Raw genomic sequence first — 45,183 nt, 5'->3', positions numbered from 1 at the left:
CAACACAGCATCGGAGCCCTGATCGTCATCGACGATGACAGCCGCCCGGTCGGGCTCGTGCATTTCCACGATCTGCTGCGGATCGGCGTGGCCTGATCAGGCCGCTTCCACGGTCAGATCGCGGCCGGTCAACTTTCCACGACGATGCTCCGTCGCAGCGCCTCGTCCCTAGCTTCCATAGCGGTCGTTTGCTCGACGATGGTCGGCCTCGTGAACCATCTTGGCCCGCTCTCGTTCGGTAAAATCAGTGGCAGTCCGCCCGATCAGCTCAGGGTCAACACGGGCATGCACCATGTCAACTATGAGTTTGGTACCCGTGCTCTTTCCCGCTAGCACCGTCCGTCCGGCTTTGCGGCAGCTAGAACGAGCTGGCGAAATTCAGATGGCTCGAATCGAGGGGAATCCCCTCGTTCGTCTGTAAGGATCAGCTTTGCCGCGGCAGCAGCCCTGAAAACCTCCGCGCCGATCATGACCGCGCCGTGTTCATACTGCCCCGGCAACTGCCACTCTGATAGCTCTCCGGCGTTAATCAACTCACTTAGTGCCTGCATGCGGAAAAAAATAGCCGTTGTGACTAACGGGTTGATGTCACGTCCCCAAAAGGTACGGTATATAATCCACATGGGGTCATCAGTCTTGCCGCCTCTAGCTTGGACCTCGTCGGAAATCGCTACTGTGACCTCCTCAAGCATTTCCGGCGTAACAGTAGCGTCGGCGATGTGTTGAGGAAACGTTGAGCTCATTGGCCGTTTTTTCTGACTTCCGCGAGCCAAATCCGATTGAAGATGAGAATGCGAGGCGTAGACAAAAGCATCAATTCAATTTCTATTCAATAGGCTTCTCGCATCCAATACCAAGCGCACGGCACTCGTAATCCCGGCAAATCTCAGAATTCCACTCGCAAGGGCTTTTGTAGGTTGGCTATTTCGGCACGCTACCCGATATGAGAAATGTCTTCACGCTCCAACCGCGCTGGCGAAGGCGATGACCAGGCCATCGGCTACGTCCTGAAGCTACCTAAGCGCTTCATATTCTGTAGGTGCACAAGGCCATTGTTGATGACGGCCAGATCGTCCTTCTCGATGTTCTCGTGCAGGAACTACAGCGCTTGACGCTCTTCCTCGTCGACGCTGGCGACCTGCTTCAGGTTTGTCGATCTCGTGATCGCGGACAGCAGCCAAGAACAGCCGCATTTCGATGCAAAGTTCCGGAAGTCGCCTGGGAGTTGCGGGTTGGGGTCCTTGACTCTTGCATCCACTCTCTCAGTTGCCTCTTCAATGCAATGCGTACTTGACCGGTGAAACCCGTTCGACTGTTTCGCCGCCGTCGTGCCCATTAAGCCATGGGGCGGCAAACTGAGGGTCCGCCTACGCGTGTAAGCCGGACCTCCTTTGTCGACGCTACCTGGCGAGAATCTGCTCGGCGGCCTTCCCGATGAAGAGAGAAGCCGACGATCGGCCTCTCACTTGGTCCAATAGCGACGGTACGGTAGTTCTGCGATAACCCGCGCCGCGGGATGGCCCGCGATTATATCACGGTTAGCTTGGGCGGAGAGCTGCTGCTGCGATTGGCTCCGATTAGAGCGTTGCCGGTCTCAAACGCGACGTAACGCGATGTGGGATAGAAGGCATCCATGTTTGAAGGACCACGTGAAATAGGTTCTAACAATAACGTTGCATTGCGGAGCCCCTCGATGTCATCACATCTGCTCGCGCGGGTTTCGTATAGCTAATTGGCGAAACAAGCGGCTATCGGCGTCATCGTCATCACCGATAAGAACGAGCCTCACGGGCTTGCCATAGCGGGTGGAGAAGAACTCGCTCTCCGTCTCTGCCGCCGCTAGGTGCCTGGAGATCATGCATACGTCGGACCCGAGAACAACTGCGTACCGCATCGCTTGCTCCAATGAATGAAGTACAAGCTGATGATGCATTAGAGTTGATTGAAAAGCAACTTGGAGAAGGCCCCACCCAGGCCAAAGCCCGTTCCGCGCTTGCGTTGCCCGCAACGGTTTATTAAAATACATCCGGCAACCGAAAGTCATTTCGCCGAGAGTCTCTTGGATAAGCCGCTGCCGTTCGAAGACAAGGGGACGCGCATGTCAAGCAACTCGACAACATCGGATTTTGTCGCGGAGCTCGTTCGGGCCGTAAACCAAATCCACCGGCTGAAACCGAGCGACCGAAAGGAATTGATCTCTCGCGGCGTCGTCAACATCCGAGATTTGCGGCTGACGCTTGACGAAAGTGGAGCGGCTACGCCCATGGCGTCTCGCGCACTCGAAGAGGCGGATGCATTGATTGCTGAGATGGACGATACACCCGACGAGCTCGTCGCGGCTGCATTCATGGTTTTATGCAACGAAATCAATACGCTCTTGAAAGTTTGTGAAACCGCATCTGCGACCAAAGAGAGAAAGAGAGAGCAGTGACGAAGGAATGCAGTGTCACTTCTGTTCATTTGACGCAGTCCGCCTTGCCACTGGCGTCCTTCATCCTCGATACGCTTCCGGGAGAGTTCGGCGAACGTGATCAAGACAAGCTCGTCACTGTTGATCGTGTCCCGGAGGCCAACCCCCTCGTCGTCTTTCGGTAGACGAGTCCGGGCGCAGCTGTTCACCGCTGGTTACAATCAGGGAAACACTCCATTTGCGTTCCGCGATACTACTCCTCGTTCGAGCGCGCGAGTTCGCTTCGGACGATTGAGTAATATAGCCTAAGAGATGGTATAGCCGTCGCCAGTCTTTCAAATACGGCGTCGAGGGGCGTCAAGGTCTTATCGTATTTCCCTGAGAGAAACCTGGCGTGCATCTCAAGATCTGCCGGTCGGGCGCTTTCGACGACCGTGAAGACAGGCGACGGCACCGTCCTGCCCTTTACGACAATACGGTCCAGCTCGACCACGGCGTAAGCCCCCCTTACAAGCCGTGCGGTCTCCTCGCCGAGCAGAATAGCCACCCCGTAGTTCTTCGATGCGCCTTCAAGGCGTGAGGCAAGATTGACCGCATCGCCAAGACACGAATAGTCGAAGCGCCGGTTCGACCCCATGTTGCCGACGACGCATTCACCCGTGTTGATACCGACGCCCATCTTCAGCACATGCAGGGGTGCGCCACTTGCCTGGGCTTCCGCCTCGAGCTCCTTGTTGAGCTTGGCAATAGCGGCCTGCATTGCAAGGGATGCTTCAACAGCGTGGAGCGCGTGCTTGGGGTCATCGAGCGGTGCGTTCCAAAATGCCATGATGCAGTCGCCCATATATTTGTCGATCGTGCCGCCGTGATCCATGACGATATCGGAGAGCGGCGTCAGCAACCGGTTGATCAAGCCGGTCAACTTTTGCGGATCGTCCTTCATCGTTTCGGCAATCGTCGTGAAACCACGGACGTCGGAAAACAGGACAGACAGCGTTCGTCTTTCCCCGCCGAGCTTCAGTTGCGACGGATCGTCAGAGAGCTTTTTCACCAGGTCGGGCGAAAGATACTGCGAAAAGGCTCGGGTAATGCGCTGCTTGTTCCTGCGCTCCTCGGCAAAATCGAAAGCCGCTTGGCCAAAGGCAACCGATACGAAAGCGACGGTCGGCCCCAACGGCGATACGAAAAAACGGCCGAACCGTAGACCGGCATAACCAAGCAGCGCGAATGCGAATATCGCCACTGCGGTTGCGATCAGGGTCGGCCACCCGGTTGATTTCCAAACAGTTGCCGCAGCAAGTGCCGCAGCAAGCAGGACGAAGCTGACAAAAGGTACGGTACCCGTGCGGGTAATCGACATGCCCTGGCGCAAATTATCATAGATCGTTGCCTGGATTTCGACGCCAGCCGTAAGCTTGTCCGTATGCATCGTGTAGGGTGTGGCAAAGGCATCGGCGCCGCCCTTGTCGATCTCCGGCGCGTTCTGAAGACTAAGGCCAACCAGCACGACGCGATTCTTGAACGTGCCTTCAGGTAGGAAGTTCTTCGGGTCAAGCGCCTGATAGTAGGAGACCGTCGGATAGCTTCGGGCCGGTCCGAAGGATTGGATCATCGCGTCTGGCGGGATTGCCGCAGCGCCGCTGCCGGCAGCTCTGAGAAGCGCGATGGCAAAACCATCCTCATAGATCGGGACTGTGCGGAAAACACCGTCCCCACCAAGCTCGATCGAGGCAATGCCCGTACGGGCGCCGGCCGCCGTTAGTTGCGGCAGTGGGGTCGCCCGCACGAGCTGGTCGGCTTGCGGTGTCTCGATCAGCGTTTCGTCGCCAGCAAGCACGATGTCCGGGCCGACTGCGGCCGCAATCGCCGCGTCGTTCTCCGGCGTGGAAGGCTCCGCCATGATGATGTCGAGACCGATCGCTTTTGCGCCAGCCGCTCTCAGCTGCCGGATCAACTCGGCATGAAGACTGCGCGGCCAGGGCCACTGCGCATTGATCGCAGCAAGTGAAGGCTCGTCGATTGCCACGATCACCGGCCCCTCCCCCGGTGGCAGCAGCCCGTCGACGGTCGACAAGTAGTCGAAAGACTTGAGCTCCAGCAGCGGCCACGCCGGCAGGCGCGAAAGCAGGGAAATTCCGATAAGCGTCACGAGAATGAGGATAAGCAGGCGAAGGCCGCGGTTACTGAACGGCCAACCGGGAGGCACTGTCGATTGGCCGGGGGGCGGAGCGCTGTTCATCAGAACCGAACTTTGAAAGTGCCCTTCACGGCACGGCCCCAACCCGGAACACCGGGGCTTATCTCAAAATCCTCATCGAGCAGGTTGAATGCTGCGACCTCGAGAGCAAAGCGCTTGTCGAATGGCTCCCAGATCATATTGGCATCAAGCGTCCAAAAGTCGTCAAGCTCTGTGCCTAGGTCATCACCATCCCGTTTACCGATATAATTGGCGGCGATTGTCGCTTTCACCTTCGCTTCATTGACCCAGGTTATGGCTACTTGACCGGAGTTTTGCGGAATGAACGGAAGGGCACCGCCAAAGTTGGCGCTTGTTTCATCCTTGTCTTCCGAGTCCATGCGGGCGTAGGTCGCTGAAAGACCGAACCCATTGCCGAGCGCCACATTTGCGGTGATGCTTGCCCGGTCAAGGCTTCCTCGTGCAAGAGGCAGGCTGTCGATCGCTGGCAGCGCCGTCAGCGGCAACCCGATCGTCATGTCATGCAATTCCTGGTGCTGATAGCCCATGGACGTGAAGAACTTGTCAGTCCATTGGGAATCCCACTGCAGGGCCACCGTGTCGACGTAACCGTCGATACCGACCGCAATCTGATTGGGCTGCAGTCCGACAATGCCGATCGGGGCAAGTGTCGGCACGCCTGTTTCGACACTCTGGCGCATGAACGCAGCGCGCAGCCACTGGTCCTCGACAGGTGCCCAGGCCAGGCCCAATCGTGGCTCCAGGCGACTGACGTCAATGCCATCTCCCTCAAGGCGGGTGGCGTGCAAAGCATATTCGGCCTTCACGTCCGGCGTGATCTCATGGAGCAGGTCCACATAAGCCCGTGCCAGATTTGTTCTGCTCGACGCTTCGTCCGGCCCGTTCGTGATATCGGGGACAAAACCAGGGACCAACTCATAAAGCTCGTTGAAGCTGCTGCTATGGGTGTCGATCCACCCTCCCTCGACGCCGTATCGCCAGGTCAGTCCATTGTCGATGCCGAAGCTGTGACTGAGGGCTGCGACATAGCTCTTGGACGAGAGACTTTCTCGGTTTTGCCCAAACGGCAGCAAGCTCGGGGTCGTCACCCCGAATAGCGGTGATTGATCGAATTGGAAGTCATTTGCGCTCTCAGACTTCACGTCCGCATAAAGAAGCGCGGCGTTCACGACATTGCGATAGCCGAACGTATGGCTCCAGCCAATTCCGCTGTTGAGATTGTCAAGACTGTTGTGCTGACTGCGATAAAGCGGCAATTCAGGCGGGGCCAACGGCACCCCGAAGAGAGGGATAAAGAACTCAGCGTTCAGCCGGATCGATGGCGATGGATCGAGCGTCAAAGAATTCAGGTCAAAATCGCTGCGGGTCTGGTTGACAAACGCAACCACGCGATCCTCTGGGGTCAGAGTGGCCGTCAGGTATCCATTAGCGTTCAGCAGCTTGGTCTCGGTGGAGAAGCTGCCAGAGTTGGGATAGCTTCCCTCAGCTGGTATTTCTTCCCACTCGAAATTACCGAGGAAGCTGATCGGTATCGTCTGGTTGGCAAAGCCCTGGATCTCGGCTTCACCGATGCGTCCCGTGTGACCGCCGACGCTGTTGATGCCGCCACCGACAGCGCCTTCAATGAACGGAGTATTCAGCAGCGTGGCAGACCTCGATCGGCCTGACAACATGTGCGGGTCGAGCAGCAGTCCTTGAAACAGCGACGAAAAGCTCGTCGCATTGCTCGTGTTTTCGATCACACTGTCGCCGAACGTGATCGCATTCTTGAACGGATTGATACTGCCCTTGAGCGCCTGATCCACAAAGCCGCTGCCTTCGAACGGATCAAAAACCGCATCCCCATAATATCGCCCCCAGGCATCGAGCCCCTGCAAACGGAAGGCGTTGTTAAGCGTCGAACCGGCATCCTGGTTGGCTCCAAGCGCGCTGAAATCTCCCCCGCGGGCGCGTGCTCGCCTTAAAAACTCCTGGGCGTTTGCGATCGCTCCATCTGCGTCGTAGTCATCAATGGCAACGGCAGTTCGAAATGCCGAGATGACGGGATCGTTCTTGTCCAGCCGATCGGCATTTTCGAGAGCCTGGTTTGAGGGATCTCGATCGCCTCGTTCATAATGGCCTGCCGCCAGCATGAGCTGCGCTTGCGAATAGCCGGGATTGGCCGTCGATGCCGCAAGAAGATCCTCGATCGCCTTGTCCCGTTCTCCCGATTGGAGATAGTAGCGGCCACGGGCAAGAAGGGCGATGTCGAAGGCTGGATCGGCGGCCAATGCCAGGTCGATCTCGCGTTTTGCTTCCTTCATACGTGATTGATCAAGATAAAGGATGGCAAGATTGGCGTGACTGATCGGGTCGTCCGGATCGAGTTCAATCGCCTTCTTGAGGGCAGCCTCCGCCTCGCGGCTGGCGCCCCGCGCATCCTGAAGCAGACCGAGATCATTCCAAGCCATCGATGAACCCGGCGAGACTTTGAGCGCATTGTTCAGGTCTGCAAGCGCGCCGTCGAGGTTCCCCTCGAAGTCGGCGCGCACACGAGCGCGGGCCTGCAACCCATCAGGATCTGTGGGATCGATCGAAAGCGAACGCGAGATCGCCTCACGCATCTGGACCTGGTCATTGATCAAGATCGCAAGCTGCGCGCGCAGCGCCGGCAGCTGCGAATCCATCGGATAGCGTGCTTCCGCGTCCTTTATGATCTTGATGGCGGCGGGAATATCCTCGAGAAAGCCTGCAGTATAGGCTTTCATCACCGCTGCGTAAGGACCGGTAATGGTCGCTGGTGGTTTCTCCACGTGATCGGGATCGCGCAGCGAGCGCGAATAGTAGCCTCCATAGGCTGCAATGCTGCGGCGCTTAGGATCGAGCGCCGGCTCGGCCTGCGAAAACAACCTTGCCGCTTCATCGTAGCGTTTCTCCGCGCCCGCAATCAGCGCTTCGATCAAGTCGGCCCGGGCGCGTTGGCTGGCTGATAGCTTCAACGCCCGAGCTTTGGCCAACGACTTGAGCGCCTGCTGACGCCCATCGAACGACATCTGTACCTCCGCAAGCGTCAGCCAGTCCTCTGACGTTCTTGCTTCCGGCGCCTTGGCCTCGATACGGCTGCGTTCGGATCGCATTTTTTGCATTGGCAGCGGCGAGGCGGGCATGAAGGTAAAGCCGCTGCGCAATGTTAGATAAAACAGCATCTGCTCGCGATCGTCTGGGGCGACGATGATCAACTTTCTGGGGGCCTGCCCAATCGTCGCGACAGCCGCTTCGCCTTGCGCGACTTCGACACTGCCTTGCTCGTTCTTGAGCTCAACCCGCCCCTCAAGCACAATCAGCGAGGTCTGGTCGCCCTTGACCGTCATCGTCCAGTCGGTCCCGCGAATGGCGGCGGCTGCGGCCGGCGTCTCCACTGTCAGTGCCTGACCGCCGCGCTGCGCGCGCGCCCACATCGTGCCGGATTGCAGATTGAGAACCGTGTCGCCATCGGCAGCCATCTGCTTGACCTGCAGCGCAGAGTTGCGGCCAAGGCGAACCTGCGTGTGATCGGCAAACAGGATCGCCAGCTGTCCATTGGCATTGGTGCGTAATACGTCGCCGCCAAGCAGGTCTTGATGAAGGGCGACGTTCTGCCAGCTGGAAAGATCGACGAAGCGAACTTCTTCACCCGTCTTGCGGTCAATGACCGAACCTGCCGCCCGCGCCGTGCGCCGCAAAGGCTCCGCCTCGGCTGGCTGCGTCAAACAAAACGCAACCAGCGCGATCGCCGTGCCCCCGCACACGTATCTCGCAAATCGACCCCTCATATCGCAAGGATTTGTCTACCTGTGCTTGAAAAGTCAAGCGTGATCTCACAAGGCGACTTGCTTTGCGTGGCAAGTGTAATATCAAGGAAACACTTCGGCACGGGGGGACAGCGTGAGCGATTTTGAGAATGCCTCAGATTATCTGGTCAGTACACCTTCAACCGACGACGTGAGCTCTGAATATCTCGACCATATCAAGAAGATCAATGACATCTTCTACGACCAAATCAAAATTTCCGATCAGAAGGCTGCCTATATCTTTACTTTCATGCTCGCCTTTTTGGTAACGTCCAGCGAGGGACGGGAGGTGTTTACCTGGGGTCGCTATGCTCAAGGCACCCCACAGGGCATAATTTTCTCCGGCGCCTTGGCATTGGCGTCGATCGTTTCCATCCTCTCGGCGATTCTGGTGGTGCTGCCGCGTCACGTGAACTCGTCGACGTCACTTTTCTGGGGATCTTGGCCCAAGCATCGTGGTCACTTTCGCGAGGCGGCAACGAAGCGCGACAAGGGCTATCTGTTCGAACAGTACATTGAGAACGCCGATATCCTCTCAACCATAGCACGTGGAAAGTACCGCTGTGTCACGTTCGCATTCCGGGCATTGATGGTCACCGTGATCGCCTACATCCTTCTGCTGGTAAGCACGTAGTCGGTGAAAACGGTCGCTACTGATCGCAGCCGGTAAACAAGCAGGCGAACCCGCCGTTGGTTGCCACCACTCCCCTCGGCCTATTTGCATTGGCTGCGGCCGATAGCCTGGTAGTCGCCTTCGCGGGCGTGCCGGCGTCACGGCACTTGCGCCGAAGATGTGGCGCCGACGCCAACGCTCGTTTCTGGAGAACGGTGGCGGTCGGGGGTGTTTAGACGTCATTGGGAAACCACGACCTTCACGAGCGCTCACAAGCTTTTCCTGATGACGGCACGCGACGGTGCGATGAACCGCGTTGCATTCCCGGTCCTGTCGAGCGGGTTCTCGCGGCGACATTCGGGGACGGCGATATCGTTATCACGAAGAACTGCCCGATCTTCTCCAACAGGCCCGAGAAGCGGCAAGCTGCTTATTTTACGCTCTCTTATCTCGGCACCGATCCAAACGCTTTGGGACGGAAGACGTTCCAACTATTTCGCCGCAGCAGATATGATCCGGTCAGAACGGATTGATCCAGTACTAGATGAGCTTCCTCCGGAATGCCTACATGAGAAAGTTGCATTCATATAATCTCTTCCAGCAACTCTCGGTGGATTAGCCTATACTTAATAATGGCCGGCCTTTGGAAGTGCCTATGCCGTCGAGCTTGAGGCGGCGGGTCCCGTCGAGGTACTATCGGGGCCCTTCAAGTACTCCCGAAATAGACACCCGTCCCGAAGACCGGTACTGCCGGTGAGGCACCGTGGCGACGTTAGCGACTTTCTCCCCCTCCCCTCCCGGCTGAGTTGGGTCAGGGCACGTTAGATGGCCGAGCGCAGGATCGATTCAACGAGGCGACGTGTATACGGGTGCTGCGGGTTATCGATCACCCGCTCCGTCGGCCCCTCCTCTACGATCTCGCCAAGATAGAGGACATAAATGCGCTCGGTGATCTGGCGGACGACAGCGAGGTCGTGCATGATGAAGAGATATGAGAGCTCGTGCTCAACTTGCAGGCGCCTGAATAGGTTGAGCACCTGCGCCTGCACCGAGACGTCGAGGGCGGATACTGGTTCGTCGCAAACGAGGATTGCCGGTTTGACAGCAAGCGCGCGTGCGATGGCGATTCGCTGGCGCTCGCCCCCCGAGAGCGACACCGGACGGCGTGTGGCGTACGCGGCAGACAAGCCGACTTCCGCCAGCAGCGACGCGATCCGTTCCGGCGTTGCTGGGCCAGTAGTGCCCGCCGACGCCCCGAGCGCCTCGCCCAGGGCCTGCCCGACGCTATGCCTAGGATTTAGTGTCGAATACGGATCCTGGAAGACCATCTGAATTGTCCGCCGAACCCGGGCGAGGTCCGCCTTCGGCATGGCGCCGAAATCCGCTGCCGCGATGCCGTTGATAAGGATGTCGCCAGCAGTCGGGGTTTCGAGGCCGACGAGGCAGCGCCCAAGCGTGGTCTTGCCCGAGCCGGATTCGCCGACGAGGCCGACACTTTCCCCCGGCATAATGTGTAGCGATACGTCCTTTACCGCGCAGATCGGGCGGCCCCGCCTGCCCACGAATGTCTTGACGAGCGCGTCGACGCGAACGAGCGCCCCTGCGGTTCCTCCCCGGCGCGACGTTGTCGGCGCCGCCGAGAGCGTCGCAGTGCACACAGCGTCGAGTTCGCCCTGAATCTCGTCCTGGCGGATGCATGCAGTGAACCGGCTCGCGTCGCGAGCGGCCAGCGGCGGCTTGCCCGCACGGCAAATCTGCTTCGCCCAGTCGCAGCGGTCAGCGAACCCACAGCTGTCGACAACATCGGCCGCGCGCGGCACGGAGCCCGGGATCGCGACGAGCCGAGGCAGGCGAATATCGGCCGGCGGTTCCGAGAGCAGGAGTCCCAAGGTGTAAGGATGGAACGGCTGACGCTCCACAGCAGCGGCGTCGCCGACCTCGAGCATTGAGCCGGCGTAGAGCACATAGATGCGCTGACAGGTCGAGAACGCGAGCCGAAGGTTGTGGGTAATGAGAATGAGGGCCATTTGCCGCTCGCGCTGGACACGACGCAGAAGCTTGATGATCTCCGCCTGAGTCGTTACGTCGAGCGCTGTCGCGGGCTCATCGGCAATGAGCAACTCCGGGTCGCGGGCGATCGCGGCCGCAAGTGCGACGCGCTGACACATGCCCCCCGACAGCTGGAATGGCATGCGGCGGGCGACATCCTCGTCGACTATGCCTACTTCTGCGAGGCGTCTTTTCACTTCCTCCGCTCTTGCTGCGCGTGAGGCGAACTCGGGCCGGTCGCGCAGCATCTCGTCAATGTGGTCGCCGCTTCGCATCAGGGGATTCAGCATCGTGAACGGATCCTGCATAAGCATCGACACACGAAACCCGTGGATCTTCCGGAGTTCGCTCTGGGCAAGCCGCATGAGGGGAATGCCGTCGAACGTGACGGCGCCGGTGGCGTTAATGCCCGGCGGCAATATGCCGGCGATTGCCCTCGCCGTGAGCGATTTTCCGGACCCGGATTCGCCGACGATCGCAATGATCTCGCCCCGCTCCACCACGATCCCCAAGGGCGTCGTAATGGGAACCGCGCCGTGTGAAATCGCTAGCCCCTCGACCTCGAGGAGCGGACCCTTCTGACCTTTGCGCGCCACAGTCGTGTTCATTTTGCAAACCGCTCGAACAGCCAGTCGCCGATGAGATTCACGCTGATCGCCGTAAGGATGATCATTCCCGCGGGCAGGAGCAACGCAACCGGATTGGAGAAGAGGATAGTGCGATTCTCGAACAACATCCGACCCCAATCAGGGGTCCCGGGCTCAATGCCGAGGCCGAGGAACGAGAGCCCGGCGAGATTGACCAACGCGAAGGCAAAGTCGAGGACGACATAGGCGAAGATGATCGGCGCGACGTTCGGGAGGATGTGCACGAACAGAATACGCGTCTTCGAGATGCCGAGAGTGCGCGCGGCCTCGATATAAGGAAGCGGTCGCTGCTCAAGGACCGCGCTCCGCACAATGCGCGTATCGGGGGCGGTGAAAAGGACGACCAGGACAAGTACGGCGGTCCAGTATCCACCTCCCACTACGCCAACTACGACGACCGCCACGAGCGGCCCCGGCAACGAGAGCATGAAATCCACCCAGCGCATGATCGCCGAATCGACCAAACCGCCAAGATAGCCCGAAAGAAGGCCAAGCAAGGTCGCTATCGCGAAAGCGCCGGCGGCGACGACGACCGGGCCGACTAGGGCCGTTCTCGCACCGTAGATCACGCGCGACAGCACATCGCGGCCGAGTAGATCCGTCCCGGCAATGTGGACTGCGGAAGGCGGCGCATCGCCGACCTCGAGACGCTGGAGGAAGGGTGAACCTGGGGCAACTCTCTCCCCGAGGACGGCGCAGACCACCACCGCTGTCACAATCAGCGCAGCAACGAGAATGACGATCGGGATGCGCATTGGCTGCTTCCTCCTTCGTGTCTCGCCGATGGCTGAGGCCCTCATCACTCGACTCTACCGAAACGGATGCGCGGGTCGATCATCATATAGATCACGTCGACCGCAAGGTTGACCAGCACGACGAAGGCGGAGAAAAGCAGGGTGGTCCCTTGGATCGTCGGAATGTCACGCTTCTGGATCGCATCGACCGTCAACTCGCCGAGACCTGGCAAAGAAAAGGTGACCTCGACGTAGATCGCGCTAGCCACGATGCCGACGACGATGAGCCCAGCGGCAGTGACCACGGGAATGAGGGAGTTCCTCAACACGTAGGCAAACAAGATGCGACGCGAACTCAGTCCGCGCGCCCGCGCAAACGTGATGTAGTCTCGGGCCAGCTCCTCGATCATCGCCGCGCGAGTGATTTTGACGACGATCGCCATGACCGAAATCGCAAGCGAAAGCGCCGGAAGCGCCAGATGCCAGGCACGGTCGAGGAATCCTCTTCCCGGACCGAAGATCGGGAACCAGTCCAGGAGAACGCCGAACACATAGAGAAGGAAAATGCCGGTGACGAAGGGTGGAGAGCTGATGCCGAAAACACCGAACACGACGACCGCCCGGTCGAGCCGCGTGCCACGGCGGAAGGCGGCGACCGCACCGAGCAGGATCCCGAGGCCGAGAACAAGAATAGTGCTCATCAAGGTGAGGAAGATCGTGACGCCGAGCCGATCCGCGATGGTGCTCGTCACCGCCCGGTTGCCCTGAATGGAGACGCCGAGGTCGCCTCGGATCACCTGCGACAGCCACTTGCCATATTGGACGAGGAACGGATCGTCCAAGTGGTAACGCGCGCGGATGGCTGCCAGCGTTGCCGGGTCTGCCGCCCGTGCGCCAAGCAGGGAGCGCACTGGGTCGCCGGGCGCGATGTGGACGAGCGCGAAGAGGCTGAAGGAGATTATAAGGAGCACTAGGATCGCCTCGACGAGCCGTCGCGTGACGAAGACGACGGGGCTCGAGCCCGTCACCGGGGACACCCGAGATAGCAGTCGAACCAGCCGATCGCGCGGCGCCACTCGCCGAGGTCGCCGTTGAGTAATAGCGACATATTTTCTTGCAACGCGCGATGGGAAACAAATGCCAGCGTGCCGTCGACGGGCGACGGGTGCGGCAGGCCGTCACCGCCTGGCCCGTTGGTCAGTTGCACCGCCTCGGCCCCATCCGGGGAAAAGCGCCAGACGCGCCTGTGCGGGGACCGCAGCTTGCCAAGTCGTCCGAAATTCGCTTCAAAAAGGTTCATCCTGCAGACACCTTCAATCCTCGGCCGGACGCACGGGCGCCGATCCATGCGGCGGAAACAATGAAAATGGCCGTGCCAAAACAGCGCAGCGATCCTTTACTTTAGACCGAAACCCCGGGTCGCCCACGGAATACTATACCAGAAGGCGGTGTAGCCGGTGAGCTTGTACTTATTGTTGATCGCCATCGCCGAGTGGGGCCAGAAGATCGGCACGACTGCGACATCCTCGTGGGCGATCTCGAACACGCGCTTCAGCGCATTGGCGCGCGCCGTCGGATTGGCGTTCTCGTTGGCGGTCTTCAGTTCCGCTTCGACTTCGTCGTTCTTAAAGTTCGACCCGTTCATGCGACCCTTCTCAGCATTCCGCTTCGAGAAGAAGAGGTCGGGATAGTTGGCGGCGTCGGCGTAGTCCGGATAGTACGCCATGATCTGCATGCCTAGTTCGTCGTGGTTGACGTAGTTCGTGAACCAGGTGTTGTTGTCGACGGGATGGATGTGCGCGCGGATACCTATCTGCTTCAGGTTCTCCGCCACCGACTGCATGATGTTGACCATATAAGGATCGTCAGTCGATGCTGGGATGGTAACGTCAAAGCCGTCCGCATGGCTGGATTGTGCCAGTTCGGCCTTCGCCTTGTCTAAGTCAAACCTATAGTGCGGTAGCAACGTAGCGTAGAAGGCGCGAACCTCGTCAGGAGGCAGCACTCCCGACCACATTTCGGGCGGGTTCAATTCCGTCGCCGGCTCGCCGTAGCCCTTCAGGAGCGCCTTGACCAAGCCTTCCCGGTCCACTGCATGGGCTACGGCACGACGCACATGGATATCGTCGAACGGCGGCGCCGAATGGTCGAGAATAAGGGCAAACACGCCAAGCGATGGCTTGGCGTTGATGGCGACGTCGCTTAGCGCCTTCCACTGGTCGACGTCTGAGATGGCGAGATCGAAGGTACCGTCAATTTCGCCCTGCCGCATGGCGAGAAGCCGGGCCTGCCGATCTGGAATCGCTCGGAGAGTGATCCGATTGACCACTGGCTTCGGCCCCCAATAGTCATCGCGCGCCTCGATAATGACATGATCTGACGGAACGAATTCAACAATCTTGTACGGGCCGGTCCCCAGCGGCAGAACCTCAGGCGAGCCGATGTTCTTGTCTGCGAGCTGTTCTTTCTTGAAGACGAATCCCGCCATGTGAGCGGCGGTGAAGGCGAACTGCACGTTCGGTGCCTTCAATTTGACGGTCACTTCATCGGCGGCCGTCGCCTCAACGCTCTCTACTGAATTGTAAAAGGAGGCGAGTGGCGACCCGGAGTCCGGGCTCATGTGATAATTGAAGGTGGCGACGACATCGTCGCCCGTGAGCGGACTTCCGTCACCGAACTTGACGCCGCTCCGGAGGTGATACTTGATGGTTATAGGATCGACCTGCTCCCACTTGTCGGCCGAAGCTGGTTCGAGAGTGAGATCGTCGCCAAAGGTTAGCGGTCCTTCCTGGACAAGCGACATGATCGCGCCAGTATAGGTCGTCCAGGCACCCGGAATGAAAAGCGTATTGGGGATGCTGGGCAAAGCCCAAGTGATCGAGCCAATCTGCTCCTCTGCCGTTGCTAAAGGCGCCCACGCGAAGGTTCCCGCGATGGAAACGGCGGCATGACTCACTCCCGCGACTAAAACGTGACGTCGTGTCAACCCGATTGCCATTTGCTCCTCCCTTTGTGAAAGCCTGTCGCACAGGCCGAGTGATTTTTACGCAATCGATGCCGCTTGTGAAGAAGGCAGCCGTTCGCTCCGTGACCACAGCCAAGGCTTGCACCGGGAAGAGCTAGGCCGCTTCGATTTTGGCAACGGCGCACTAGAGGATTATCGCGTTCTGCAACCTGGCATCGAGGTTGAACTGCACGGTTATCAGGTCCATCTGACGAAGTCATTGGTCGCCTTCCCTGCTGGAAGCCGGGAGCAGGCTTCTGGTCTCTTAGAGCTGCTTCTCTTAGTCAAGCACGCCGCTGGAGCGCTAAAGGAACAGGTGCTAGCATACCCCAAATCCCTGGAAGAGATGGAAGGCTCACATGGAGTTCGACATCCGGAACCAAAACTTAAGATCCGGCCGAAGCGAAAGCGGTGCGAGTTGGAGGCATGGCAATAACCCGACGAGGGAATTGTGATGGCCGGGCCTGAGCCCAGCCGAAAACCGGCCCAAGACGTTCGGAAGACGATAACAATTCTTATCGCCGACATCGTTGATTCTTCTCGTCTTAGCCTCACCCTCGATCCGGAGGCACTCCGGAACCTACTCGCCCGCTACTTTGATGAGATGATCTCTACTATCCAGCGGCATGGTGGAGTCGTGGAGCGATACCTCGGTGACGAGATCATGGCCGTGTTTGGCGTGCCGGTACTTCACGAGGATGACGCACTACGGGCAGTATCCGCCGCTGTCGAGATGCGTGATGCACTTGCGACGCTCAACCATGAGCTTGAGACTGTTTGGGGCGTCCAGCTGACTCATCGGATTGGCCTCAACACCGGGGAGGTTTTTACTGGCATCGACAGCCAGGGACATCGATTTCTCACTGGCGAGGCTGTGCGTGTTACCAAGCGTCTCCAGGAGGCCGCCGCGCCCAACGAAATCCTGATTGGAGAAGCAACATACAAGCTGGTTCGCCACGCAGTTGTGGTAGAGTCCAGTAGCGCGCGTGCGGTCAAGCACGGCGAGAAATTCCCTGCCATCATCGTTGTAAGCGTCATAGCCCGCGCCACAGGCTTTCAACGCCGGTTCGAGGCGCCGTTCGTCGGACGCGAGCGCCAGCGTGCGATTATCAGCGCCATTTATGGTGACTTGATCAGCAATAGAACCTCCCACCTGTTGACCGTACTGGGCGAGGCCGGGGTAGGAAAATCGCGGCTTGTTTCGGAAGTCACCGGAAGCCTCCCGAGCGAGATGATTGTCGCGCACGGCAGATGCCTGCCCTACGGCGAGGGCATTACTTATTGGCCGCTTGCGGATATTGTCCGTGAGATCACACGGGTCGGGGGCGGAGACACCGGCAAGCAGTCCGTGGCGGCCATTGCAGAAATCCTTGCTGGAGTCGACAAGGCCAAACTCATCACCGAGCGCATAGCTGAGTTGCTCGGGTTCGGCCAGGGAGACCCAAGCACCCGCGAGGAGACGTTCTGGGCCGTTCGGCGACTTTTCGAGGTTTTCGCACGGGAACGACCGCTGGTGATTGTGGTGGAAGACCTCCATTGGGCCGACCCAACGTTCCTCGACCTAATCGAGCATCTTGTAGATTTCTCGCGTGGTTTCCCCATAGTTGTTGTCGGGGCGGCACGACCGGAATTGCTCGATATACGGCCCGATTGGGGACGCGGGAAGACAAATGCGACGACCGTCGCGCTTGAGCCGCTGAGCGAAGCGGAATCCCGCGACATGATATTGAATCTGCTCGACCGACTCCCGCTATCACCCGCGGTTGAGTCGACGATCACACGCGCCGTCGGCGGTAACCCGCTGTTTGCGGAAGAGCTTGTGGCAATGCTCATTGAGGAAGAGCTGCTCAGGCGTAACGAGGACTGCTGGGTTGCTCGCTCGGATCTCTCGGAGCTGCCGGTGCCGTCGACAATTAACGCCCTTCTCGCTGCCCGACTCGAGAGCCTCCCCTTCCTTGAGCGCGCCATCCTGACCGCCGCAGCTGTCGAGGGCGCAGTATTCCATCGGAGCGCCGTCAACGAGCTCGCCGGCCCCGCGCTAGACGCACTGGGGGACGGCTTGCTCGCACTCGTCCGCCGGGATCTCATTCGCCCGGAGGCGCCGACGTTCGCCGGAGAGAAGGCCTATCGCTTCCGTCACGTCCTGATCCGCGACGCCGCTTACCGCTCCCTGCCGAAGAACGCTCGCGCCGACCTGCACGAGCGCTTCGCCGCCTGGCTCGAGTTAACCGCCGCAGACCGTATGCGCGAGTTCGAGGAGATTGTCGGCTATCACCTCGAACAGGCCTTTCAGTACCGTGTCTCGCTAGGCCCGCGCGACGTGCACACGGCTTCGCTTGCCGCCCGGGCGTGCGAACGGCTCGAGGCAGCCGGGCGGCGGGCACTTGTCCGCAGCAACCTTCCTGCGGCGATCGGGCTGCTCGAGCGGGTTTCTCGGCTGCTTCCCACCGATGATCTACAGCGGATCGCGCTCCTCGCCGAGCTGAGCGGCGCGCTGATTGAAAGCGGCCGGCTGGACCATGCCGGGCGCGTGCTGGACGAGGCGGAGCGGCTCGCTGCCACCGCCGGCGATCAGCGCCTGGTAGCGCGCGTACTCGTCCAGCGGCAGTTCCTACATCTCCTCCGTGGCGAGGCGGGCGGCCTAGAGAAGGCGGCACGCGCCGCGGCCGTTGTGATCCCAGTCTTTGAGCGCTTAGGGGACGACCTCGGTCTGTGCCGCGCTCGACGCCTCGAGGCGTGGCTTTATTTCAACGGGGCTCGCGGCGAGGCGGCGGCCGCGGCGTGGGAGCGCGCCGCTGCCCACGCGCGACGGGCAGGCGATCGGCATGAGCACAACGAGATTCTCACGTGGATTGCGTCCTCGCTCTGGTTCGGGCCCACCCCCGCGGCCGAGGGCATCCACCGTTGCGAGGCAATGCGTGCGGAGGTGCGCGAAAGCCCCGAGTCGGAGGCTGCGATTCTCCGCCAGCTCGCATGCCTGAACGCAATTGTCGGACGCTTTGCTATTGCCCGCGAGTTGATCGCGACGAGCAACGCCACCTACGCAGATCTCGGCCTAACGCTCTACGTGGCGTCCTCCGAGCACGAGGCCGTCGTCGAGCTGCTCGCCGGGAACCCAGCTGCGGCCGAGAGAAGCGCGCGCGCGGCGTACCGCGCACTCGAGGAGATGGGCGAGCGCGCGTTCCGCTCGACGATGGCCGCGTCGCTTGCCGTCGTCATCCTGGAACAGGGACGCGACGAGGAGGCCGAGGACTTTGCTAAGCTCAGTTCCCAGCTGGCTGCGAGCGGCGATCTTGTGACGCAGGTCCGTTGGCGCCGCGTGCGCGCACGCGTGCTCGCACGGCAGGCAGAGATCCAGGCAGCGGAGGCGCTCGCGCGCGAGGCATTGGCGATCGCCGAAGCGACCGACTTCGTCAACGACCACGCGGATGCATTGGTCGACCTCTCTCACGTGCTCGAAGCCTCCCGCCGACGGGACGACGCGGTCGCCGCTGCGTCCGCAGCGCTGCATCTATACGAGCTAAAAGGAAACGTGGTCGCCGCCGCAGCGACCCGCCTCCGGCTAGGCAAACTCGTTAAAATGTGACACCGTGGGAAGGTGGCAATGGGTACTGCCGCATCTATTGTGAACCGAGCGGGATTGGAGGTTATGCGATGCCAGCCCGCTTCGATAATGTCGTCGACCGACGAGCTTAAATGTGTGTTACCCGCTGGTCCTTTGGAGCTTGACCGGGCGAGAAGGTGCTGAGACTCGATGCTTGGTTCTTCCAGCCGGGGGCGCCCCTCATGGCCTTCTTGCTTGGTCCTTTCGGGAGAAGGTATCGGTTGAAGCGTGTTTCGTCATCGCCCGCTAGCAAAAGTTGGAAGGTCGCTAACCTGACGGTCGGCAATTTTCCTTTGCCTTTCTCTATCCCGCAGTGCCGATAATCCCAACTTGTTGAAGGCCCCTCTTTCCGTCGGGTGAGGTGCCACTTCTTGAATTCATTTTCGAAGAGGTCAAGCATGGTCACAAAAAAGAAAGCCCCAGCGAAACAGACAGCTACGCGAGTCGATGCGACGAGGCGACAAGCTGACACAGTGAACCCAGCCGCAACTTCCGAAATCCCCGAGCCGGTCCGCGAGTTTCTTAAGGAGACGTCAATTCCTAAGGGTTTCGTCAACCCAAAGCCAATCGTACTGTCGGAGCTGCGGAAGCGCGTGACTGAAATGAATCTGAGGCCCACCGTATCGCTGGAGCAACTGTTGGCCAGCGCGAATCGCATCAAGCCGGCGGAGCTTCCAATGGGGGCGTTGCCGCAAGATCTCAGAGAGTCTATCCCTGCACTAGAGCCGGGGATTCGACGTTTTCATGGCGCTAAAATTCCGCTCTACTGGTTCCCCTTTCCCGGGCTGACTTCTGCCTGTGCAGATCGTTTCGGATACATGTCGTCAGCGGCCACCCGTGCGGCAACGAAGTTGCCATTCAATGTCGCGACACAAGCACTCCTTGGCCAACTCGGTGACATGATGGGAGACGCTGGCCGTGATCCTAATCCTTCGTCTCACAATCCGGCTGACGCGGGCGTGTCTTCGATCCCAGCGGGCTTCACGTATTTTGGTCAGTTTGTGGACCATGACATCACGTTCGACGTTTCGTCGACTCTCGACACCGATACGGATGCGAATACGATCAATAACATGCGAAGCCCGACTCTCGATCTCGATTCCGTTTACGGCCGCGGGCCTGGCTTAGATCCCTTTCTCTACCTCTTTCCTTCATCTGGTCCAGCGACCGCAATTAGGCTGCATAGGGGCACGAATACTCCAGCTCTCGCGGGAGGCCCCAGTAGCAACGGTAGTCAATCGGGCATGATCCAGCAGACGAACTGGGATGTGCCCCGCATGCAGGGTACGAATACTGCCGCGATCGGCGATCCGCGCAACGACGAGAATCTGATTGTCGTGCAGTTCCACCACGCTATGCTACGTTTCCATAATGCTGTCGTTGATCTGCTGGTGGCAGTAGCGTTTGCGGGCGACATCTTCGCAGAAGCCAAACGAATCGTGACCCATCACTACCAATGGGCCGTGGTGCATGACTTTCTGGAACGAATCTGCGGCGGGGTTGCCGTGAACAACGCGATGGCGAGCGTTTCCGCTGCTGTCGGTAGCTCGTTCCGAATGCCCGTCGAGTTCGCCGTGGCAGCTTACCGGTTCGGCCACAGTATGATCCGTGATACGTACTGGGTGAATTTCAATTTCCCGAACGCTGCACTCGGAAAGGTGTTTGAGTTCAATCGCAATCCAAAGCTGCCGGTCTTTTCCAACTGGGTCGTTGACTTCAACGCATTCTTTGACACAGGAGTATCAGTGCCGGTTCACAATAAGGCCCGGAAAATCGATAGCTTCATGGCTAGCGGATTGGAATCGTTACCCGGATTCTCAGGAATCATGGCGGTTCTGGCAACGAGAAACCTCCGGCGCGCGCTCGCTCTCGGTCTACCGAGCGGACAGGGCATGGCCAGCTCATTCGGCATCGCGCCCATGACTGCGACGCAGTTGACATCTGGGTTGCCAGCAGCCGAAGTGGCTGTGCTGAATTCCAGCGGTGGTTTGCTGCAGAACAAGACGCCTCTGTGGTACTACGTCCTTCGCGAGGCCGCGGTGCTCGAGGGCGGAAATCAGTTGGGTCCGGTCGGCGCCAGGATCGTGGCGGAGACGTTTGTCCGGATTTTGAAGCGGGATGCGTCATCCTATCTGAACGTCGCCGGCGGGTTCACACCTATTCTTCCTTCGTCCACGCCTGGGAACTTCACGGTGGCCGATCTGGTGGCCTTCGCCGGGGTGACGCAACCATAGAGATCGCGTTGCGAACGACGATGACGGGACCTTTATCTCGAACCGGTAAAGGCAGGTCTAGCACTCCGACAATGTCAGGCGCGGGAAACCGGAAATATCGAGGCAGCAATGAGATTGCCAACGTTGTGAACTCAAGCCCCCGCTGTCCAAACGATCGTAAGGCGGATGGTCCCTGATGCGTTCAAGGCAATCGTCATGGCGAATGACATCAAACATATCGTCAGCAACACGCTGCATGTAGGCTTCGAGAATGTGCATCGCCGTGTCGAGCTCACCGACGATCGAATAGACGGCGGCGGCATTGTACTGTGTCGTCAAATCGTCAGGGTCCATTGTCAGAGCGCGGACGATCCACGAAGTGGCTCGCTTAGCGTCGCCCAGAAACGCAAGCGCTACTGCACCGCGCGACAGCGGCGCAGGGTTCTCGGGCTGAAGTGTGACGACGCGCCCGGCCCGTTCGAAAACCAGTCTGGCCCACGCGTTCGTTCGGGGTCATCGCGATTGGTTCTCCCGAGAACGAAACACGTCGCCCGAGCCCATGATTCGCGAGCTTTGGGAGCGCCCACATTTGTCTTGATGATCGGGTTTGCTGAGCCTCAGCGATCCTCTAGGTTATCTTGCCCTCAAGGCGGGTGTCACGATGTAGCCGACGCCCTCGGACGGCGACCCGAAGCCGTTGCGTCTGTCAGAATTGAATCTCGATCAGCTCGGGAGGCTCCTTGTTGAAATCGGAATATCGAATCCACCGCGGCGTCGCTTTGAACATCACCGCCCCTCTCTCGATGAACTCCCTCGCGGCCGGAACGCTGTTGAGATAAGCTTCCTGGTATTGTTCGATATCCGCGGCAGGAACCCTTGTTGCCTCACCCTCATATTGAACCGTGATATTGTCGTTCCATCCGACTACGAACGCGACGCCGGGACGGTCCGCGAGATTGTCGAACTTTCGCGTGTCCTTGAAAGTGCTGAACACGGCCTCAAGATTGTCGCGCACCGAGAAGTCGACCGTAGCAGCCTCCGGCGTTCCATTACGATGGCAGGTCGCAATGACCGCCAAGGTGTGCTTTTTCAGGAATTCAAGGATCATGCGTTTCATATGAAAATCGTCCATTGTCTTGTCCCTCAGTGAGTATTCTCGATTTTTGTGCAGTCCCATTCGACAGCCCGCCGGCCTCAGCGGAGCTTGGCCGCCAGCGCCGCGAGCTTGCGAGATATGCGTTCACCACCCGACCCAGCCATTGATGCGTCCGTTCTAATCTCGTGCCTTCCAGGACGATTAACACATTGCTCGCCCTCGTTCGATGGTCGTCGAGGCCGTGACCTGGACCTCGAGCGGACTGATTGTGGTTTTGTTCCGCTTCGTGCGCGCCTCAGCAGTTCAGACTGCATGCAAGCGAGGAAGTGGTTGCAGAGGTGCTTCTCCCACGTCATCGGCCGGCAGGGTCCTGCGCCGAACATCATGTAGACGGTCAAGGTTCTAAAAGAACGCAAGATCGCCGACAGGACGTTGCTTCACCTGCAGGCGCTAGTTGCTTAGAGAACAAGCGTAAGACTCACTGGAATGCCCCCGGACAGCTTGGGGACTGATTATTCTTGCGAATGTGGTTCGCGAGCTCAGTCTGCCCGCGAGCAGAACTACTGGAGCCTGGTTTCCGTGAAAATGAGACAGTCCTGAAGTTCTCCAGGGGCATCGCAATAGCGCGCGATTTCCCGGAAACCAAGCTAGCGGTAATGTCTCATGGCCTGGACGTGATTGCGTCCGGTGTTCAAACACTTGATGGAATTTCGGTGGCCATGCGCACGATACTGTCAAGCGACATGCACAATTGACCCCCCCATATTGCCTCACCGGGAGATGTTACCGAACGCAGCAAGCGTCAGGAAGCCCGCAATCGCTATCGCATTCTTCAGTTTGGCGACATCGATTCCAACAAAAGCTTCTTTATAATTTGCCACGGCTCGTCTCCTGTGATGAGGATCGGCTCCGCCTATCCGAGCACCCTCGGAAGACGAGTGTAGGGCGAGCCACCTCAGCCTCTAAGACGGACATACGGTCTTACCTTATTGCTTTGGCGGGACACGAAAAACCTCCTCTATAGAATCCCCGTCATTTATTCGCTTGAGGTTTTGGTAGGCTCTGTCGATTCCGTCTTGAGCCGCCTTCTTCAAGCTCTCAAGGTTGCGGATCTGCTCCTCGAAATTCTTAATAAAATCATCCTTGTCGATGACCATTTCATCCCTCCATCTAATGCCTAGCTCAACGTTGCCGAGAGCTGCTACTGAAGCATGACTACCTCAAACCACCACTCGTACTCATAAGTGCCTGTGGCGTTGTTGCGTAGCGCCAGGAGCGAGATCCCCATTGCCAACCCGGGCTGGAAGTTTCCGTTTTTCCACCCAGGCTCGGCCGCAGCCCAGGAGCCCGGCGTAAACCCTGACCAAGAACTCTGGGTGGTGCTCTGGCTGGGGCCCATCCAGATCTGCGTTGCGCTCAAGCCGCCCCCCTGCACGGCCCAGGCCTCGACCCACTTGGGATCATAGCCTGGGTCGACGCCTGTGATCGGCCCCCCCGGCCACTCGATCCGGCCGTTGTTGGGGTTAAGATGCTGAGTTAAATACCAATTGGCTGGCATGACATATCTCCAATCGCTGCCGGGCGACTCGCCCAGAACCATGAACAAGAGATCAAACGGGACATCAACTATGTCCCATTTCTTCGAATTCTCCTAGATTAAGTCTGTGTGTTTATAGTATCAAAACGGCTCTTCTCGGCCAGACGGCGCTAGGATAGCCCATATTCAAAGTAGATACAATTTAAACTACAATAGGTCTTGGATATTTATTCCCGTGATACTGAAAGGACTTGTTAAAGAGGTGGCACGTTGCCACCCCGCTGCACTGGCACACGTCGATGCATGAACGAAATGCCTTGCCATCACATCCGGTTTCTGCGCGGCTTTGAGTTCAGTTCTTCCAAGCGAATTTTCGGTCAAGAAAGTCGTGAATGAGCGGCGCCATCACGTCCCGCTCGTTCTGCGAAATGGCCGATATCGATAAGATGCAATTCTGCATCCGGGAGATCGCGTAGGGATGCGCGCCTTCGGCGGGGAAGTTCTTGTCGTTGTTGGCCCACACGATCAGCGTCGGCGGACGACGATGAAATCGCTCTCGCGAACAGCGGCAGGACGCCGACGACAATTGCATCATGGGCTCGGGACAATTTCCGGCTAGTGACGCTTCCCCGGCTTGAGCCATCACGTCATTTCAAGTCACGCACGAAATCGCGACGAATGCGTCACCAGCGATCTGACCGAACGATGGCGCTTCGATCTTGCCGGCCTCGCTTCGCATGGATTTTCGAACGCACTACGCCATATGCCAGCGTGAGCCGCGCGAGCGACGGCTCGTCGTCCTGGAAGGCGTTCGGAACAGAGAATCCAGTCAACGGCCTACGACGCCTTACGAGCCAGGAATTGACGCGCACCGGCAACCCGTAATGTGCCGGTTTTCCATGGGATTGATCTGGTGATCGTCAACCCTTGGAACACCCGTTAGCCTGACGCGCAACTTCCCTCGCCGAGTAGAATCGGCGGCGCAACTGGCAGACTGATCTCGGAATCATCGCGCATTTGAGTCATTGTCCGCTATGAAAGTCCCAACTTGGCAACCCGGCGTCAACCGCCATTGGTGTGCGGCTTCTCCAGTGACAGTGTCTGTCCCATCCTCTGCCCAATGCCGCTAAGGTCAACAAGATCCACGGACACGTCCGGGAATTTGTCAAGTGTGTCCCGTATGGCGTTTGCCTCCATCAGATTGAATGCCGTAGACAGTGCATCCGCGCTCGCCGCGTCTTTTGCGACTACGCTTACCCGCCGATATAATCGCGGCACCACACCCATCCTCGGATGGAGAATATGTCCGAACCGTCCCGCTTCGTCGAACGAGAAGCCGGTCTGGCTCGAGGTCGCAACCGCCCGATTGACGATTGGTAAAACCGTATCCGGATCCGAACTGTCTTCGCCTGATGCAAGACCAACCCGCCATGGATTGCCGTCCGATTGAGCTCCGATCGCACACGCTTCGCCCATGTCGACAAGGCTGCTGGTGATACCGGCGTCGCGAAGCATATCGACCACGCGGTCCGTGATGAACCCTTGGGCTACGCCGTTCAGCGTTATCGCCATTTGCGGACGGGAAAACGCAATCCGGCCCGCGCCAAATCTTAACGCATCGAAACCGACGCGACGAAGACGGGCGTTCAGGATGCCTTTATCCGGGCCGTCCTCGCCAGCGGCTGTCGACGCAAAATGATCGCGATAGAGCTTCCAGACGGGCTGAACAGTCGGATCAAACAGACCGCCGGTTGCTTCAAAGAAGGTCGAGCACTTTTCCAGAAGGGCCAGAAGTTCCGGCGGCGGCGCAGCCAGGCCGCCGACACGGTTCAGTTCGACAAGGCTCGAATCGTCCCTGTAAAGGCTGAAGACCTTTTCCAGGCGGGCCACTTCGACCACGATAGTTTCGATCAGCCGCTCAGCCCTTTTTGCATCATCATCGTTCAGGATCAGCTTGGCAGGAGCCCCAAGCGCCTGACCGTTCCAGACGATCGTTGACCGCGAGGGCCGTGCCGCCGTTGCCGACAAGAGCAAAGGCAATCCGCCCGCAGCAGCAAAAATGCCGATGGCACGCCGGCGTGTGACCACCTTATCCATTGCTCCCAACCTTTGCATTCTGAGACGGCTCGGATGTCGATTGCAGCACGTCGTGATCAGCGATTTCCTCGAAAGTGAGCACTTTGCCACCGTTCTTCCGAGCAAAAGTGTCGGCGTCGGCACGGAGCGAGAATGGGACGGTCTCCGGCGCACCCATGCCGCCATGCACCTGGCTGCCGACCACGTAGAACGCCGTCTTGGCATCGATCCAGTTCAAAGGTCCGGGCGCCTCCCAGCTGTCGGCATGGCTCATATCCGAGACATAGAAGGCCGCGACATCTTTCGGCTCTTCCGGAAGCTTTGTGAAAGCCACGGCATCGCGGGCCGAGCTGAACCAGACCGGTTCACCCCCGCTCCTCAGAATGATCTGGCCCTTGGGGCCGGGATGTTCCAGGACATTCATCCCGCAGAAGTGGTCGACGGCTTCCGATGTCAGTTCGATCGGCTTCGGGATCGGCGTCTCGGTCTTTTCGCAACCTGAAAGGAACAGGGCCGCGAGCATGAATGATATGACAACGGGGCGGGTCACAGTTCCCTCCAGGAGAAACGAAGCATTGCGAGCAAAAGGGGAATGGCAACCCACAGCATGAGCGAGGTTACCAAAAGCGCGGGCGTGAGCATCGAATTGGCGGCAACGCTAGCGATTGCCGATACCGATCCGGCCGTCTGTGATCCCAGATTGAGAAGTCGGTAGGCGTCCGTGGGATTGCCCATAAGAAGAGCGCTTAAGAGTCCCGGCGAAAAGCCCTCCCCCTTTGTCGAGACGAGAGCGCCAAGCAGGCCCATGTCATAGATGATCACGAAAAACAGCCAGATACCCAAGGCCATGCCGCCAGCCGTGCTGCGCTGCGTGACAGACGCGCTGACCAGATAGCCGATCGCGATAAAGACCGTACCCAGCAAAATGGAAGATCCGATCATCAAGGCGAACGCGATCCAGCTTTGAGCATCAACCGCAGTACCTGCAACGACCAAGGCAGCACCAGCTGCACCATAGCCCACGAACGTTGCGACAGAGAGAATAAGCGTATGGCCTAAAAACTTTCCGAGAACGACCTGTTTGCGTCCGACTGGATAGCTCAGAAGAAGCAGCAAAGTGCCGCGCTCCATCTCGCCGACGATGGCGTCGTGTGAAAGAAGCAGTGCAATCAGCGGAACCAGGAAGATCGTGAGACTTGAGAGACTGACGATGACAATGTCGAGACGGCCGGCGCCGACATTCCCGGTCGGCGCGCTTCCGAGGAAGGAAAGTGTCAATGCAAGCGAGGCAAGCAGCAGCGTGACCGCCACGACCCAGCGGTTTCTGAGGCCCTCCTGTATCTCCTTGCGCGCTATGATCAGTATGTTTTTCACGGCTTTCTTCCCTGTCCTTGAAGGAAATGCGCGTAGACATCGTCGAGCGTCGGTTCGATGATCGTCATGCTGGTCAGTGCGTCCGGATCCGAGGTTACGGCAGAGATCACCGCTATTTTCTCCCTGTGATCGATATTGGCTTCCAGAAACTTGTCCTTTCGCTCCAGCCATTTGACCGAGCCGCGTGACCACTGGTCGACGCCGACATTGGCGCTCGGCTTGAAGCGGATATGCGTTGGCAGGCAGGCAATCTGTCGAAGCTCGTCCAGGCTGCCGTCGGCGATCTTGCGTCCGCGATTGACGATGACCACGCGTTCGGCCCGTTCCTCCAGCTCGCTGAGAGCATGTGAGGACAGCAGGACCGTTGTTCCCTTGCGCTTGAATTCCAGGATCAGGTCGTAAAAGCTTCTCCTCAGAGCCGGATCAAGGCCACTCGTCGGCTCGTCGAGAAGGAGAAGCCGTGGTTCTCCCAACAGCGCTTGCGCCAATCCCAGCCTTTGGCGCATGCCCTTTGAATAGGTTCTGACCGGTCTGTCTGCAGCGGCCTTTGCCAGTCCGACACGGTCGAAGAGGCCTTGCCAACCGCTCATTGGAACCCGCTTCAGTCTGGCGTAGAAGGAAAGGATCTCCTTGCCTGTCAGCGCCAGATGAAACGACACGCTTTCCGGCAGGTATCCGACGTCCTTGCGGACACCGAGATTGCCGGAAACGGGATCCTCGCCGAGCACCCTTACGGTTCCACCGGTCGGTCGAATGAGACCAAGGATCGCCTTGATCAGCGTCGTCTTTCCCGCCCCGTTGTGTCCAACGAGTGCCACAAGCTCCCCTTCCTCCAGCGAAAAGGAAACGTCCTCGATGGCATGCACGTCTTTATAGAGCTTCGAGACGTTCTTGAGACAGACCGTCGATGTCATTGTATTGCATCCTTCCCAAAAGGAGGCGCCATCAGCGGCTTGCTGTCGATCACGCCGCCAGGCAACAGTGAGGGAAACTGGGCCTGCGCCCAGCGAATGATCTGTACGGCTGGACTTGTCGTCAAAATCTTCGCCTGCGGGTGGGTCCAAAGAACCGTGTCCACGATGTCGTTCGGACGGTAGGGGCTGTCACCTACGCCATCGCCATTGAGGTCGAAGGACGGGTTGTCGCTCCAGTAGTTTCCGCGGCCGTTCTTCGACCAGTCGAGGTAGCGCGAGCCGACGTATTTCACCTGATTGCGATTGCCGACAAAGGCATTGCCGACAATCTCGTTGCCTTCCGAGCCGGCGGTGAAGTGAATGCCGATGGCACAATTTTCAAAAGAATTGTCCTCAAGGACGTTGCGGTTTGCATTGTAGATGAAAACGCATTTCTCAGGCCCGAGCCGCGTTGCCTCACCGCCGAGGGAACCAGCTTCGATGCCGGGCATGTCCGCGGATTCCGATCGCGTGCCCCCCATGATCCATCGATCGGACGCCTGAAGTCGGCCGATCACCTTGTTCTTTGATATGGTCGATCCGTTCGCGAAGTTGAGCAGCAATCCGTGATCCCGGTCACCGTCCGATACGTTGTCGGTAATCGTAAGCCGGCTTGAAAACATGATCGCATAGCCGACGAGGTTCCCCTCGGAGATGTTGCCCGTGATCACACTGTCGTTGGTGTACATGTAGTGGATCGCAAACCTCAGATCGCGGAAGCGGTTGCCCTTGAAGAGGTTGCGTTTGCTGGCATTCGTCGAAATGCCATCTTTTCCGAAGCTGATATCGTTGTCGATGATCTTCGCATTGGGAGCGTTCCACAATGAAACGCCGTTGCCAGCCTCGCTCATGCGTCCGGCAGCAACGCCTTGAATGCGATTTCGTTGGGCAACAGAGCCCGCCGCCCCGTGCAGATAGATGCCGTTCAGGTTTCCCGTGATGACATTGTCTTCGACCACCGCGCCGGTGGCCGACTGGCTGACGAAGACCCCGGAATCAAGTCCTGCAAGATCAAAGCCGGATCCCCTAATTTCCAGTCCGCGAACAATGGCTTGAGCCGCCGAAACCGTAACGACGCTTCCCTTGCCATCGCCGAGGATGATTGCGCCTCGCTCTCCTTCCAGGACAATCGGCTTGTCGACAACCAGGCGACCGCGATAGGTGCCCGGTGCCAATATTATCCTGTCTCCGCCGTCAGCCGCGTCGATAACCCGTTGCACGGACAGATCGTCATCTGACGTCAGCCGATGCTCTGTCGCAAAAGCATATGCTGGAACGGCGGTCGTTGCGACCGCCATCCCGAATAGCGCTATCTTGGCAAGGGACGCCATCACGCCGCCTTTGGCTCGACCAGCATGCGCCCCTGCATCTCCATGTGCATCGCATGGCAGAACCACGAGCAGTAGTACCAGTAGACCCCTGGTTTGTCGGCCGTGAAGGTGACCGATGCAGTGGCCTGCGGGGCAACCTCCATCTGTATGCCGTAGTTGACGATCGAGAAGCCGTGGGTCAGGTCTTCGACGTCGTCGATGTTGGTGACGTAGACTGTCACCTCGTCGCCTTGCCTGACGTTGAAGGATTCAAGACCGAAGGCAGGTGCCGCCGAAGTCATATAGACGCGCACCTTGTTTCCATCCCGGATCACCTGCGAGTCCGAAAGAAGATCTATGTTGTCCTTCTTTGCCTGGGCGACCGCGTCGGCAAAGAAGACGTCCTCGCGGTTCCAAACATTGACCGGATTGATCTTCGAGGAATGTACGATGGTCGCGTCATGCGGTTCGGCGAAGGTCGGGTTGTCGTGGACGAGAACCATCTTGTCGCCAGAAATGTCGATCAGCTGATCGTTTTCCGGCTTCAGAGGGCCGACATTGAGATAGCGGTCCTTCGAGAACTTGTTCAGCGAGATCAGCCACTTTCCGTCCGCATCCTTTGTCTGCCCCATGGATGTATGGTTGTGACCCGGCTGGTACTGAACGTCGATCTTCTGGCGGATCGGATCGACCTTCTCTCCCTTGAAGGCACGAATTGCGTCCTCGATGTTCCACTTGCACACCTGGCTGTCGATGAACAACGTCGTATAGGCATTGCCTCGCCCGTCATAGGCCGTGTGGAGCGGGCCGAGACCGAGCTGGGGTTCTGCAACAACGGTCTCCCTTGGCTTGATCTTGTCGTCGAAAAGATCATCGAACTTTCGAACGTCGAAGACCGTGACGGTCGGCGAGAGCTTGCCGTTGGCAACCACATGAATGCCGTCAGGGGCCGTATTGATCCCATGCGGGCTGTTGGAAACCGGAATGTAGCGGGTGTAGGCCGAGCCATGGCGACCATCCAGCACCGGCACCCCGCCGATCTTCTTGAAGTCTCCGCGCGCGACCGCTTCCTCGATCCTCTTGAGGTTGAAGACGACCACCCAGTCCTGGTCCTTGGCCATCATCTCCGGAAGGTTCACGCCCTCTTCGGAATTGTAGCATGTCGCAAAGCAATATTTGCCCTGATAGTCGGCATCGACGTTGTCGAGGTTGCCATCAACGATGATCTGCCAGGCGATTTCCATCGTTTCGCCGTCAACGGCCGTGAAGACCGCATGATACTGCTTGGGATCGTCCAGAACCTTGCCGTCGTTCGGTATAGGAACGCGATCTTCTCCGTTGCAGAACACATATCCCGTCTTGGGGTACTTCTGGACGCGAAGGCCGTGCACGGTATGCTGGTTGGGAAGTTCGATGATCTTGTCGCACTTCATCACGTCGAGACGGATTCGGCAGACGCGGGTATTCGCCTTGTCGTTTGCAAACAGGTACCGGCCGTCGTAGGTGCCGTCCGTAAACGATGGATGCGGATGGTGCAGATCGCCGTTCTGGTAAACACCACCACGCGTCGCCAGGAATTCGCGGGTCTGCGGAAGCAGGCCCTCCGTGAGGACCTTGCGGCTCTCGTTCGTCAACCCCCAGCCGGTCGCGCTGCAGCGGTTGTAGACCGGGATGCGCATGAGTTCTCTCATCGAAGGGAGCCCGACAACGCGCACCTCGCCCGACTGACCGCCGGAAACGAACACGTAGTATTCATCCAGTTCACCGGGCTCGACCAGGTGGTCTTGACCTTCGGCATGCGCGGCTGTCGCCGTGGCACCAGACAGTGTCAGTGCGCTGCCGATACCAGCTGCGCCGGCTGCCGCCGCAAAGGCTGTGGTACCCAGCAACTGGCGTCGATTGAACAGTGGGTTCTTTGTTTCTGTCGTCATTTCCGTCTCCTTTTTTTTCATGTCACGCCGATTGGTCCGGCGCGGTCTCTGCTTTCTGGATGGGGGCGCCCCTGTAGGTGACTTCGACCTTCGGCTTCCGCGCAGGCGTTTCGCCGCGCGATTCTGGCGTTGACAGCGCCATGAATTTCTCACGCTTGAGGCGCACCTGGATCATGTGCGGACAGCGCTGGTCGTCCTGGTAAAGTTCCTGGCAGTGCATGCAGTAGATGCATTCGTTGACGTTGATCTGGCCCTCGGGGTGAATGGCCTGGACGGGGCACTCCTTGGCGCAGCGCTGGCAAGGAGAACCACATTCTGGCCACCGCTTCAGCCATTCGAACATCCTGATCCGTCCGGGGATCGCCAGTGCGGCTCCCAAGGGGCACAGATATCTGCAGTAGAAGCGCTCAATGAAGAGACCTGCGCCAAGCAAAGTCAGGGCAAACAGAACAAACGGCCACTGACGGGCGAACTTGAGAACGATCGCTGTCTTGAAGGGCTCGACCTCTGAAAATGTCTCCGCCAGCGCCATCGAGTAGAAGGAGAGGCCGAAGAGACCGAGGAAGATGATGTACTTCACCGGCCAGAGGCGCTCGTGCAGCCCCCATGGGAGCTTTACCTGAGGCACCCCGAGCTTCTTGGCCAGGCCATTGGTCAGCTCCTGCAGCGCACCGAAGGGGCACAGCCACCCGCAAAACGGCCCCCGGCCCCAGAAGAGCAACGCGGCCGCCCCTGAAGCCCAGAGCAGGAAGATCAGCGGCGCTGCGAGGAAAAACTGCCAGTTGAAGTCGGAAATGACGGCGTTGGCGAAGGTCAGCACGTTCACGACGGAGAGCTGCGCATTTGCATACCAGCCGAGCCAGACGAGCGTGAACACGAGAAACCCCGTGCGGACATATCCGAAGAGCTTGGGCCGGCGCACCAGCCAATCCTGGAAGAAGAAGATCGCGGTCAGGGTGAGGATTGCAGCCACCGTGATCGTGATCTTGATGCGGCTGCCGTCCCAGATCTTTACCCAAAGCTGAGGTTCGCCATTGCTTTCGGGCGTGTCGGACGCCTCGACGGGCGCGGGAGGGGCCGCGACAGGAAGAACCTGGCTGACGCGATCAATCTTCACGTAGGTGTCGGGAAGCGTGTAGCCGAGGTTATAGGGCAACACCGCCTTCTGCGCGCCGAAGGTGCGCTGGACGAGCAGCTGGAGTTCAAAGGGCCCCGTCACGTCGAAGGTGAAATCCTTCGGCACGACGAAAAGCGCGATTTCTCTGAGTTTGGGTGCGCCGACCGCCGCGAGCGAAGGAATGCGGGTGTGGTCATGATCGTGGAACCTGACGCCCTGGCCGTCCTGCAGAAGCTCGATACGATCGAAAATACCGCCTCTGACGTATCCAGAGCCCTTGAAGGAATAGGCGCCGTCGCCTGCGACAAGCAGCGCAGACTGATCCGCCTTCAACTGCTTGCGCAGACGTTCATAGAGCGCGTCACCGAGCAGACTGCGTCCAATGATGGGTACGCTTGCAGGCGCGACATAAAGATCAATGAAACGCTCCGTCTCTGGTGTCGCCTCCGGGTTGTTTGCGGCCGCATCCTGCTTGGCAGCACGAAACGCTTGCGAGACCTCCCCGACGGAAAGGCGCAGGCTCCGGATCGACCCGTCGCCCAAGAGCGTCTGCCAGTCCTCGATCCCGACCTTCGCCTCGTCGACATGCTTCACCTCGGCGATCTGAGGCGCTTGAACCGTGTTTTGGCTGTCAAGGCGATGCGAGCGGATAAGCTTGACGGCCGACCTGATCACGCTGTCGCCCATGACCAACACGGTCACGGTCGCGCCACTGACGATGTCGACTTGTGGCGGACGATCGAGACCGGCAGCCACACGACTGAGGTCCTTTCCGATGATCGAATTCAATGCCGCGACAACGCGGGCCTGGGGAATGCCGATCAGAACGATCGGCTCCTTATGGTCGACGAGTTTGATGCCGCGGATAACCCCTTCGCGCGATATCCCGACCACGATATGGATAGGTTTGCCAGAGTAGCCGGTCGACGCGGTGAAGTCGGAGTTCAGATATGCGTATCCGAGAACCTCACCGGCTTTCATCACTGGTGCGATTGGCGGCTCGCCCTGCGGAGCGCCAAAGCTTTCGGCTTCCTGGAAAAGTTCGCCCGGTTGGACTTTTTGGAGATAGGTCGCAAGCTGGTCGGCAGCGCTACAGGCTGCCGCCGACAACAGGGTGACGGACACCACGACAAGCGCGCGCAGGCATGCTCGGAGCCAGGATCTCGAATTCGATGTCATGTTTTGCGCGCGTCCACCCGTTTGCGAAGTACGTGGGGCGACACTAGGCGTTGGCCGAGATGCGCTCTTTGACGAGCGTCAAACTCAAAAATCTTCTTTCTGGTATTCCGGTTACAGCAACACAAAAGGAGCCGGGTAGCACGATGACGAGACTGACGAAGGAGCCAAGTGCCATCAATTCGTTGCCGGAATTGCTGGCAACGGCCAGAGACATGGAAATGGAGGCGGTTGCAGGATATGAAGCCTTACGCGAACATATGCGTCAGACGGGCAAGCCCGAACTCGTTGCGGTCTTCGAAAGACTGGCCGCCGAGGAACGCGAACATCTCGCTTCCGTGGAAAAATGGTCGACTGAACTCGGCGTGCTGAGGAACACCACCGCCAGCCAATCGGACGAACTGTTCGACGACGAGGGAATGAACCTGACCGATCCCGACCTCCTGTCCGCATACAGGGCCTTTTCGGTTGCAGTCAGGAACGAAGAGCGCGCCTTCCTCTTCTGGACTTATATATCCGCGCATGCGCCAACGTCAGAGATTGCCAAGGCGGCCGAGCGCATGGCGCGCGAGGAACTGGGGCACGTATCGACGCTCCGTCGCGAGCGGCGGGCGGCCTTCCACATGCGAACGAAGTCATATGTCCTGCAGACCGTTGCAATCAGCGAGCTCGAGCGCCGGCTGGAAGTCCACCTTAAAGCGCTGGCGAAGAACCAACCCACCCATGCAAATCGGTTCCTGGAGTTCGCGCAGCAAGCGTTTGAGCGAAGGGCCGTGACGCAAGATCAAACGGTGGAGATCGAGCGTTCGCCGACTGGGCCGGACCTTCAGGCAACAGCATTGGCCGAACTCTTGCTCGACCATCATCTTGGACAAGCTGAACTTTCAAAGGATGACCGGACCCGCGATCTGGCACAGCAGCTTGCGGGACAGCTTGTCGAAACCCTGGCGGCTTTACGAGGAAGGCCGGCCGGCTAGCGATCCAAGCCGACTTCATCGTCTGTCATCCTTCGCGTTCGTCTTCAACGCCCTTTTTGAACTGCTTAATTCCCTGTGCCAGATCTCCCATCAGCTCGGGGATTTTCCCTTTTCCGAACAGAAGCAATACGATTACGAGCACAATCAGCCAGTGCCAGGCGCTAAACGAACCCATAAGTAAACTCCTGCCACCACGTGCTGAACCGGTTACTTTCGGCGGCGGATCGAAAGTGTCGCGACAATAACAAGATCGCTGTTGACCTCATTGACATAACGCAAGCATGCCGCGGTTCGTCAAACGGCGACGCTGCGATTGCGAGGCTCGTTTTTTAAGCCGTGGCTGTCCTTCGCAGCAAACGTCGGACACCGAAAGCTATTCGAGGTCGTTCGGGCAACGCATGAGGCCTTGGCCTTCGGCGATCTGAACGTACCCGAGCTGTTGCGCTGGGTGGGCAGTAATGCGTTGGATCGCGCTCTGCGTGAGAAGGTTCGGCAGTCCAGGGGAATGATTCCAAGGCATAAAATTAGTGAGATTCAAAAGCATAATAATAGTGTACCTCCAGCGCCTGGAAAACATCGGCGACCGATGTCATCGCATCCGCGGAACGAGTACGCTGCTGCAATACCTGCTGGACGGGGTCGAAGCCACGTCGGCGATCTCGTTGCGGCAGCGTTGCATCATCTGGGGTGAACAAGGGCCGCGGACACCACTATCAAGGCCCTTGTATCGGCCGGCTAAAATCCGAATGAGATTAATCCGTTCGACCCGAACGTGGATCTGGTCAGACTGGATGCGCAACGCAACCAAGCACCCTCCGCCACTCGGATCAAGAATCTTTGGTCGAGAATGGCGAAAGACGCCCTCGATCACATCGGCTTCGAGCAAGTGCGAATCAATGACCGTGACGGACATATCGCGGACATCGATCAGCGGTACGTGGCAGACGCCCTGAACTCGCTTTCGATCGAGGGCCATGAGGTTTCGGAAGAGCTGATCCGAAGGGTGCGGGATGGTCAGTGGCAGCCGGACGAGGGCGCCCTGGACTATGAGGCCAGGAATGCGCTTGCAGCCAAGGGATACAGACTGGCCTTCGAAGAAGTGCGGGAGGACATTAGGAAGATCCTCGAAGGGGGGCGCCAACTGGCGAATTGCTCGAGGAAAGGCACCAGGACTGGTTCCCGGCCATGTTCAGCCCTTCGGTGACCGCGGGCATGCTCAAGGCGCACCAGCTGGCCGGTTACCGATCGCACAATGTCTACCTGCGGGGCTCGTCGCATGTCCCTTTGCCGCCACATGCGTTTCGGACGAGCCCGACGCGCGCATTAAGGCGATCGTCGCCCCGTTTCTTTTCACGTACATCCATCCGTTACCCGATGGGAACGGACGCACTGCCCGCTTCATCATGAACGCGCTTCTGGCCGTGGACGGTCATTCCTGTTGTGCGCAGCGACGAGTACATGAATGCCCTGGAAGAAGCGAGCCAACACGAAAATATCGTGCCTCTCAGCAATATGTCGGAGCCGGGGGCTGATACTTCACGCCAAGCTCATACGACAGCACGAACAATCGTTCGTTTTGCACCGATGTGCCGAGAGAGAGACCGGCGAACCGGCTTATCGAAGAACTGAAGCGCAATATGACTGCCTGCGATCACCGTCAGCACCACAAGAGGAACCTCGACGAGCGCGTTCTTTGTGCCGGTCAACGCTTGAAGAATACCATTGACCCAGCAGAAAATCGGATAGTGCAAGGCATAGATCGGGTAAGACAGATCGCCCAGGTATTTGGTCAGGCTCGCCTGCACGGCGTTCATCTTCACGCCTGAGCCAGTCCAGACAAGGGCAGGCGCGAGCGCGAACTTCCAAATAAGCTTTAAAGGAAACGTTGCCTCGAACGGAATGTAAAACAGCAACAGCATCAGCCCTGTCAGGCACCAGAAGAGCACGCTGAAAATCTGGGGCTTTCTCAACAAGACCATCCGATCGAGGTGGAAAAGCAGCACGCCGATCGAAAACGACGAGCCCACATGTGCAAGGCCGAGCCAGAAGGTTTCAGTCGTATCGCCACCGATGCCAAAGATGAACACGCATGTCGCGGATAGGATGAAGGTCGCTGCGGCGATCGAAATTTGCGGGCCGAACCGGACAGTCCACCAGACGGCGTTCGCCACGACCTCCAGAAACAACGAGAACTGCGGACCATTGAGCGGAAACAACTGTGGTCCACCGATATTGGACGGTGCCCAAAAGAAGGGGATGTTCAAGGCTCCGGTGAAAAACGCAAACAGCAGCGTCGAATACACGATGTCGCTGGCCTGCCAGGAAGCCTTCAGCAGGAGATAGGAAAAGCCGATCACGGTGGCCAGAACGATCAGCGGCATAAGCCTGACCGCACGCATCAAGAGAAACGCCCACAGGTTCATGGCGTCGGCTCTTTGGGAATAGGCCAAGGCCAACACGAAGCCGCTCAGGGTGAAAAACATGTCGACGGACAGGTTTCCATTGGCTGCAAGTCCGGGAACATCGAGCCATCGTTCAAGGTGAAAAAGCAACACCGAGACGGCAGCCACGCCCCTTATTCCGTCGAGCGCAGGATGGTGCGTCGTAGACCTCTGATTGCTCACCATGGGCATGCCACGCTCATTCTCGCCCCTCTTTTGTCACTGACCGCCTCTGAAAGGACAATCCTTACCAAAGCAATATGCCAGATCCCTGGCGACCGACCGCCAGCGCAAACGCCCGTTCTGTGCGCTTCTGTAGGCCCCCGCCAAAAGGAGACGCGCGAGCTCGGCAAACGCCAAATGGCGGTCAAGCTGATAGATGTTTGCGCGGGACTCAACCTGCCTCAATGCAGCCGCGTAGATGCCAAGTGCAACCTCGCGCCGAAAGCCGGGAAAGTGAGCCTCCGTCGTGTGCGGCAACGTCTTGATGCAACTGAGCATCCCGCGAGTGGCTTCGATGTAGCCAAGGTTCTTCAATCGGATGTCGGCGCCTTGTGTTGACCTGCGTCCGCTTTTGCCGAACAGGTTGGACGCGTGTTGCCGGTAGCAAACCAGGGGTTCGGCGATCTCCACCGTCTTGCCAAGTGTCTGCGCCAGGAAGAACCCCCATCGGTCGTGGGCGATCAGATGTTCGGGCTCGATGTAATCGACAAATCTCTCGCCGTATGGCAACGCATTCAACACATCGCGTCGCACCATCATCGAGAACCCCAAGAACGTGTGCCAGACGTCGAAGAACAAAGGTGGCCTGGTGCAGGTTTTCTCAATTCCTTGTTTGAAGGTGCCGATCTCCGTTCCCGAGTCGTCTATCAGCCTGGCCTGATGGACGATCTGGGTGATGCCTTCCTTAAAAAAACTGCGGCAGACCTCGAGCTTGTCGCGCCGCCAGATATCGTCCTGATCACAAAAAGCGATCCAGTCTCCGGTTGCCTTTGACGCCGCGTTTAGGAAGTTTTCGCGAAAGCCGAGGCCCGGCTCGTTTTTTGATCGTCTAACCGAAAACGGCGCCGTCTTTTCAAACGACGCAAGCAGCGCATCGGTATCGTCCGTTGAATTGTCGTCGCTGACAATGACTTCGAATGGCTTGACCGTTTGCGAAAGCAGACTTTGCAGCTGCTGATGAAGATAGCGCTCGCCGTTGAATGTCGCCAGGACGATCGAAATTTCTTGCTTCACAACAGACCCCTGATCTCCATATCCACCTGCGTCCGGCAGGTACTTTCCGTCACCCATTTCTCGGGGATCGAGACACCGTCGATGATTGAGGAAAAGTCTTGCTTGAACTATTGGCGACGACTTGAAGTCAGTGCGTCTGCTCGCGAAGGTGATCGCTCGATCTCTGCATCCTCCTGAACTGGAGCACGCTTCGACAGAGCTGCCAGATAGACCTGCATGGTCTCGCGCGCGACCCTGTCGATCGTCAGATGCTCGAGCCGAACTTGGCTGCGGGCCTTCCACGCATCGATCTGATCAGGCCTTTCCAGGAGCTCGGCGAGCGCTCCGGCCAATGACTGAGGATCGCCAGGAGCTACGAGCATCCCGGCCTCGCCCTGTTCGAGCAACTGCGGGATTCCATCGACCTTCGTCCCTATGACGGCGCAGCGTGCCTCGCGTGCTTCGGATAGCACCAGCGGCGCTGGATCTGCATGCGATGGTAACACGAAGATGTCTGCGGCGAGCATGTAGGGGTATGGATCTGCCGTCGGCCCGACGAAACTGATGGCCGCCTTGCAGGCAAGCTGCAAGGCCACATCCATGTAAGCTTGCTTGAACGGACCGTCGCCAACGATATAGAGATGAACGTCGGGATTGGAGCGATGGACGATTTCGAACGCCTGCAACAGGTCCGGCAATCCCTTTCGAGGATGAAGGCCGCCGACAAACAGAATGCTCGGCGAGCAAAGAGTGGCGGGCTCGTGGCTGCGCCCGTCGGCCCTTGCAGAGCCAATCGTTCCGTTCAAGACAACGCTAAGGCGCGAGGCTGGAACACCGCGCTTGCGCATCGACGCCCCGACGACATCGCTGACCGCGATCACGCGCGTTCCAAGCCCCATCAAGGTGGCGCTCTTTTCAAACTCGTTGTGAACCGTCGTGATCAGGGGAATGCCAACGATCCTGCAAATGGGAAAGGCAAGGACCGCGCTCGTCATCATGTGGGCATGAACGATCTCGGCGCCGAAATCGCGGACATGACCCTGCAGGTGAAGAAGTGCCCTGGCGAGGTTTGGAAAGCTGCGCTTGTGATCGACGACCACCGTTTTCACGCCCTTCTGCTGCAAGAGACTGTCGAAGTCCCCTCCTCCGCTTGCGACACAGACATCGTGGCCGTGCGCTGATTGCGCGCAGGCAAGATCAACGGCAGCGTGAACGTGTCCGTTGAGGCGTTGCGTGTGATTGAGGACATGCAGGATACGCATCGTAGACCTTTCATCTTTCCACTCCGGTGGACAGCCGCCCCGCGCTGTCGTTGCGCCGGCTGAGTGGACGCGGACTAGTTTTTTCCCAAAGCCGCTTCCACCTCGATTGTCGAGACGCGGGCGGTTGGCTGGTAATTGAAGCCCCCTTGACGGCCAATGGATTCGATGCCGAAGGCCCTCAGCGCCTCGATCGCCTGCGCGGCGTGTTGTGCAGCACCCTTGCTGTAGATCGGGTAGGCGCTTTCCAAAACCTGGCTGCCTTCAAGGACGAGATCACCATTGAACAGACCATTGGCCTGCGTATGGCGACGAAAGTCCTCTTCGCCCTGGTCGACCGAACTGACATGATCCCCGGCAATCACTTCGACTGCGAAATACTCCCGTCCGTTCACGCGACCGTAGAAATCGGAGTAGACCGTCAATCGTTTCCAGGCGCCGTCATGGGAAAAATTATATATGATCGACTGTGAGAAACCGCGCTCGCCTGCGAAGCTGAAATAGAGGGAAATGAGCGTAATCGTGTTCAGCGCTGTTTGCGCCGGCAGGCCACAAAGGCGCTCGAGCGCCGGAATTGGAATGGTCGAGATCACCCGCCTTGTGAGGACGACACCACCATCAAGTGTGATCTCGAAGCCGTCGTTTGTCCGCTCGATCTTGCGCGTTCCGGCCGACAGACGCAACGAAACGCCAGCGCTCGTCAGACGTTCAACCGCGGCATCATAAAGAATGGCAAAACCTTGTCTGGGTCGCGCCAGCTGACGATTGGCCGGGCCTGCGGCCATGCGTGATCTCATGAGCTTCTTGATGAGGGTTCCAATCGAAGCATGTTCGGAAATCCACCCCATTCTCTTGCGCGCAAGATCGAGATCGATCTTTTCGGGGGCAATTCCGTAAAAGCGCTTCATGTAGGTCTCAAGTCCGGACCTTCGTAAGAGATAGTCGCCTATCCAATAGCGCGCAAAGTCGCGCGCATTGCCCATCTTTTTGCAAAACAGCCTCGCATAGAGAACCGAAAAGGAAATGCGCATCAGACCGATAGGCCCGGCTGCCAAAATGTCGTCGCGCACCGAGATGGGATACTCGGTGATCTTCCTTTGGGGATTGAGACGTCCCCAGGTCGGGGCAATCGGCAGGTAATGTGGCAATAGCTCCGGGAAATGCCGCAGAAGTGGCGAGTCATCTTGAAATATCAGGCTGCCGACATCGAACGTGTAGCCGTCGCGCGAGGTCCAGTCCATGTGGTTGCCGCCGACGTGCTCATAGTCGTCGATGACAAGCGTTCGCTCCCCCTGCTTTGCCAGAACGGAGGCCGCGACAAGCCCTGAGATGCCCGCGCCGAGGACGACAGCGTCAAAATGCGGAAACTTGGATATGGGCACGACCTGTGGGCTTGCGTCATCCATACTATGCTCCGCCAAGGGCTTTGGTGCTGCAGCGCAACATTAATCTTTATTGTTATGAATGTCGACAACCTAAAGCAACAAATATGTAAAGAAATTGATGCGTGAAGTTCTTCACGAAAAAGAGACCTATTTGCCGCACGAAACACAGGTATTGGCGACTTGATAATGAACAGTCGATGTTATTACATGCTGACTGCACTTTCTCGCGAGTGCAGCATTTTCTCGGGGAGCTGGCCAAGGCCCGCGGGGAATACGTGTTGGACCGACGGCGGAAGGGGTAATCAATTGCTGCGGCGAAACCTCGATCTTCTACAGGGCCCGCTCGACAGCGTCGGGCTGATTTCGTGCGATGTTTTCGACACGCTGTTGCTGCGACAACCACGGTCGCAACGATCGCGCATGCTGGAAGGCGAGCGGCGCTTTGCCCGCCTTCTCAAGGAGCAGGGCCTCAACGTCACCGCCGAGGAGTTGTTGGAGGCCCGCCTGATTGCGCAAAGCTTGGCTTATCGTGCGCTGAACGTTGGCGGTGGGGTAGGCGAGGTGAGGCTATCGGATATCGTCGAGCGCCAGCTGGAAATGCTTGGCCTGCCGAAAGCGCTGACCGACAGGCGCATCGACATCGAGATCGCGATCGAGAAAGCCTCGCTTTTCGCCAATGGCGGGTTGGCAATGGCACTTCGCGGGCAGCGCCAGGCAGGCATCCGCGTCATCGCAGTCTCAGATACAGCCCTTTCCAGCGACCGATTGAGCGAGCTCTTGAACCACTTTCATGGCCCGGGACTGATCGACGAGGTCTATTCCAGCGCCGAACTCTTAGCGACGAAACGCTCAGGACGACTGTTTTCAGCCGTGCTTCAGGCAGAAAAGCTGTCGGCCTCCCGCATGCTGCACATCGGCGACGACGCGCTTGCCGATCACCTGGCCCCCCACAGGATGGGCATTCAAACCGTCCACATCCCCAAAGGTCGCCTTCGACACTATATGACGCAGGCAGACGCCGCGCGCAGCGAGGCCATCAGAGGTATCCGACGACGGTTACGTCCCCGCGCCGAGAGTATTCCTGCCCTGACCGACCAAAGATCCTTCGGACATGCCGTTTTTGGACCAATCGTTGCACAATTTTGCTTGAATATCTGGCTTTATGCGCGGCAAGCCGAAACTCAGGGCGCAACACTGTTGTTTTGCGCCCGCGGCGGCATCGGTATCCGCGAGGCGTTCGAGCGCCTGCTTGCGCGTCTTGGGCTGCCGCTTTTGATGTCGCGGAACAACATCCTGGTTTCCAGGTTGGTGGCGGCGCGCATCGCATTGGAGGCACGCAGTCCTTGCGTGCTCGACGAGCTGGAAAGAGAATTCGACAAAAACAGCTTTGCCGACGTGGCCGCATTTCTGGGTGGCAGGACTTACACGCTCACTCAAGCCTGGGACAAACGCTTTGTCGCCGCACGCTTCTTCGACATGCTTGCTACCGAGGCAGGCAAGGAGGTGGCTGCAGATGTCATGCAGCAAAATGCCCTGTTCCGGCGCCATCTCGAGTCGATTGCCGGACACCACGGGCGCGTCATCTTGTGCGACACCGGCCTTTATGGAAGCACCCAGAAACTCCTGGCTGCGGGAATGCCAGAAAGGCATTTCGAGACGATCCAGTTTGCCCGCTGCAACTACAAGGGATTGAGCGAGGACCATTTTCCCGAAGTTTCCGGGCTCGTCGTCGAAGACAACCTCTATAATCCCTTCAAGGTCGAAACGGTCATCCTGCGCTACTGGCACGCTATCGAGAGCCTCTTTGAACCCGCCATCCCTTCCGTGCGGCAACTGCGTCTGCAAAAGGACGGCAACGTCGAAGGCAATTGTGGTGACATCAGCTACGGCAAGGTCGACGCGACTATCGGCAACCCACTTCTGGCTGGTGTTCTCGACTATATTGATGCGATTGCCGATGGCGCACAGGTAATGCGTGATGCGACAACTGCGTGGTCACGCCTAAAGAAAGCCATCACCAATCCCACGGCTTTCGACATGACGGCGCTCACTGTTGGGTTGCGCTCGGTCGATTTTGGGCGGTCCGAAAGCGTCAACGTCTTGAACGGGCCGGAGCAGACAGGCCTCTCCGCGAGACTGCAATCTATAAAGTCTCACTTATGGCGGGAAGCCGCGATCGCCCGGGATTTTCCTCGTCTGAAGTCTGCACTTCTTCCCGCGTTGGAGTTGGCACATATCGTTCGCGGCGTCACCGCAAGCCTGCAGCGATGAGTGAGTGTGACCAGAGTTCTTCGTTCAAGCGCCATTGCGCAAACAGAAAGTTTCGAACGCCACCTGCGCAGAGGTCGACTGGTCATGACAAAAGCTGGAGAGTGTAATGCTGGCGTTTAAGGCGATCCAGGGAGCCAGTTGGCTGGTCTTTTCCCGCTTCATCGGGCGCATCGTCGATTTCTTGACATTGCTTGTTCTCGCCAGAATTCTGTCACCTTCCGACTTCGGCCTGGCTGCACTTGCAACCTCGCTTGTGCTTGTGGTGGACACGGTGCTTGAGGTCCCCGTAACGCAGGCTTTGGTACGATTGCCTGCTGTTGAAAAGTGCCACCTCGATACCGGTTTTACGCTCAGCATTATTCGAAGCAGCGTCATTGCCGTTATCGTACTTCTGGCCGCCTATCCCTTCTCACTCTTCAATCATGAGGCGCAGTTGCTGCCATTGGTCGCAGTCCTCGCCATCGGCCCGGTCGCCAGAGGCTTTGTGAGCCCGGCCATGGTAAAATTTGCCCGTGAGCTCGGCTTCCGGCAAACCTTCATATTGGAACTATCAGGGAAGCTTTGTGCCAGTGTCGCAGCAACCGTCGTTGTCCTGTCGGGAGGAGGCTACTGGGCAATCGCAGTCAACTCGGTCCTGGCATCGGTGGTCTCCAGTATCGCTTCCTATATCCTTGCCCCCTATCGTCCCGGACTGTCGCTTTCGCGGCTGCCGGACTTTGCCAGCTTCATCGGCTGGTTCAGCTCCGCCCAGATCGTATCGGCGCTCAACTGGCAGTTCGACCGCTTTCTCGTTGGTGTGCTTTGCGACCGTCCAACGCTTGGACGTTACGCTGTCGCAAACGATGTTGCGGTCATTCCCACACAAAGTATCATCGGGCCGGCGCTACAGCCGGTCATGGCTGCGTTCTCGCAGATCCGCTCCGACCGGGCGCGCGTCAGACATGCATTCTTGAAGGCGGCGCGCTTCGCAATGGTGATCTCGGTTCCGGCTTGCGTCGGCATTTCGCTGACATCGGACCTCGCCACGGATCTTCTGCTCGGGCAAAAATGGAAGGAGGCCGCCCCACTCTTGAGCGTCCTGGCGCTTTCTGTTGCTCCAATCCCCTATTTTCAGACGCTTTATTCTGTCAGCCTTGCACTTGACAGGCCCAATATCATCTTTCGCCTGAACGCAACCGACCTCCTCTTGCGTGTGGTCCTGCTTTCGGCCGGCCTTTATTTCGGGTCGGTAATCGGCGTCAGTTTCGCGCGTGTCGTTCTGTCGTTCCTGATGTTTGCATTTTACCTCAACGAGGTTCGAAAGCTTCTTGACCTTGGGATCGGCGAACAACTCCATAATCTCTGGAAGGTTGGTGTTGCAGCGGGCGTCATGGCGATATCGGTGTTATTCCTGCGAGAGGCCCTGGCACCCCACCAGCTGAACCATATTGTCGAGCTTGCACTTGTTGCAGCCGCCGGAGCTGCAGCATATGGCGCCGCACTGCTCATTCTCGGGATCCGGTTGATTGCCGGGCGAGGACGACTGGAACTGATCGACCGCGCCTGAGACGAAGACGTAGTGCCCCGGGTGGAGAAAGGGTGTCGTGGCCAACCCCTCGCCCGCGCCGCCATAGCCAGGGCCGATTTGAAAAAGCCTCCTAGGCCGTCGACTCATAAACTCTGACACCAGATCCTTGCGGCGACGAGTTTGACAGCTGCGAGATAGTTTTCCGGGCGCTTGTCGTAGCGAGTGGCGATACCTCGAAACTGTTTGATCTTGTTGAA

General features: G+C 58.5%; 36 protein-coding genes and 2 pseudogenes. 11 read left to right on the top strand and 27 right to left on the bottom strand.

The annotated features are described in order from the left end of the window. Positions 1 to 96, top strand: a 96-nt coding sequence (locus tag ATY80_RS30155; RefSeq protein ID WP_348626636.1) for a CBS domain-containing protein, incomplete at its 5' end; no start/stop codon positions are given. A 233-nt stretch (positions 97 to 329) separates the two neighbouring features. Here ATY80_RS30155 and ATY80_RS17720 read toward each other — a convergent pair. Together ATY80_RS17720 and ATY80_RS17715 are read right to left on the bottom strand one after the other, a co-directional pair. Further along, positions 330 to 743 (bottom strand): hypothetical protein, encoded by a 414-nt coding sequence (locus ATY80_RS17720; protein WP_088693676.1) that lies wholly within the window; start codon positions 741 to 743, stop codon positions 330 to 332. 956 nt (positions 744 to 1,699) lie between these two features. Next, a complete protein-coding gene (locus tag ATY80_RS17715) occupies positions 1,700 to 1,894 on the bottom strand; it encodes a hypothetical protein (protein WP_088693675.1) in 195 nt (64 codons plus the stop codon). Positions 1,895 to 2,059: 165 nt separating this feature from the next. Between ATY80_RS17715 and ATY80_RS17710 the strand changes: the two genes are divergently transcribed. Next, entirely contained in the window at positions 2,060 to 2,431 is a 372-nt protein-coding gene (locus ATY80_RS17710; RefSeq protein ID WP_245306860.1) for a hypothetical protein, read from the top strand. Beyond that, positions 2,428 to 2,595: a hypothetical protein gene (locus ATY80_RS29035; protein ID WP_189637199.1), complete on the top strand. Its 168-nt coding sequence runs from the start codon at positions 2,428 to 2,430 to the stop codon at positions 2,593 to 2,595. The genes ATY80_RS17710 and ATY80_RS29035 overlap by 4 nt, the downstream gene beginning before the upstream one ends. Positions 2,596 to 2,663: 68 nt before the next feature. Here ATY80_RS29035 and ATY80_RS17705 read toward each other — a convergent pair whose 3' ends face one another. Both ATY80_RS17705 and ATY80_RS17700 read right to left on the bottom strand, forming a co-directional pair. Next, a complete protein-coding gene (locus ATY80_RS17705) occupies positions 2,664 to 4,649 on the bottom strand; it encodes an adenylate/guanylate cyclase domain-containing protein (protein ID WP_088693674.1) in 1,986 nt (661 codons plus the stop codon). Next, the gene (locus ATY80_RS17700) at positions 4,649 to 8,419 is read right to left on the bottom strand and encodes a FecR domain-containing protein (RefSeq protein WP_088693673.1); all 3,771 of its coding nucleotides are present in this window, start codon (positions 8,417 to 8,419) and stop codon (positions 4,649 to 4,651) included. Before ATY80_RS17700 ends, ATY80_RS17705 begins: the two co-directional genes overlap by 1 nt. Positions 8,420 to 8,531: 112 nt before the next feature. Here ATY80_RS17700 and ATY80_RS17695 point away from each other — a divergent pair, with 112 nt between their 5' ends. Continuing rightward, a complete protein-coding gene (locus ATY80_RS17695; RefSeq protein WP_088693672.1) occupies positions 8,532 to 9,071 on the top strand; it encodes a Pycsar system effector family protein in 540 nt (179 codons plus the stop codon). A gap of 800 nt (positions 9,072 to 9,871) precedes the next feature. Here ATY80_RS17695 and ATY80_RS17685 read toward each other — a convergent pair. The 5 genes from ATY80_RS17685 to ATY80_RS17665 all read right to left on the bottom strand — a co-directional run bounded on the left by ATY80_RS17685 (position 9,872) and on the right by ATY80_RS17665 (position 15,478). After that, on the bottom strand, positions 9,872 to 11,707 hold the full coding sequence (locus ATY80_RS17685; RefSeq protein ID WP_189637198.1) for an ABC transporter ATP-binding protein: 1,836 nt from the start codon (positions 11,705 to 11,707) through the stop codon (positions 9,872 to 9,874). Beyond that, positions 11,704 to 12,501: an ABC transporter permease gene (locus ATY80_RS17680; RefSeq protein ID WP_088693670.1), complete on the bottom strand. Its 798-nt coding sequence runs from the start codon at positions 12,499 to 12,501 to the stop codon at positions 11,704 to 11,706. Before ATY80_RS17680 ends, ATY80_RS17685 begins: the two co-directional genes overlap by 4 nt. Positions 12,502 to 12,545: 44 nt before the next feature. After that, complete coding sequence (locus ATY80_RS17675) at positions 12,546 to 13,508, bottom strand: ABC transporter permease (RefSeq protein WP_189637196.1); 963 nt, start codon at positions 13,506 to 13,508, stop codon at positions 12,546 to 12,548. Further along, entirely contained in the window at positions 13,505 to 13,780 is a 276-nt protein-coding gene (locus ATY80_RS17670; RefSeq protein ID WP_088693668.1) for a hypothetical protein, read from the bottom strand. Before ATY80_RS17670 ends, ATY80_RS17675 begins: the two co-directional genes overlap by 4 nt. Positions 13,781 to 13,876: 96 nt before the next feature. Continuing rightward, complete coding sequence (locus tag ATY80_RS17665; RefSeq protein ID WP_088693667.1) at positions 13,877 to 15,478, bottom strand: ABC transporter substrate-binding protein; 1,602 nt, start codon at positions 15,476 to 15,478, stop codon at positions 13,877 to 13,879. Between the two features lie 460 nt (positions 15,479 to 15,938). Between ATY80_RS17665 and ATY80_RS17655 the strand changes: the two genes are divergently transcribed. After that, a complete protein-coding gene (locus ATY80_RS17655) occupies positions 15,939 to 19,070 on the top strand; it encodes an AAA family ATPase (protein ID WP_088693665.1) in 3,132 nt (1,043 codons plus the stop codon). 416 nt (positions 19,071 to 19,486) lie between these two features. Further along, complete coding sequence (locus ATY80_RS17650) at positions 19,487 to 21,322, top strand: heme peroxidase family protein (RefSeq protein ID WP_088693664.1); 1,836 nt, start codon at positions 19,487 to 19,489, stop codon at positions 21,320 to 21,322. 57 nt (positions 21,323 to 21,379) lie between these two features. Here the strand turns inward: ATY80_RS17650 and ATY80_RS17645 are convergent, their stop codons facing one another. The 12 genes and pseudogenes from ATY80_RS17645 to ATY80_RS17595 all read right to left on the bottom strand — a co-directional run bounded on the left by ATY80_RS17645 (position 21,380) and on the right by ATY80_RS17595 (position 33,874). Beyond that, a complete protein-coding gene (locus tag ATY80_RS17645; RefSeq protein ID WP_088693663.1) occupies positions 21,380 to 21,655 on the bottom strand; it encodes a hypothetical protein in 276 nt (91 codons plus the stop codon). A 352-nt stretch (positions 21,656 to 22,007) separates the two neighbouring features. Then, the gene (locus tag ATY80_RS17640; protein WP_088693662.1) at positions 22,008 to 22,433 is read right to left on the bottom strand and encodes a pyridoxamine 5'-phosphate oxidase family protein; all 426 of its coding nucleotides are present in this window, start codon (positions 22,431 to 22,433) and stop codon (positions 22,008 to 22,010) included. A 950-nt stretch (positions 22,434 to 23,383) separates the two neighbouring features. Beyond that, positions 23,384 to 23,554, bottom strand: a complete 171-nt coding sequence (locus ATY80_RS29030) for a hypothetical protein (RefSeq protein WP_189637195.1) — start codon at positions 23,552 to 23,554, stop codon at positions 23,384 to 23,386. A 44-nt stretch (positions 23,555 to 23,598) separates the two neighbouring features. After that, positions 23,599 to 23,955, bottom strand: a complete 357-nt coding sequence (locus ATY80_RS17635; RefSeq protein ID WP_088693661.1) for a hypothetical protein — start codon at positions 23,953 to 23,955, stop codon at positions 23,599 to 23,601. Positions 23,956 to 24,286: 331 nt separating this feature from the next. Further along, positions 24,287 to 24,478 (bottom strand): annotated as a pseudogene (locus ATY80_RS29650) (alpha/beta hydrolase); the annotation flags it as partial. Positions 24,479 to 24,996: 518 nt separating this feature from the next. Beyond that, positions 24,997 to 26,031 carry an FAD:protein FMN transferase gene (locus ATY80_RS17625; protein ID WP_088693660.1) on the bottom strand — a complete coding sequence of 345 codons (1,035 nt, stop codon included), beginning with the start codon at positions 26,029 to 26,031 and terminating at the stop codon, positions 24,997 to 24,999. Further along, positions 26,024 to 26,560: a nitrous oxide reductase accessory protein NosL gene (locus tag ATY80_RS17620; protein ID WP_189637194.1), complete on the bottom strand. Its 537-nt coding sequence runs from the start codon at positions 26,558 to 26,560 to the stop codon at positions 26,024 to 26,026. Before ATY80_RS17620 ends, ATY80_RS17625 begins: the two co-directional genes overlap by 8 nt. Next, positions 26,557 to 27,384 carry an ABC transporter permease subunit gene (locus ATY80_RS17615; RefSeq protein WP_088693659.1) on the bottom strand — a complete coding sequence of 276 codons (828 nt, stop codon included), beginning with the start codon at positions 27,382 to 27,384 and terminating at the stop codon, positions 26,557 to 26,559. The genes ATY80_RS17620 and ATY80_RS17615 overlap by 4 nt, the downstream gene beginning before the upstream one ends. Then, positions 27,381 to 28,298, bottom strand: coding sequence for an ABC transporter ATP-binding protein (locus tag ATY80_RS17610; RefSeq protein ID WP_088693658.1), 918 nt, complete (start codon positions 28,296 to 28,298; stop codon positions 27,381 to 27,383). The genes ATY80_RS17615 and ATY80_RS17610 overlap by 4 nt, the downstream gene beginning before the upstream one ends. Further along, on the bottom strand, positions 28,295 to 29,668 hold the full coding sequence (locus tag ATY80_RS17605; RefSeq protein ID WP_088693657.1) for a nitrous oxide reductase family maturation protein NosD: 1,374 nt from the start codon (positions 29,666 to 29,668) through the stop codon (positions 28,295 to 28,297). Before ATY80_RS17605 ends, ATY80_RS17610 begins: the two co-directional genes overlap by 4 nt. Continuing rightward, on the bottom strand, positions 29,668 to 31,578 hold the full coding sequence (gene nosZ, locus ATY80_RS17600; RefSeq protein WP_088693677.1) for a TAT-dependent nitrous-oxide reductase: 1,911 nt from the start codon (positions 31,576 to 31,578) through the stop codon (positions 29,668 to 29,670). Before nosZ ends, ATY80_RS17605 begins: the two co-directional genes overlap by 1 nt. 22 nt (positions 31,579 to 31,600) lie before the next feature. Next, the gene (locus tag ATY80_RS17595) at positions 31,601 to 33,874 is read right to left on the bottom strand and encodes a NosR/NirI family protein (RefSeq protein ID WP_088693656.1); all 2,274 of its coding nucleotides are present in this window, start codon (positions 33,872 to 33,874) and stop codon (positions 31,601 to 31,603) included. A 143-nt stretch (positions 33,875 to 34,017) separates the two neighbouring features. Between ATY80_RS17595 and ATY80_RS17590 the strand changes: the two genes are divergently transcribed. Next, positions 34,018 to 34,848 carry a ferritin family protein gene (locus ATY80_RS17590; RefSeq protein ID WP_189637193.1) on the top strand — a complete coding sequence of 277 codons (831 nt, stop codon included), beginning with the start codon at positions 34,018 to 34,020 and terminating at the stop codon, positions 34,846 to 34,848. Between the two features lie 25 nt (positions 34,849 to 34,873). On the opposite strand, the gene ATY80_RS17585 is transcribed toward ATY80_RS17590, so the two are convergent. Beyond that, on the bottom strand, positions 34,874 to 35,023 hold the full coding sequence (locus tag ATY80_RS17585; protein WP_088693654.1) for a twin-arginine translocase TatA/TatE family subunit: 150 nt from the start codon (positions 35,021 to 35,023) through the stop codon (positions 34,874 to 34,876). 672 nt (positions 35,024 to 35,695) lie between these two features. On the opposite strand from ATY80_RS17585, the gene ATY80_RS29645 reads away from it, so the two are divergent. Both ATY80_RS29645 and ATY80_RS30150 read left to right on the top strand, forming a co-directional pair. After that, the gene (locus ATY80_RS29645; RefSeq protein WP_245306859.1) at positions 35,696 to 36,052 is read left to right on the top strand and encodes a hypothetical protein; all 357 of its coding nucleotides are present in this window, start codon (positions 35,696 to 35,698) and stop codon (positions 36,050 to 36,052) included. Continuing rightward, positions 35,997 to 36,380 carry a Fic family protein gene (locus ATY80_RS30150; protein WP_348626641.1) on the top strand — a complete coding sequence of 128 codons (384 nt, stop codon included), beginning with the start codon at positions 35,997 to 35,999 and terminating at the stop codon, positions 36,378 to 36,380. The genes ATY80_RS29645 and ATY80_RS30150 overlap by 56 nt, the downstream gene beginning before the upstream one ends. A 15-nt stretch (positions 36,381 to 36,395) precedes the next feature. On the opposite strand, the gene ATY80_RS17575 is transcribed toward ATY80_RS30150, so the two are convergent. From ATY80_RS17575 to ATY80_RS17560, 4 genes are all read right to left on the bottom strand, one after another. Further along, entirely contained in the window at positions 36,396 to 37,481 is a 1,086-nt protein-coding gene (locus ATY80_RS17575; RefSeq protein WP_245306858.1) for an acyltransferase, read from the bottom strand. 27 nt (positions 37,482 to 37,508) lie between these two features. Then, positions 37,509 to 38,525 (bottom strand): glycosyltransferase, encoded by a 1,017-nt coding sequence (locus ATY80_RS17570; RefSeq protein ID WP_189637192.1) that lies wholly within the window; start codon positions 38,523 to 38,525, stop codon positions 37,509 to 37,511. Between the two features lie 107 nt (positions 38,526 to 38,632). Further along, positions 38,633 to 39,766 carry a glycosyltransferase family 4 protein gene (locus ATY80_RS17565; RefSeq protein ID WP_088693651.1) on the bottom strand — a complete coding sequence of 378 codons (1,134 nt, stop codon included), beginning with the start codon at positions 39,764 to 39,766 and terminating at the stop codon, positions 38,633 to 38,635. A 74-nt stretch (positions 39,767 to 39,840) separates the two neighbouring features. Then, positions 39,841 to 41,169, bottom strand: coding sequence for an NAD(P)-binding protein (locus ATY80_RS17560; RefSeq protein WP_088693650.1), 1,329 nt, complete (start codon positions 41,167 to 41,169; stop codon positions 39,841 to 39,843). 285 nt (positions 41,170 to 41,454) lie between these two features. Between ATY80_RS17560 and ATY80_RS17555 the strand changes: the two genes are divergently transcribed. Together ATY80_RS17555 and ATY80_RS17550 are read left to right on the top strand one after the other, a co-directional pair. Further along, positions 41,455 to 43,419: a hydrolase gene (locus ATY80_RS17555; protein ID WP_088693649.1), complete on the top strand. Its 1,965-nt coding sequence runs from the start codon at positions 41,455 to 41,457 to the stop codon at positions 43,417 to 43,419. Positions 43,420 to 43,525: 106 nt separating this feature from the next. Beyond that, positions 43,526 to 44,965, top strand: a complete 1,440-nt coding sequence (locus ATY80_RS17550) for a lipopolysaccharide biosynthesis protein (RefSeq protein WP_088693648.1) — start codon at positions 43,526 to 43,528, stop codon at positions 44,963 to 44,965. Between the two features lie 104 nt (positions 44,966 to 45,069). Here the strand turns inward: ATY80_RS17550 and ATY80_RS17545 are convergent. After that, positions 45,070 to 45,183, bottom strand: a pseudogene (locus ATY80_RS17545) (IS5/IS1182 family transposase); the annotation flags it as partial.

The sequence above is a fragment of the Rhizobium sp. R711 genome, assembly GCF_002211365.1.
GTDB lineage: Bacteria > Pseudomonadota > Alphaproteobacteria > Rhizobiales > Rhizobiaceae > Rhizobium.
This window is presented reverse-complemented; position numbering and strand designations above follow the sequence as displayed.

Bases quoted from the DNA above. Each gene is read 5' to 3' on its own strand.
- ATY80_RS17720 (WP_088693676.1), bottom strand. From the start codon at position 743: ATGAGCTCAACGTTTCCTCAACACATCGCCGACGCTACTGTTACGCCG.
- ATY80_RS17715 (WP_088693675.1), bottom strand. From the start codon at position 1,894: ATGCGGTACGCAGTTGTTCTCGGGTCCGACGTATGCATGATCTCCAGG.
- ATY80_RS17705 (WP_088693674.1), bottom strand. From the start codon at position 4,649: ATGAACAGCGCTCCGCCCCCCGGCCAATCGACAGTGCCTCCCGGTTGG.
- ATY80_RS17700 (WP_088693673.1), bottom strand. From the start codon at position 8,419: ATGAGGGGTCGATTTGCGAGATACGTGTGCGGGGGCACGGCGATCGCG.
- ATY80_RS17685 (WP_189637198.1), bottom strand. From the start codon at position 11,707: ATGAACACGACTGTGGCGCGCAAAGGTCAGAAGGGTCCGCTCCTCGAG.
- ATY80_RS17680 (WP_088693670.1), bottom strand. From the start codon at position 12,501: ATGCGCATCCCGATCGTCATTCTCGTTGCTGCGCTGATTGTGACAGCG.
- ATY80_RS17670 (WP_088693668.1), bottom strand. From the start codon at position 13,780: ATGAACCTTTTTGAAGCGAATTTCGGACGACTTGGCAAGCTGCGGTCC.
- ATY80_RS17665 (WP_088693667.1), bottom strand. From the start codon at position 15,478: ATGGCAATCGGGTTGACACGACGTCACGTTTTAGTCGCGGGAGTGAGT.
- ATY80_RS17655 (WP_088693665.1), top strand. From the start codon at position 15,939: ATGGCCGGGCCTGAGCCCAGCCGAAAACCGGCCCAAGACGTTCGGAAG.
- ATY80_RS17650 (WP_088693664.1), top strand. From the start codon at position 19,487: ATGGTCACAAAAAAGAAAGCCCCAGCGAAACAGACAGCTACGCGAGTC.
- ATY80_RS17645 (WP_088693663.1), bottom strand. From the start codon at position 21,655: ATGGACCCTGACGATTTGACGACACAGTACAATGCCGCCGCCGTCTAT.
- ATY80_RS17640 (WP_088693662.1), bottom strand. From the start codon at position 22,433: ATGGACGATTTTCATATGAAACGCATGATCCTTGAATTCCTGAAAAAG.
- ATY80_RS29030 (WP_189637195.1), bottom strand. From the start codon at position 23,554: ATGGTCATCGACAAGGATGATTTTATTAAGAATTTCGAGGAGCAGATC.
- ATY80_RS17635 (WP_088693661.1), bottom strand. From the start codon at position 23,955: ATGCCAGCCAATTGGTATTTAACTCAGCATCTTAACCCCAACAACGGC.
- ATY80_RS17625 (WP_088693660.1), bottom strand. From the start codon at position 26,031: ATGGATAAGGTGGTCACACGCCGGCGTGCCATCGGCATTTTTGCTGCT.
- ATY80_RS17610 (WP_088693658.1), bottom strand. From the start codon at position 28,298: ATGACATCGACGGTCTGTCTCAAGAACGTCTCGAAGCTCTATAAAGAC.
- ATY80_RS17605 (WP_088693657.1), bottom strand. From the start codon at position 29,668: ATGGCGTCCCTTGCCAAGATAGCGCTATTCGGGATGGCGGTCGCAACG.
- nosZ (WP_088693677.1), bottom strand. From the start codon at position 31,578: ATGACGACAGAAACAAAGAACCCACTGTTCAATCGACGCCAGTTGCTG.
- ATY80_RS17595 (WP_088693656.1), bottom strand. From the start codon at position 33,874: ATGACATCGAATTCGAGATCCTGGCTCCGAGCATGCCTGCGCGCGCTT.
- ATY80_RS17590 (WP_189637193.1), top strand. From the start codon at position 34,018: ATGACGAGACTGACGAAGGAGCCAAGTGCCATCAATTCGTTGCCGGAA.
- ATY80_RS17585 (WP_088693654.1), bottom strand. From the start codon at position 35,023: ATGGGTTCGTTTAGCGCCTGGCACTGGCTGATTGTGCTCGTAATCGTA.
- ATY80_RS29645 (WP_245306859.1), top strand. From the start codon at position 35,696: ATGGCGAAAGACGCCCTCGATCACATCGGCTTCGAGCAAGTGCGAATC.
- ATY80_RS17575 (WP_245306858.1), bottom strand. From the start codon at position 37,481: ATGCCCATGGTGAGCAATCAGAGGTCTACGACGCACCATCCTGCGCTC.
- ATY80_RS17565 (WP_088693651.1), bottom strand. From the start codon at position 39,766: ATGCGTATCCTGCATGTCCTCAATCACACGCAACGCCTCAACGGACAC.
- ATY80_RS17560 (WP_088693650.1), bottom strand. From the start codon at position 41,169: ATGGATGACGCAAGCCCACAGGTCGTGCCCATATCCAAGTTTCCGCAT.
- ATY80_RS17550 (WP_088693648.1), top strand. From the start codon at position 43,526: ATGCTGGCGTTTAAGGCGATCCAGGGAGCCAGTTGGCTGGTCTTTTCC.